This is a genomic window from Tepidibacter mesophilus (assembly GCF_002724055.1).
GTDB classification, from domain to species: Bacteria; Bacillota; Clostridia; order Peptostreptococcales; family Peptostreptococcaceae; genus Tepidibacter_A; species Tepidibacter_A mesophilus.
Window position 1 is genome coordinate 1 of the sequence record NZ_BDQY01000007.1, and the last position, 57,671, is coordinate 57,671.

At 29.2% G+C, this 57,671-nt stretch carries 53 protein-coding genes (1 of these 53 running past the window's edge); 8 read left to right on the forward strand and 45 right to left on the reverse strand.

What is annotated here, in order from left to right; genetic code table 11:
- The first annotated feature begins 121 nt into the window (after positions 1-121).
- Complete coding sequence (locus tag Tmeso_RS06295) at positions 122-1,435, forward strand: methyl-accepting chemotaxis protein (RefSeq protein ID WP_099189352.1); 1,314 nt, start codon at positions 122-124, stop codon at positions 1,433-1,435.
- 177 nt (positions 1,436-1,612) lie between these two features.
- Here the strand turns inward: Tmeso_RS06295 and Tmeso_RS06300 are convergent, their stop codons facing one another.
- The 7 genes from Tmeso_RS06300 to lon all read right to left on the reverse strand — a co-directional run bounded on the left by Tmeso_RS06300 (position 1,613) and on the right by lon (position 8,636).
- The gene (locus tag Tmeso_RS06300; RefSeq protein ID WP_099189354.1) at positions 1,613-1,831 is read right to left on the reverse strand and encodes a DUF1450 domain-containing protein; all 219 of its coding nucleotides are present in this window, start codon (positions 1,829-1,831) and stop codon (positions 1,613-1,615) included.
- Between the two features lie 14 nt (positions 1,832-1,845).
- The gene (locus tag Tmeso_RS06305; protein WP_099189356.1) at positions 1,846-3,063 is read right to left on the reverse strand and encodes an NAD(P)/FAD-dependent oxidoreductase; all 1,218 of its coding nucleotides are present in this window, start codon (positions 3,061-3,063) and stop codon (positions 1,846-1,848) included.
- A gap of 75 nt (positions 3,064-3,138) precedes the next feature.
- Positions 3,139-3,696, reverse strand: coding sequence for a hemerythrin domain-containing protein (locus Tmeso_RS06310; protein ID WP_099189358.1), 558 nt, complete (start codon positions 3,694-3,696; stop codon positions 3,139-3,141).
- Between the two features lie 84 nt (positions 3,697-3,780).
- Positions 3,781-4,089 carry an ATPase gene (locus tag Tmeso_RS06315; protein WP_099189360.1) on the reverse strand — a complete coding sequence of 103 codons (309 nt, stop codon included), beginning with the start codon at positions 4,087-4,089 and terminating at the stop codon, positions 3,781-3,783.
- 129 nt (positions 4,090-4,218) lie between these two features.
- Positions 4,219-5,541, reverse strand: a complete 1,323-nt coding sequence (locus tag Tmeso_RS06320; protein ID WP_099189362.1) for an APC family permease — start codon at positions 5,539-5,541, stop codon at positions 4,219-4,221.
- A gap of 139 nt (positions 5,542-5,680) precedes the next feature.
- Positions 5,681-6,289, reverse strand: coding sequence for a ribosome biogenesis GTP-binding protein YihA/YsxC (gene yihA / locus Tmeso_RS06325; RefSeq protein WP_099189363.1), 609 nt, complete (start codon positions 6,287-6,289; stop codon positions 5,681-5,683).
- A 1-nt stretch (position 6,290) separates the two neighbouring features.
- Positions 6,291-8,636: an endopeptidase La gene (gene lon / locus Tmeso_RS06330; RefSeq protein WP_099189365.1), complete on the reverse strand. Its 2,346-nt coding sequence runs from the start codon at positions 8,634-8,636 to the stop codon at positions 6,291-6,293.
- A 157-nt stretch (positions 8,637-8,793) separates the two neighbouring features.
- Between lon and Tmeso_RS06335 the strand changes: the two genes are divergently transcribed.
- Entirely contained in the window at positions 8,794-9,309 is a 516-nt protein-coding gene (locus Tmeso_RS06335) for a chromate transporter (RefSeq protein ID WP_099189367.1), read from the forward strand.
- On the forward strand, positions 9,294-9,830 hold the full coding sequence (locus Tmeso_RS06340) for a chromate transporter (protein WP_242967885.1): 537 nt from the start codon (positions 9,294-9,296) through the stop codon (positions 9,828-9,830). The genes Tmeso_RS06335 and Tmeso_RS06340 overlap by 16 nt, the downstream gene beginning before the upstream one ends.
- 11 nt (positions 9,831-9,841) lie before the next feature.
- Here the strand turns inward: Tmeso_RS06340 and clpX are convergent, their stop codons facing one another.
- The 3 genes from clpX to tig all read right to left on the reverse strand — a co-directional run bounded on the left by clpX (position 9,842) and on the right by tig (position 13,185).
- Positions 9,842-11,098, reverse strand: a complete 1,257-nt coding sequence (clpX, locus tag Tmeso_RS06345; RefSeq protein WP_099189369.1) for an ATP-dependent Clp protease ATP-binding subunit ClpX — start codon at positions 11,096-11,098, stop codon at positions 9,842-9,844.
- Positions 11,099-11,122: 24 nt separating this feature from the next.
- On the reverse strand, positions 11,123-11,707 hold the full coding sequence (gene clpP, locus Tmeso_RS06350) for an ATP-dependent Clp endopeptidase proteolytic subunit ClpP (protein ID WP_099189371.1): 585 nt from the start codon (positions 11,705-11,707) through the stop codon (positions 11,123-11,125).
- A gap of 191 nt (positions 11,708-11,898) precedes the next feature.
- A complete protein-coding gene (gene tig, locus Tmeso_RS06355; protein WP_099189373.1) occupies positions 11,899-13,185 on the reverse strand; it encodes a trigger factor in 1,287 nt (428 codons plus the stop codon).
- A gap of 207 nt (positions 13,186-13,392) precedes the next feature.
- On the opposite strand from tig, the gene Tmeso_RS06360 reads away from it, so the two are divergent.
- Positions 13,393-14,664, forward strand: coding sequence for an ArsB/NhaD family transporter (locus tag Tmeso_RS06360; RefSeq protein ID WP_099189374.1), 1,272 nt, complete (start codon positions 13,393-13,395; stop codon positions 14,662-14,664).
- 45 nt (positions 14,665-14,709) lie between these two features.
- Here Tmeso_RS06360 and Tmeso_RS06365 read toward each other — a convergent pair whose 3' ends face one another.
- From Tmeso_RS06365 to Tmeso_RS06460, 20 genes are all read right to left on the reverse strand, one after another.
- The gene (locus Tmeso_RS06365) at positions 14,710-15,246 is read right to left on the reverse strand and encodes a DUF2179 domain-containing protein (protein WP_099189376.1); all 537 of its coding nucleotides are present in this window, start codon (positions 15,244-15,246) and stop codon (positions 14,710-14,712) included.
- A 14-nt stretch (positions 15,247-15,260) separates the two neighbouring features.
- A complete protein-coding gene (locus tag Tmeso_RS06370; protein ID WP_099189378.1) occupies positions 15,261-15,728 on the reverse strand; it encodes a metallophosphoesterase family protein in 468 nt (155 codons plus the stop codon).
- Positions 15,729-15,730: 2 nt separating this feature from the next.
- On the reverse strand, positions 15,731-17,071 hold the full coding sequence (gene rph, locus Tmeso_RS06375) for a ribonuclease PH (RefSeq protein ID WP_099189380.1): 1,341 nt from the start codon (positions 17,069-17,071) through the stop codon (positions 15,731-15,733).
- 139 nt (positions 17,072-17,210) lie between these two features.
- Positions 17,211-19,247, reverse strand: coding sequence for an N-acetylmuramoyl-L-alanine amidase (locus Tmeso_RS06380; protein ID WP_187296255.1), 2,037 nt, complete (start codon positions 19,245-19,247; stop codon positions 17,211-17,213).
- A 96-nt stretch (positions 19,248-19,343) separates the two neighbouring features.
- Positions 19,344-20,324, reverse strand: coding sequence for an AIR synthase family protein (locus Tmeso_RS06385; protein ID WP_099189383.1), 981 nt, complete (start codon positions 20,322-20,324; stop codon positions 19,344-19,346).
- 147 nt (positions 20,325-20,471) lie between these two features.
- Positions 20,472-21,773, reverse strand: a complete 1,302-nt coding sequence (locus Tmeso_RS06390) for a DUF4179 domain-containing protein (RefSeq protein WP_099189385.1) — start codon at positions 21,771-21,773, stop codon at positions 20,472-20,474.
- Positions 21,770-22,288 (reverse strand): RNA polymerase sigma factor, encoded by a 519-nt coding sequence (locus Tmeso_RS06395; RefSeq protein ID WP_099189387.1) that lies wholly within the window; start codon positions 22,286-22,288, stop codon positions 21,770-21,772. Before Tmeso_RS06395 ends, Tmeso_RS06390 begins: the two co-directional genes overlap by 4 nt.
- Before the next feature lie 293 nt (positions 22,289-22,581).
- The gene (locus Tmeso_RS06400; protein ID WP_099189389.1) at positions 22,582-23,172 is read right to left on the reverse strand and encodes a hypothetical protein; all 591 of its coding nucleotides are present in this window, start codon (positions 23,170-23,172) and stop codon (positions 22,582-22,584) included.
- 67 nt (positions 23,173-23,239) lie between these two features.
- Complete coding sequence (locus Tmeso_RS06405) at positions 23,240-24,856, reverse strand: peptide ABC transporter substrate-binding protein (RefSeq protein ID WP_330400310.1); 1,617 nt, start codon at positions 24,854-24,856, stop codon at positions 23,240-23,242.
- A 252-nt stretch (positions 24,857-25,108) separates the two neighbouring features.
- Complete coding sequence (locus Tmeso_RS06410) at positions 25,109-26,089, reverse strand: ABC transporter ATP-binding protein (protein ID WP_099189391.1); 981 nt, start codon at positions 26,087-26,089, stop codon at positions 25,109-25,111.
- Positions 26,090-26,091: 2 nt separating this feature from the next.
- Positions 26,092-27,114 carry an ABC transporter ATP-binding protein gene (locus tag Tmeso_RS06415; RefSeq protein WP_099189393.1) on the reverse strand — a complete coding sequence of 341 codons (1,023 nt, stop codon included), beginning with the start codon at positions 27,112-27,114 and terminating at the stop codon, positions 26,092-26,094.
- A 14-nt stretch (positions 27,115-27,128) separates the two neighbouring features.
- Positions 27,129-28,052: an ABC transporter permease gene (locus Tmeso_RS06420; protein WP_099189395.1), complete on the reverse strand. Its 924-nt coding sequence runs from the start codon at positions 28,050-28,052 to the stop codon at positions 27,129-27,131.
- 14 nt (positions 28,053-28,066) lie between these two features.
- The gene (locus Tmeso_RS06425) at positions 28,067-28,987 is read right to left on the reverse strand and encodes an ABC transporter permease (RefSeq protein ID WP_099189397.1); all 921 of its coding nucleotides are present in this window, start codon (positions 28,985-28,987) and stop codon (positions 28,067-28,069) included.
- Between the two features lie 323 nt (positions 28,988-29,310).
- Positions 29,311-30,741 carry an Asp-tRNA(Asn)/Glu-tRNA(Gln) amidotransferase subunit GatB gene (gatB, locus tag Tmeso_RS06430; RefSeq protein ID WP_099189399.1) on the reverse strand — a complete coding sequence of 477 codons (1,431 nt, stop codon included), beginning with the start codon at positions 30,739-30,741 and terminating at the stop codon, positions 29,311-29,313.
- A gap of 14 nt (positions 30,742-30,755) precedes the next feature.
- A complete protein-coding gene (gene gatA / locus Tmeso_RS06435) occupies positions 30,756-32,222 on the reverse strand; it encodes an Asp-tRNA(Asn)/Glu-tRNA(Gln) amidotransferase subunit GatA (protein WP_456300380.1) in 1,467 nt (488 codons plus the stop codon).
- A gap of 6 nt (positions 32,223-32,228) precedes the next feature.
- A complete protein-coding gene (gene gatC / locus Tmeso_RS06440) occupies positions 32,229-32,513 on the reverse strand; it encodes an Asp-tRNA(Asn)/Glu-tRNA(Gln) amidotransferase subunit GatC (protein ID WP_099189403.1) in 285 nt (94 codons plus the stop codon).
- A 92-nt stretch (positions 32,514-32,605) separates the two neighbouring features.
- On the reverse strand, positions 32,606-34,633 hold the full coding sequence (gene ligA / locus Tmeso_RS06445; RefSeq protein ID WP_099189405.1) for an NAD-dependent DNA ligase LigA: 2,028 nt from the start codon (positions 34,631-34,633) through the stop codon (positions 32,606-32,608).
- Between the two features lie 359 nt (positions 34,634-34,992).
- Positions 34,993-35,295, reverse strand: a complete 303-nt coding sequence (locus tag Tmeso_RS06450) for an MTH1187 family thiamine-binding protein (protein ID WP_099189407.1) — start codon at positions 35,293-35,295, stop codon at positions 34,993-34,995.
- An 84-nt stretch (positions 35,296-35,379) separates the two neighbouring features.
- Positions 35,380-37,377 (reverse strand): methyl-accepting chemotaxis protein, encoded by a 1,998-nt coding sequence (locus Tmeso_RS06455; RefSeq protein ID WP_099189409.1) that lies wholly within the window; start codon positions 37,375-37,377, stop codon positions 35,380-35,382.
- Between the two features lie 136 nt (positions 37,378-37,513).
- Complete coding sequence (locus Tmeso_RS06460; RefSeq protein ID WP_334293197.1) at positions 37,514-38,464, reverse strand: phosphoglycerate dehydrogenase; 951 nt, start codon at positions 38,462-38,464, stop codon at positions 37,514-37,516.
- 112 nt (positions 38,465-38,576) lie between these two features.
- On the opposite strand from Tmeso_RS06460, the gene Tmeso_RS06465 reads away from it, so the two are divergent.
- On the forward strand, positions 38,577-39,500 hold the full coding sequence (locus Tmeso_RS06465; RefSeq protein ID WP_099189410.1) for a hypothetical protein: 924 nt from the start codon (positions 38,577-38,579) through the stop codon (positions 39,498-39,500).
- A 93-nt stretch (positions 39,501-39,593) separates the two neighbouring features.
- On the opposite strand, the gene Tmeso_RS06470 is transcribed toward Tmeso_RS06465, so the two are convergent.
- The 10 genes from Tmeso_RS06470 to Tmeso_RS06510 form a co-directional block, all read right to left on the reverse strand.
- Complete coding sequence (locus tag Tmeso_RS06470; protein ID WP_187296256.1) at positions 39,594-40,139, reverse strand: HD-GYP domain-containing protein; 546 nt, start codon at positions 40,137-40,139, stop codon at positions 39,594-39,596.
- Between the two features lie 74 nt (positions 40,140-40,213).
- Positions 40,214-42,214 (reverse strand): methyl-accepting chemotaxis protein, encoded by a 2,001-nt coding sequence (locus Tmeso_RS06475; protein WP_187296257.1) that lies wholly within the window; start codon positions 42,212-42,214, stop codon positions 40,214-40,216.
- A 293-nt stretch (positions 42,215-42,507) separates the two neighbouring features.
- Positions 42,508-43,281, reverse strand: a complete 774-nt coding sequence (locus Tmeso_RS06480) for a response regulator (RefSeq protein ID WP_099189416.1) — start codon at positions 43,279-43,281, stop codon at positions 42,508-42,510.
- A 2-nt stretch (positions 43,282-43,283) separates the two neighbouring features.
- Complete coding sequence (locus tag Tmeso_RS06485) at positions 43,284-44,444, reverse strand: ATP-binding protein (protein WP_099189418.1); 1,161 nt, start codon at positions 44,442-44,444, stop codon at positions 43,284-43,286.
- Positions 44,445-44,636: 192 nt separating this feature from the next.
- Complete coding sequence (locus Tmeso_RS17050) at positions 44,637-46,010, reverse strand: nucleoside recognition domain-containing protein (RefSeq protein WP_330400312.1); 1,374 nt, start codon at positions 46,008-46,010, stop codon at positions 44,637-44,639.
- A 3-nt stretch (positions 46,011-46,013) separates the two neighbouring features.
- Positions 46,014-46,784 (reverse strand): FeoB small GTPase domain-containing protein, encoded by a 771-nt coding sequence (locus Tmeso_RS17055; protein ID WP_330400313.1) that lies wholly within the window; start codon positions 46,782-46,784, stop codon positions 46,014-46,016.
- A 13-nt stretch (positions 46,785-46,797) separates the two neighbouring features.
- A complete protein-coding gene (locus Tmeso_RS06495; RefSeq protein ID WP_099189420.1) occupies positions 46,798-47,034 on the reverse strand; it encodes a FeoA family protein in 237 nt (78 codons plus the stop codon).
- A 97-nt stretch (positions 47,035-47,131) separates the two neighbouring features.
- A complete protein-coding gene (locus Tmeso_RS06500; RefSeq protein ID WP_099189422.1) occupies positions 47,132-47,554 on the reverse strand; it encodes a metal-dependent transcriptional regulator in 423 nt (140 codons plus the stop codon).
- A gap of 66 nt (positions 47,555-47,620) precedes the next feature.
- The gene (locus tag Tmeso_RS06505) at positions 47,621-48,925 is read right to left on the reverse strand and encodes a Na+/H+ antiporter family protein (RefSeq protein WP_187296258.1); all 1,305 of its coding nucleotides are present in this window, start codon (positions 48,923-48,925) and stop codon (positions 47,621-47,623) included.
- A gap of 82 nt (positions 48,926-49,007) precedes the next feature.
- On the reverse strand, positions 49,008-49,535 hold the full coding sequence (locus tag Tmeso_RS06510; protein ID WP_145993135.1) for a hypothetical protein: 528 nt from the start codon (positions 49,533-49,535) through the stop codon (positions 49,008-49,010).
- A gap of 531 nt (positions 49,536-50,066) precedes the next feature.
- Between Tmeso_RS06510 and Tmeso_RS06515 the strand changes: the two genes are divergently transcribed.
- The 3 genes from Tmeso_RS06515 to Tmeso_RS06525 all read left to right on the forward strand — a co-directional run bounded on the left by Tmeso_RS06515 (position 50,067) and on the right by Tmeso_RS06525 (position 53,710).
- The gene (locus tag Tmeso_RS06515; protein ID WP_099189426.1) at positions 50,067-50,954 is read left to right on the forward strand and encodes a sulfite exporter TauE/SafE family protein; all 888 of its coding nucleotides are present in this window, start codon (positions 50,067-50,069) and stop codon (positions 50,952-50,954) included.
- Between the two features lie 281 nt (positions 50,955-51,235).
- Positions 51,236-52,225 (forward strand): stalk domain-containing protein, encoded by a 990-nt coding sequence (locus Tmeso_RS06520; RefSeq protein ID WP_099189428.1) that lies wholly within the window; start codon positions 51,236-51,238, stop codon positions 52,223-52,225.
- Between the two features lie 252 nt (positions 52,226-52,477).
- The gene (locus Tmeso_RS06525; RefSeq protein ID WP_099189430.1) at positions 52,478-53,710 is read left to right on the forward strand and encodes an aminopeptidase; all 1,233 of its coding nucleotides are present in this window, start codon (positions 52,478-52,480) and stop codon (positions 53,708-53,710) included.
- Between the two features lie 168 nt (positions 53,711-53,878).
- Here Tmeso_RS06525 and Tmeso_RS06530 read toward each other — a convergent pair whose 3' ends face one another.
- The 5 genes from Tmeso_RS06530 to Tmeso_RS06550 form a co-directional block, all read right to left on the reverse strand.
- The gene (locus Tmeso_RS06530; RefSeq protein WP_099189432.1) at positions 53,879-54,841 is read right to left on the reverse strand and encodes a DegV family protein; all 963 of its coding nucleotides are present in this window, start codon (positions 54,839-54,841) and stop codon (positions 53,879-53,881) included.
- A gap of 316 nt (positions 54,842-55,157) precedes the next feature.
- On the reverse strand, positions 55,158-56,006 hold the full coding sequence (locus Tmeso_RS06535; RefSeq protein WP_099189434.1) for a CPBP family intramembrane glutamic endopeptidase: 849 nt from the start codon (positions 56,004-56,006) through the stop codon (positions 55,158-55,160).
- Positions 56,007-56,148: 142 nt separating this feature from the next.
- Positions 56,149-56,982: a metal ABC transporter permease gene (locus tag Tmeso_RS06540; protein ID WP_099189435.1), complete on the reverse strand. Its 834-nt coding sequence runs from the start codon at positions 56,980-56,982 to the stop codon at positions 56,149-56,151.
- Positions 56,963-57,625 (reverse strand): metal ABC transporter ATP-binding protein, encoded by a 663-nt coding sequence (locus tag Tmeso_RS06545; protein WP_099189436.1) that lies wholly within the window; start codon positions 57,623-57,625, stop codon positions 56,963-56,965. The genes Tmeso_RS06540 and Tmeso_RS06545 overlap by 20 nt, the downstream gene beginning before the upstream one ends.
- An 11-nt stretch (positions 57,626-57,636) precedes the next feature.
- On the reverse strand, positions 57,637-57,671 hold the end of the coding sequence (locus Tmeso_RS06550) for a metal ABC transporter solute-binding protein, Zn/Mn family (RefSeq protein ID WP_099189438.1). 892 nt of this gene lie beyond the right edge of the window; only the last 35 of its 927 coding nucleotides appear in the window; the start codon falls outside the window, past its right edge — the gene reads right to left on this strand; it ends in the stop codon at positions 57,637-57,639.

The following is a 57,671-nucleotide window of genomic DNA, read 5'->3' on the forward strand; positions in this document are numbered from 1 at the left end:
AATGTGCACTATCTGAAAAGCTAACGCTTACAAAAACTCAAATTAACGACTTTTTAGACTATTTTATATCTACACTACCTAGTTTTATCAAGGATAAACTAGCTTTTTTGTAGTGCGAAAGTTGAGTAATAATGAAAATTCTGTGTATAACTTAACAAAAAAAGTTACATATTCAGATAACAGTATAAATAAATTTTCATACTATGCCTATTATGAAGATTGGGATATGTTTATTATGCTAAGTGGAATTGATAACGAATTCAATACCGCTCAAAAGAAAGCTACATATATATTATTTAGTGTAGGATTATTAATACTTATAATATCTTCGGCTATAGTTTATTATATGTCAAAAAAATATACAAAGCCTATTGTAGAAATGGCAAAAGCAATGGAAGAAGTGGAACAAGGGAATTTTGCATTACAAGAAATCCAAACTAAATCAAAAGATGAAATAGGCATACTTGCTAAAGGGTTTAATTCTATGTTGAACAATCTAAAAATACTAACTTTAAGCATAAAGCAATCTGCTTTAAATTTAGATACTGCTCTTATAAATACAACAAATCATGTACAAAGTACAGCTATTTCTTCTCAACAAGTATCACAGGCTATTAATGAAATTGCAGTAGCTAGTCAATCATTAGCAGAAGAAGTAGAAAAGGGAACTTCGGCTATGCATGAAATATCTAGTTCTATGAAAAGTACAAATGATTCTGCAAAAGAGATGATTGAATTATCAAGAAATACAGAAAGTTTTATAAAAAGAGGAGGCAATATTACAAAAGCATTAACTAAAAAATCTATTGAAACAAAGAAAAACTTTAATAACGTTTCAGATAAAATTAAATCATTAGAACAAAAATCATCTAAAATAAATGAAGTCACAGTAATCATTCGTTCTATATCAGAACAAACAAACTTGCTGTCACTGAATGCTGCAATAGAAAGTGCCCGAGCAGGTGAATTAGGACGAGGATTTTCTGTAGTTGCCGAGGAAATCAGAAAATTATCTCATCAATCGGAAGAACAAACAAATGCAATAAGCAAAGTCATTGATGAAATACAAAAAGAAATACAAGAAATATCTAAAAATGTTGAAAATACAAATGAATTAATTGATACACAAACAAAAATAGTAAACAATACAGAAAAGACATTTAAAGATATTGAAAACGTGATGGATAAAATGATTGATAATATCGCTATTGTAACAAGTAAAGTACAAGAAATTGAAAATAATACACAAACAACTTTAAATACAATAGAAAACATATCAGCAACTAGCCAACAAACTTCATCTAGTTCACAAGAAGTAACAGCAGTAACACACCAGCAGGTGTGCAATATAGAAACTATACAAAGTGTAATGTCAGATTTACAGTCATTGTCTAATGATCTAACAAATTCAATTAAAAATTTCAAAACAGAATAATTTTAATTTACATTTTTAACTATTTGACTAAATAAAAAAACTACTATATTTTAAAATTGAGTAGGAGGAAAATAATTATCTTATTTCACCTCCTCTCAAATAAGTTATCCGATATATTTGTTATCTTTATTAATATAATCTAGAGTAGTTACTTTTCTTATTTTTATATCTCTACTTTTAAACTTGTTCTTTAATTTTATTAAACAACTCATCAGGAGTGTCCGCTTGAATAAGTTCATCATTTACTAAAGCAAATGGTCCTACTGCACAATCACCGCAATATCCTAAACAAGATTCTACCTCAACATCAACTCCATTTAATTCATTCTCTATTTTATTGACTACTTCTTCAGTTCCATGACTAAAATTATTCTCACAAAATTTTATTTGTGCCATTATTGTCACCCTTTCTATTTAGATTTTTTTCTTATTATTTCAATAATCTCATCAATAGATATATTCTTAATATCCACACTACTTAAACTTATTTCTTTTTCTATTGCTATCTTTAAAGCTGGAGACTTTCTTATATCCCCAATTACTATCGCTCCTATTATTTTATTATTGTTTATTAAAACCTTTTGATACGTATTATTTTCTAATTCTTCTACTAATATATCCTTTGCCTTATCTTCATCTATTACTCCCATAGAAAATAAGGATAAATTAAATGCATTTAATGTAGTTACAGGTACTATCTGTTGATAAATACTGTTTTTACCAACTATATTATACCCAGCAATTTTTCCTTGCCCTATAGCTATATTCCATAAACCATATACTTCATCATTAAATTCAACAATATCTCCAGAAGCATAAATATCAGTTACACTAGTTTCCATTTTTTCATTTACTATTACACCCTTATTAGTTTTGATTTGTGTATTTTCTAATATATTTATATTTGGTTTTATACCTGTGGAATAAACAACCATATCACAATCAATAGTTTCTCCTTTTGCTGTTATAAATCCACTAATTTTATTATCACCAAGTAACTCTTTAATTTGTGTATTAAGCATAACCTCAATATTATATACTTCCAAAGCATTTTTTAATATTTCAGAAGACTTTTCATCTAATTGCTTAGGCATAAGTCTTGAGAAAATTTCAGCAAGAAAAACTTTCTTACCAAGTTGAGATAAAATCCAAGCAATTTCTAATCCTTGAATTCCTCCTCCTATTATAAGAATTCTATTATTTTTTTTCGCCTCATCCTTTATATTCCATGAATCTTTAAGTGTTCTTAGATTAAAAACACCCTTTTTATCAATTCCTAATATATGTGGTGCAACATTACTTGCTCCATTGGCTAATAATAATTTATTATAATTCATTTTATTTCCATCCGAAAGCTTAACTTCTTTTTTATCTGTATCTATTGAAATAACGGCTATATTTTTGTACAACCTTATATTATTCAAGTCATACCAATCCTTTTTTTGGAGCAATATTTTATCTTCCTCCAATGTGCTTAATAATCCTTTGGATAACCTAACTCTATTATATGGATAGAATGATTCATCTCCAATTAAATGTATCTCAATATTTTGATCTATTTCTCTTATTGATTTAATAGCTGTTATAGCTGCAATACCGCTACCTATAACAAGTATTTTTTCATTCAAATTTTTCACTCCCTCTAGTAAGTAATTAGCTTGTAATTTACTTTTTATAAAGTATTTTTCCCAAAACATATATAATTAATATTTAGATATTTCTTCTAACTCTTCTATTATTTTTAAATATTTTTTTTGAATATATGCATCAGTTGCTATTTTTTCAACCTCTTTACATTTTTCTTCAACTTCTTTTATAGCTTCTTTACTTAGATTTTTTTCTCCAAATTTATATATAGCATTGTCTTCCTTATCAATATGCCTATTTAATAAATCAGCATAAGAAATGGAATTAGCAATTATATCTACCTTTGCATCTTCATCACCGTTTTTAACTTTCTCTAAGGCTGACTCCAAGTTTAATATATAAAGTCTACCCATATCATGTTCTGCAAGCATACCATATATTGGCCCATTTTTTATTTTTTCTCCTAATTCATCTGATATTTTTTTAAAAAGGATTTCTTCCTCTTTATTATGATGATGCTTATCCGCATAATTTTTTACAAAATCGATTATTTTATAAAATACCTCCAATTCAATTTCTTGTTTATTTAAAATTTTAATACACAGCTTTCTTATAACCTTGAGTACCCTTTTAATATTTTTATGTTCTTCCATCATCAATGAAATAGCATCCATTTTAACTCCTCCTTTGAAAATTCTCTTATTTTATAAAAATTAATTATATCTAAATTTTATTTTAGTATACCCAAAATTGTATTATTAAATAGAAGACATTTGCCTTTTTAAATGAGGTGCAGTTCCATCTACCATGGCAACTTTAAGCGCAGGTATAACAAGTCCATCTATAGAATTGTTATCTGATGAGCAATGATGAAATTCAACATCATAACCAAGTTTTATCATTTCATTCCCTATATTTTTCATCATAGAAGATTTACCAACGCCCGGTCCACCTTTTATGCAAAATATATGATTTGCATCAGTTTGCTCAATAATATAATTATAGTAAGAAAAAAAACCATCTGCTGTATTTCCCCCTGGAAACACTCTCTTAATTTTTGATGTCATACTATCGCCTTCTTTCAATTAGTATTCATTCTCATATTTTTAACCTACTCTTATTTTATTAATTTCGCTCCTAATTTGTGCTTGTACTATAACTAAAAAATCCTGTATCAAAAGATACAGGATTTTTGTTTAATCTAAATTAGTAAATTTATTTTTTCTAGCCATATATACAGGTATACCTAAAGCTGTTATACCTATACCTAATACCGCATTCATAGGCTGAGCTATTATAGTATTCAGTATTATATATAATCCTCCTAGTATAGCAATTATCGGTATTATAGGATACATAGGTACCTTGTACGGTCTTTCAATATCAGGTTCTCTTTTTCTAAGAATAAATACTGCTGCAAATACCATAACATAGAACAACCATATTATAAATACTGTTAAATCTATTAACGGGCCAAAGTTTCCAGTCATTATATATAACGAAGAAAAAAGTAACATTAATATAGTTGAATTCAAAGGCATATTTGATTTATTCAATTTAGCTAATATATTACTGAATGGTAATTTATTTTCAACCGCCATTACATAAGGAACCCTTGCTCCTGTTAAAATAAATGCATTCAATGTCCCAAATATAGACACCATTATGCCTGTAGTTATGAATTTTCCTGCATTAGCTCCGAATATAACATTAGCAACCTCATTTGCAGGTGCTTGAGTTGATGCTAATACGTTGGCTGGTAAAACAAGTAAATACGCTATATTTATCAACACATATACACCCATTATTATGAATAATCCTCCGACTATTGCTATAGGTAAATCTTTCTTTGGATTTTTCATCTCACCAGCTATGTTACCTACACTTATCCATCCATCATAAGCAAACATTATAGCCGCTAGTGCTGAACCAAGTGCTGTTACTAATGGCTTAGATTCTGGAATTACTGGTAAAAGTCTTACTACACCACCATCACCTTTTATAAATCCTACAATTATAATTGCAAACAATGGTATTAATTTCCCTATAGTTGCTAGTGTTTGAATAGTTCCACCTGTCTTTGATCCAAGAGAGTTCATAATAGTCAAAAAAGCTACAACACCTATAGCTACTGGTATTAGCATGTCCTTACTAAGTTCTAATAAAGACATTACTTGTATTGAAAACATCATTGCAAGTGCAGCCATTATAGCTGGTATATATACTAAAGTTTGAGCCCATCCTAAAAGATAACCCCATATATCTCCGTATACCTCCTTTAAATACGTTACCATACCTCCAGTCTTAGGTATTATTGTAGATATTTCTGCTGTTGTAAGTCCTGCTGCAATAGATATAAATCCTCCAAGTATCCATGCTATTATTCCAAGTCCTGGTGTTGTTGTAGCCGTAAAAACTTGCGTTGGCATAAAAAATACTCCAGAACCCATTACCATACCTACTACTATAGATAAAGCCGACACTAGACCTATGCTCTTTCTAAGTTGATTATGCTGCATATGACCCTCCTTTTCACACTTTAAATATTTAATTCCGACAAATAATTTAGAAATTATTGTACCACAGACAACAAACTAATACAAGAATTAATTATATTTAATCTTTTAGTAAAAAAATAAGACCTTGGAATCCAAGGTCTTAATCTAAAGTTATTTCATATCCATGTTCATTGTAAGTATTAGTAATATCATCCCACAAAATATCAAATCCTGTCTTTTTAAGTGAAGATACAGGTATTATTTTTTCATCTTGAAGTCCCAATTTTTTTCTTATAACACTCATATGTTTTTGATACTTACCTCTAGCTATCTTATCAGCCTTAGTAGCCACTACAGTACACTCATAGCCAAAATATTTTACCCAATCATACATAGCCTTATCATCATTAGTAGGTTCATGTCTTATATCTACAAGAAGATATATACGGCAAAGTTCATCTCTGCCTGTTAAATATCTTTCCATTATTTTTCCCCAAGTAGCCTTTTCAGTTTTTGAAACCTTTGCATATCCGTATCCAGGCAAATCCACAAAGAAAAACTCTTCATTTATTAAATAAAAATTTATAGTTCTTGTTTTTCCTGGAGTTTGACTTACTCTTGCAAAATTTCTTCTGTTTAAAAGTGAATTTATGCTAGAAGACTTCCCTACATTAGACCTTCCTACAAATGCTACTTCTGGAATTCCTTCTGCTGGATACTGATCTCTATTTACTGCACTCATCACTATCTCTGATGATCTTATTTTCAAACTATTCACCGTCCTTAATTAAAGCATGTTCTAATACTTCATCCATGCTCTTTACAAATACAAACTCTATCTTCTTCTTTACATTGTCTGGTATATCATCCATATCTTTTTTATTATCTATTGGTAATAATATTTTTTTAATCCCCGCTCTATTAGCTGCAAGTACTTTTTCTTTTATTCCACCAACAGGAAGTACTCTACCTCTTAAAGTTATTTCTCCGGTCATGGCTACAAGATTATTTACAGGAATATTAGATAGAGCGGATATAGCCGCAGTTGCCATAGTTATTCCAGCAGATGGTCCATCTTTAGGGATAGCCCCTTCTGGTATATGAATATGAATATCCTGCTCTTTATAGAAATTTTCATCTATATTAAACTCATCATATTTTGATCTTATATAAGATATTCCCGTTCTTGCAGATTCCTTCATAACATCTCCAAGTTGACCTGTTAAAACAAGTTGTCCTTTTCCTTTCATAGGAGTTACCTCAATAGATAAAGTGTCTCCTCCAACACTTGTCCAAGCAAGACCCCTAACTATTCCAACTTCAGGATTCTCCTTTATCGGTTCATAGCTATATATCTTCTTTCCTAAATACTTTTCTAAGTTATTTTTATTTATTCTAAGACTCTTTAATTCTCTATTCTCTACATATCTCTTAGCTGCTTTTCTACAAACCTTACCTATAGTTCTTTCAAGATTTCTAACTCCAGATTCTCTAGTGTAATAAGTTATTATATCTTTTATAGTTTCATCTGATACTTTTAAGAATCCTTCTTCTAAGCCGTGCTCCTTTATCTGCTTTGGAAGTAGGTACTTTTTAGATATTTTAAGTTTTTCTTCTTCTGTATATCCAGATACCTGTATAACTTCCATTCTATCAAGTAGAGGTCTAGGTATTGTATTTAAACTGTTAGCAGTAGTTATAAATAAAACTCTTGATAAATCAAACGGTATCTCTAAATAGTGATCTACAAATTCTTTGTTTTGCTCAGGATCTAATGTCTCAAGCATAGCTGAAGCTGGGTCCCCTCTAAAATCTGACGCCATTTTATCTATTTCATCGAATAAAAATACAGGATTTTTGGTTTTTGCTTCCTTCATAGCATTTATTATTCTTCCAGGTATAGCTCCAACATAAGTTCTTCTGTGTCCCCTTATCTCCGACTCGTCTCTTACTCCACCTAAAGAGACCCTTACAAATTTTCTATTTAAAGATTTTGCTATTGACTTTGCTATTGATGTTTTACCAACTCCAGGAGGCCCAACAAGGCATACTATAGGTCCTTTCATAGAATTAGATAGTGTTCTTATAGCTAAATATTCAAGAATTCTCTCTTTAACCTTATCTAGTCCATAGTGATCTTCATCAAGTATTTTTGCAGACTCTTTTAAATCCATTTTATCCTTACTTTCTTTGTTCCAAGGAAGAGCAAAGATTGTGTCAAGATAGTTTCTAATAACACCAGACTCTGCTGATGATGAACTCATCTTAGACAATCGATTTATTTCTTTTGATATCTTTTCTTTTATCTCTTTTTTTACTTTGATATTTTTTAATTGTTTATTATATTCTTCTATATCATCCGTTGTTTCTTCATCTTCTCCAAGTTCCTTATGAATAGCTTTTAATTGCTCTTTTAAGTAGTATTCTTTCTGAACTCTATTGACCTGTTTTTTGACTCTTAAACTTATTTTTTTCTCTATTTTAAGTATATCAAGTTCCTCTAGAAGAATTTTATATACCTTCTCCAATCTTTCTTTAGGATCAAATATTTCAAGTAGTTCCTGCTTTTGCATAGGCTTTAAGAACATATTAGATGCTATAGTATCTACATATCTGCTAGGCTCATCTATATCTGATAAGGTAAGCAATATTTCTGGAGATATTCTATTACTTATATTTATATATTCTTCAAAAGAGTCGAATACATTTCTAATCAAAGCTTCTACTTCTTTATCTTCTTTTAACAATTCTTCATTGTATACAATTTCTTCCAAAGTCGCACTAAAGCCTTTTTCATCATCCGCTATTTCTTTTATCTTTGCTCTTGATATACCTTCTACAAGGACTCTTACAGTCTCTCCTGGTAGCTTTAGCATCTGTTTTATCTTACATATAGTTCCTATATGATAAAAATCATCAGGTGTAGGAACATCAATTTCAGCTTCTTTTTGAGAAGTCAAAAATATAAGCTGCTCATCCACCATAGCTTCTTCTAATGCATTTATAGATTTTTCTCTACCAACATCAAAATGTAAAACCATATATGGGAATACCGCCAACCCCCTAAGAGGGATTACAGGTAATTTATGCTCTTTCATACTATAATTTTGCTCCATATCATCACTCCTTTATATAAATATATACCCAATTTGTAATAAATACTATACTATTATATATTTACCATAATCTTTTTTCAATATAATCTATTTTATATAAATTTATTTATGGTTTAGTGTTATAATATTTTACATAATACTATCTTTGGAGGTATATATGCTTAAATTATTTTTAATATTTTTTAAAATAGGTTTAGTTACATTCGGTGGCGGATATGCAATGATTCCCTTGATAGAAAAGGAGCTTGTCCTTAAACAAAAGCTAGTATCTGAAGATGAATTTTTAGATTATGTATCTGTTGCTCAAAGTTTTCCAGGTGCAATAGCTGTCAACATTTCTCTATTACTAGGATTTAGATTTAATAAATTTTTAGGAAGTATAGTGTGTGTTTTAGGTACAATACTACCTTCTTTTATCTCAATATTAATACTTTCTTATTTATACAATAAAAATAATACTTCACCTTATCTAAATGGATTTTTCTTGGGTGTAAGACCAGTAGTTGCTTCGTTATTATTGTATTCTTTCTTTAGATTATCTAAAAAGGTAGAAAAAAATACATTAAATATATTATTTTTAATAATATCTTTTGTATTAGTAACTTTTTTTAACGTTAACCCTATTTATATAATTATAATTGGAGGTATTTTAGGATTATGGGTAAATTGTTAGAGTTATTTGAAATTTTCATAGCATTCTTTAAAATAGGAGCATTCAGCTTCGGTGGTGGTTATGCTATGCTTCCATTTATAGAAAAAGAAATAGTCAACAGTAATCGCTGGCTATCTTCCAAGGAATTTTTAGATGTACTAGCTATATCTCAGGTATCGCCGGGACCAATTGCTATAAATTCAGCAACATTTATAGGATATAAATATCAGTTTATATTAGGATCTATTTTTGCAACACTAGGAGTTATAGGATTTTCTATAATAATCATTAATTTAGTCTCACCATCACTTGAAAAATATAAGAATAACAAAAGTATAGCTAGTTTATTTAAAAGTTTAAGGCCTATAACAATAGGCTTTATATTATCTGCATTTTATTCTACATATGAAAAAAGTGTATCTGATTTATTTTCTGTATGTATCTTCTTTTTTTCATTCATACTTCTTCATTCAAAGAAAATACATCCTCTATTTATAATTTTATTTTCAGGACTTATTGGAGTAATTTTAAAAGGGGCATAAGCCCCTTTTATTTACGCACTCTCTTCAGGTTTTTCACCAGATTTATATATAACTACAGGTTCTTTATTATCAGCAATAGTCTCTTTAGTCACAATAACCTTTTCTATATCATCTCTTGATGGTATTTCAAACATAATATCCATCATAGCTTTCTCTAGTATGCTTCTAAGTCCTCTTGCTCCTGTTTTTCTTTCAATAGCTTTTTTAGCTATTTCAATTAATGCATCTTTATCAAATTCAAGTTCAACCTTATCCATTTGGAATAATTTTGAATACTGCTTTGTTAAAGCATTTTTAGGCTCTTTAAGTATTTGAATAAGAGCATCTTCGTCTAATAAATCTAGAGTTACAACTACAGGAACTCTACCTATAAACTCAGGTATTAAGCCAAATTTAAGTAAATCTTCTGGCTCAGATTTTTTGTATATCTTGCCTAGATCCATCTCTTTTTTACTTTCAATTTTTGCTCCAAAACCTAGAGTTTTCTGTCCTATTCTCTTGTTTATAATCTTATCTATTCCATCAAAAGCTCCCCCTACTATAAATAATATATTAGTAGTGTCTATTTGTAAGAATTCTTGATGAGGATGCTTTCTTCCACCTTGTGGAGGAACGTTAGCCGTAGTTCCTTCCAATATTTTAAGAAGTGCTTGTTGTACTCCTTCTCCGCTAACATCTCTTGTTATAGATGGATTTTCTGATTTTCTTGCTATCTTATCTATCTCATCTATATATATAATTCCTTTTTCCGCTTTTTCTATATCGTAATCAGCTGCTTGAATTAATTTAAGAAGTATATTTTCTACATCTTCTCCTACATAACCCGCCTCTGTTAAAGATGTAGCATCTACCATCGCAAACGGAACATTAAGTATTTTGGCTAGAGTTTGAGCAAGAAGCGTTTTACCAGAACCAGTTGGTCCCAGCATCATTATATTACTTTTTTGAATCTCAACATCTTTACCATTTTTATTTCCTGAATATATCCTTTTATAGTGATTGTATACCGCAACAGCTAAAGATTTTTTAGCTTCATCTTGGCCTATAACATACTCAGCTAAAATATCCTTTATTTCTTTAGGTTTTGGTAACTCAGATATATCATTTTCAATACTTTCTTGGAATTCCTCTTTTATTATTTCTTCACAAAGCTCTACACACTCATCACAAATGTATACGTTAGGACCGGCTATAAGTCTTTTAACTTGCTCCTGATTTTTTCCACAAAAAGAACATTTTAGATGTTTCTTATCTTCGTATTTTGACATTTTAACACCTCTCTTCAATTTAAGCTAAGGTCTTTTGCTTATAACCTCATCAATTATTCCATAATCTTTAGCTTGCTCTGCTTCCATGAAATAATCTCTTTCTGTATCTTGCTTTATTCTATCAAGTGGCTGTCCAGTTCTTTCAGCCATTATTTGATTTAATTTTTCTTTCATTTTAACTATTCTTTGTGCATGTATTTCAATATCAGTTGCTTGACCTCTTGTTCCTCCAAGTGGCTGATGTATCATAATTTCTGCATTAGGAAGTGCAAATCTCTTTCCCTTTGCTCCTGCATTAAGTAAGAAAGCTCCCATCGAAGCTGCCATACCTATACAAATAGTACTTACATCTGGTTTTATGTACTGCATAGTATCATAAATTGCCATACCTGATGTTATGCTTCCTCCTGGTGAATTTATATATAAATATATATCTTTATCAGGGTCTTCTGATTCTAAAAACAGAAGTTGCGCAACTATCAAGCTAGCTGTAGTGTCATTCACTTCATCGCCTAAGAATATTATTCTATCTTTTAATAATCTAGAATATATATCGTAAGATCTTTCTCCTCTTCCTGTTTGTTCTACTACCATAGGTACTAAAGCCATATATTACCCCTCCTTTTTATCTGAACGCTAAAAGTTCTAAAACTCCATCCTCGATAAGGTTGGAGTTAAGAACTTACCAGCTTCTGGATTGTTTCAACTAAAAAATTCAGCTAAAATAAAACCTTTATCTGAATTAAGTTTCACTGTATCTATATATAGATACAGTAGCCCTTTTAAGGGCTACTGTCAAATTAGTTTATTTTAGCGCTATCTACTAATAAGTCTATAGTTTTCTTAACTATTACATTTTCTTTGAAGTAATCCATATCTTGCTCTCTAAGTGTTTCTTTAAACTTATCTACTTCCATTTTGTACATAGATGCCATTTGAGCTATCTCATTATTTAATTCTTCATCAGAAACTTCAATTCCTTCTTTTTCTGATATAGCTTCAAGAACTAAAGAAGTCTTAACTCTATTTTGAGCATCTTCTCTCATTTGAGCTTTTAAATCTTCTATCTTCATTCCAGTAAATTTAATGTAATTTTCAAGGTTTAATCCTTGCATTTGTAGTTGCTGATCAAAATCTCTTAACATATTATTTACTTGATTATCAACCATAGCTTCTGGGATATCTATTTCAGCCATCTCAGCAGCCTTTTCTACAGCTTTATTTCTTAATTCAGCTTCTTCACTTTTCTTAGCGTTTTCTTCTAATTTAGCCTTTACGTCATTTTTAAGTTCTTCTAATGTATCAAATTCACTTACATCTTTAGCAAATTCATCATCAAGTACTGGCATTTCTTTAACTTTTATTTCTTTTACATTAACTACAAATACGGCTTCTTTTCCAGCTAAGTTTTCTGCATGATACTCTTGTGGGAAAGTTACATTTACTTTTACTTCTTCTCCTACGTTAGCTCCAACTAATTGCTCTTCAAATCCTGGTATGAAAGATCCTGAACCTATAACTAGGTTATGATTTTCTCCTTTTCCACCAGCAAAAGCCTCTCCATCTACAAATCCTTCAAAGTCTATTACAGCTGTATCATCATTTTGAACAGCTCTATCTTCTACATTTACTAATCTTGAATTTTGGTTTCTCATTTCTTCAAGTTTAGCATCTATATCTTCTTCCTTTACAGTATATTCAATTTTATTAACTTCTATACCTTTATATTCTCCTAATTTAACCTCTGGCTTAACTGTAACTTTAGCTATTAAAACAAGGTCCTTATCTTCACCTATTTCTTCTACATCAAGCTCTGGTCTGTCTACAGGATCTAACTTAAGATCTTCTATAGCTTTTGAGTAAGCTTCTGGGAATACTATGTTTATAGCTTCATCAAAAAATACTCCTTTTCCATATTGAGCTTCTATTAACTTTTTAGGAGCCTTTCCTTTTCTGAATCCAGCAACATTAAATCTTCCTTTTAATTTATCGTAAGCTTTATCATTTGCTTTTTTAAATTCGTCTTTTCCTATAGTTATTTTTAATGTAACTTCGTTTTGTTCTTTCTTTATTAATTCTGCGTTCATTTTATAATCCTCCTATGTAACTTTCTTTATTTTCTTTAATAACCCCTTTATTATAACATATAATAATTTTTATTTACAAGAGACTTGATTTGATGAATTACCAAAAATAAGTTTTTTTCAGACATTTACTTTTTTTAAAAATTTTCATATAATTGTATTAAAGTAAATATATTAACTATTTTAAAATCAGAAGGGGATGGATACTAAATGGATACACAAACGCTAATAGCTTTGGTAATATTTATAAGCACTTATGCATTTATAGTTTCTGAAAAAATCGATAGAACAGCTATATCTTTTCTTGGAGCTTCATGCCTTATCCTATTTGGTGTATTAAATGAAGAAGAAGCAATTCATTTCATAGACTTTAATACTATAGGACTTTTAGTGGGTATGATGATTATTGTAAATATACTCAAAACAACAGGTCTATTTCAGTATATAGCTATTAAGTCAGCTAAAATTTCAAAAGGCGAGCCTCTCATTATAATGATTGTATTTTGTTTTGTAACAGCAGTTTTATCAGCCTTTTTAGACAATGTTACCACAGTACTATTAATAGCACCAGTCACATTAGTTATAACTGATACACTTAATCTTAATCCTATTCCTTTTTTAGTTCCTCAAATAATCGCTTCTAATATAGGCGGTACAGCTACATTAGTAGGTGATCCTCCTAATATAATGATTGGTAGTGCAGCAAACATTGGTTTTTTAGATTTTATATTAAATACAGGTCCAATTGCTTTTATTATATTAATTATTACCCTATTTTTATTTAATATAATCTATAAAAAACAATTAATAGTTTCTGATGATGTTAAGAAAAAAATATTTAAATTCGATGAGAAATTGGCTATAACAAATAAGAACCTTTTAATAAAATGTCTATCTATATTATCTTTAGTTATGATAGGTCTTATGACACACCAATATTTCGGACTTGAATCTTCATCAATCGCTTTAATAGGAGCATCCATTATGCTTATAGTAAGTAAAGCCAATGTTGAAGAAACTCTTCATTCAATCGAATGGACAACAATATTTTTCTTTATGTTTTTATTCATATTAGTTGGGGGACTTGAGAAAGTTGGAATAATAGATGAAATCGCTAAGGTTATAGTTTCTTTTTCAAAAGATAATTTACCTCTTGCTACAATACTTCTTCTTTGGGCTGCTGCTATATTATCTTCATTCCTTGATAATATACCATTTGTAGCAACTATGATACCACTTATAACAAAGATTTCTTTGTTGTCTAATATGAATGTAATGCCTCTTTGGTGGGCACTATCTCTTGGAGCTTGTCTTGGAGGAAACGGTTCTTTAATAGGGGCTTCTGCAAACGTAATAGTTGCTGGAATTCTTAAGAAAAATAATCATGAAGTATCTTTTATTGAATATATGAAAATAGGATTTCCAATGATGATAGTATCTATTATACTTAGTACAATATATCTGTTACTATTTTATGTTTAGATTCTATAGATTCCTCTTAAATAAAAAAGAAATAAGCCATAAAGCTTATTTCTTTTTAAGTCCTATTCCCTGTCTTTTTCTAAAATATCCACCCTTTATATTTCTAGCATCCATTATTGTTATGAATGCATCTTTGTCGTAATTATCTACACAAACTTCAAAATTTCGAATATCTTTTCTATTTAAAACTACATTCAAAATACTTATTCTACCTTCTTTACCATGGCCTTCTGTAACCGTTACTCCAAAGTTCTTTTCCCTAAGATAAGAAGAGAATTTTTCTATATCTTTTTTAGTTATAATTTGAGCTATAAGTGTTCCTATAGCCATTTTTTCTTCTATTAATATACCTACATAATTACCAGTAGCAAATCCCGATGCATAAAAGAAAACATTTAGCATGTTATCCATACCACTTAAAACCTTATTTATAGCAAGTATATATATTATTATTTCTACAAAGCCTATCATAGCAGCTTGTAATTTTCTACCTCTTACTACCATTATAGTTCTTATTGTAGACATAGATACGTCCGTACATCTAGCTATAAATATAAAAAGATAACCTAACGCTAATTCCAATTCGAACCCCTCCCTTATAAAATGATATCTTGAACATTCACTTCATCGCCTATGTTAATAATAACAAATTGTCTATCACTATTTCCTCTTGGAAGAGCTGTACTTCCAGGATTTAAAAACAGTATATTATCTTCTTTATAATTTAAAGGTATATGAGAATGTCCAAATATAACTATATCTACATTTAATTCTAAAGCTCTTCGTTTTATACTTCTCAATGAGTATTTTATATCGTATTTGTGCCCATGGCATAAAAAGATTCTATATCCTTTAACATCAAATACAATCTCATCTTCAACATTTTCAAAATCACAGTTTCCTCTTATCCCAATAGTGTCTACACCAGTGATTTTATTAATATACTTAGAGTCTTGAAAATTATCTCCAGTATGAAGTATTAACTCACATTCTTTCAAATAATCTATAGCTTTATCTATATATTTATAGTTTCTATGTGTATCTCCTATTACACCTAATTTCATTTTTATTTTAACCTCTTTCCAAATTCTTCTTTCATCTTTTCTAATGCATTGGCTCTGTGACTTATAGTATTCTTTATATCTGCTGGTAATTCTCCAAAAGCTTTATCATATCTATTAACTATAAACAAAGGATCATAACCAAATCCATTATTTCCTTTTCCTTCAAATCCTATTTTACCCTCACATGTCCCTCTTACAGTAAACTCATCTCCACTTGGAAATACAACAGCTATAGATGATACGAATCTAGCTGTTCTCTCACTCATATTTACATTCATCATCATTTTCAATAGTTTCTCGTTGTTATCATTATCAGTAGCATTTTCTCCTGCAAATCTAGAAGAGTATATTCCAGGTTTTCCTCCAATAGCATCTACCATAAGACCAGAGTCATCGGCAATAGCTATTTTTCCTGTTCTTTTAGCTACTTCTCTCGCTTTAATAAGGGCATTTTCTTCAAATGTAGTTCCATTTTCCTCTATTTCAAGTCCAGCAAGACCTACACTCTTCATAGAAAGTATCTTAACTTTAAATCCCTTTAATATCTTACCTATTTCCTCTAGCTTATGAGCATTAGATGTAGCTATAACAACATCAGTTTTATCTCCAAGTATTAACTTAGTTATATCTCCTAAAGCATTCTTTTGTTCTTGTATCAAAATTCTATTCCCTATTTCTCCAAGCTCTAAAAGTTCATTAAATTGGTGTTTCTTAAAAGGAAATCCTTCTGCCGTTCCTTGAACCTCAACAAATTCATCTTTATCCGTCATTACTATATTCATATCAACCTGAGCTTGTGAATCTTCTTCATAACATAAATCTAATATATTTTCTCCATTGTATATTCCAACACTTATAGCAGAAACAAATGATTTTACAGGAATCTTTTTTATCTTCTTATCTACATAAAGCTTGTATATTGCATCTATCATTGCTACAAAAGAACCAGTTATAGACGCTGTTCTAGTTCCCCCATCAGCTTGAATAACATCACAATCAATCCATATAGTTCTTTCACCTATTCCTTTTAAGTCTATTACAGATCTTAAAGTTCTTCCTATAAGTCTTTGAATTTCCTGAGTTCTTCCATCAACCTTGCCTCTTGATGATTCTCTTATTTTTCTTTGATGTGTAGATCTTGGAAGCATAGAATACTCAGCAGTTATCCATCCACTTCCAGTATTTTTTAAAAACGGAGGAACCTTATCCTCAATAGACGCATTACATAAAACCTTAGTTTCTCCCATTTCTATAAGAACAGAACCTTCTGCATACTTTGTATAATTTTTAGTTATCTTTATATCTCTAAGTTGATTATTTTTTCTTCCATCGATTCTATTCAATTAAACCACCCTTTCGTTTTCAATTAACACTTTAATATTATACAACAATAACCATATTATTAATACACGTTTATTGGGAATTATTGAAATTCACCCAAATTGAAATTTACATAATTATTAGTATATAAAAAGGAACAGCTTATTGCTGCCCCTCAATATATTTTTGTAATCCTTTGTATATTCCATCTACTAATTTCTCTTGATACTCTTGTGATTTCATAAGTTTTAACTCATTAGAATTTGTTAAAAATCCACATTCTACTAAAACAGAAGGCATTTCCGTATATTTAATTACAACCAAATTAGGTCTTTTAACTATTTTTCTATCAACTGCACCAGTTTGATTTATAAGTTCTTCATGCATTATCTTAGCTAAAGCTTCATTATCCCTTCCATTTGCATATTCTCCGTCATTAGGATAATAAAGAGTTTGTATGCCATGAATATCACTTTTACTAACAGCATTTATATGTATACTTATAAATAAATCTGCATCACTCTTATTTGCCATACTTGTTCTTTCTTTTAGCTCAGGATATGTATCACCAGTTCTAGTCATAATAGTATCATACCCATTTTTAATAAGTTTTTCATTTAATAATTTAGATATTTCAAGAGTCAAATCCTTCTCTCTCGTCTTATCTATAGGCGATACAGCCCCAGGATCTTTTCCTCCGTGACCAGCATCTATTGCTATTAAATATTTTCCTTTTCGCTGACTTTCTTCTTCATTATAAAGCTTAATTTGCACACTTTTATTATCTTCATTTAAAACTTTATACATAACATTATCTTTTAAATATATATTTATTCTCGTATAGTCACTCTTTTCTTCTACATCTATGTTTTTGACAAAATAATCATCCACTTTTATTTCTTCGTCTTTTAAGTTTACATATTTATTGTCTATATTTATTTTTATTTTATTTTCCCACTCATCATACTCAATACTATTATTTTGTGAATCTGAGCTAGTTTCACTATCTACTATTTTTTTTGTAACTTCAAATATAGAATTTTTACTATTAAAATCATATTTAATTGCTTCATTATCTATCTTTATATCTAAAAAGTCAAAGAGTACTTTTATATCATTTTGATTTTCTGTGATTTTTATATTATTTCTATCTATTCCTTCTTTTAAAGTAAGTACCACCCTTGTCCTATGCTCATCTTCATAATAGTATGCTTTATAACTTTTTACATATTTTTGATTAATTTCTTTATCTTCACTCTGATTGTCTCCATATATCTTAGTATTATATAAATCAAGCACTAATCTATTAGGTCCTTCCAGATAAAAACTCTTATATGTACTTTTTAAATCTCTATTTACTATAAATTCTTCTTTACTATTTTTTTCAAACTTAAATTTAGCGTAATTATCTTTTATTTTAAACTTAATAGTTATTACATTCTTATCTTGAGTTATATTGTATTCGTTCATATAATTAAGATCCACTACAACTCTTGATGCCATTGGATTCTCAGTAAACTGGGATACTCTTATATTCTTTATCATAGGCCCATTAACTGTATAATCATCCTTTGGAGTATTCATTTTAGAGTTTTGTAAGTCTATTATAAGTCTATCTGGATTAACAAGAGTCATATGTTTATATGTAGTAATATCACTAAGCTTTATTTTAACTTCATCTAAACTGTATTCTATATTCTCAACCTTTACATAATCATTTTTATTTTTAAGAACAACAACTCTATTAGCAGAGTCCCAATCTACATCAACACCTAACTGCTCTGATACAAACCTTACAGGCACCATAGTTCTATCACTTATAAGCTTTGCAGGAACTTTATCGGGAAGAATATACTCCTTTTCATTTACATATGCCTTATAACTGTCTATTTTTAAAACTATTTCCTTATCATCTTTTTGTATATGTACTTTATATTCTTTAGAATCCCAACTTACCTTTGCACCTAAATTTTCAGATATCAACCTTACAGGAACTAAAGTTCTATCGTTTAATATAACTGGAGGAACATCGCCTTCAAGATAATTCCCATCAAGCTTGACTTTGGTAATAGGTATTTTCACATTCTTCCCATCTAAAATAAAGCTTCCTTCCAAAACACTTTCATTTGCATATCCCAAATTAGCCAATAAACAAAATATAATTAAAAATAAACTAAACACACTACCAAGTCTTTTCACTAAACTTCCCCCCAACATCTTATCTTACTATTTAAGAATATCATTTAAAATTTTACAATGTCAACTTTGATAAGACTTTGTAATTTAAATGTAATATTATATAACCTTATAAAGTTCATCACTTTCAGGAGGGTCTATAATTTGACTACTATTATCTATTAAAACCTTGCCTTCTTCTATGAATTCACCAATCAAGCTAAACTCTATATTTTCTTTATCAAATCTATCTTTTAGTAAATCAAACTTATCCTTATCTATACCAATTATCATAGATCCACTAGATATAAGTCTAAGAGGATTTATATTGTAGTATTCACATATAAGCTTGGTACTTTCATTAATGTATATTTTATCACTATGTATTCTACATCCTAAATTATATAAATCACACATCTCCCAAACAGCACCTAAAACTCCACCTTCTGTTACATCATGCATACAACTAACCCCTACTTTACCAGCTATGATTCCTTCTTTAACAACACTTATCTTATCAAGTAAAGTTTTGCCTTGTGCAATAATAGAATCTTTAAATACATGCTTTAATTCATCCTCTTTTTCAAAACATATGATTCCAGTTCCTTCAATCCCAGCCCCCTTTGTTAAAACTATAAAATCTCCAACTTTAGGCTTATTTTTGTTTATAAGTTCGCTTTTCATTTGTTTTCCAATACCAGTTGATGATATAACTATCCTATTAACAGCATCAGTTATTTCCGTATGACCCCCTATTATATCTACATTTAATTTATCTGCTTCACTAGATGCATCAATCATTATATTCTTTATATCTTCCTCTGTAGTTCCAACTGGAGCCATAATAGTAATCATTATTCCTAACGGGCTCACACCACTAGATGCTATATCATTACAAGTTATATGAACTGCTAATTTTCCTATTTCCTCACTAGTTCCCGTTATAGGGTCAGTACTCATAACACAAACATAATCTCCAAAATCTACATAAGCACAATCCTCGCCAACATTTGCAGTTACAAGTATTTCTTCTCTTTTATTATTTAAAGTAGAGAAAATCAACTCTTTTAACTGATCCGTACTCAGCTTCCCAACCTTCATAACTTAACCCCCTAAAATACAAATTATATAATCATTATATCAAAAAATTTGTATGAAGAAGTCTTTATTTGAAGATTTTAGAATTAGAATTTTTTAGGTAATTTATAAGTTTAACTATTTAAATTAAAGATTAGATTCATTTAAATGTCATCTAATTGGTATATCAACAACCTCATCCACTGTTTTTTTATATTTTATTCTTTCGATTTTTAATTCTAATTTTTCTCCTGTACCTATAAATCTTAGAGTTCTAGTATAAGTTCCATTTCCTTTTTCTTTATCCTTATTAGAAATAGTATTTTGAAGTTCTACTTTCCTACCATCTATAATAAGAAAAATTTTTGAAAGAACTACATGATTCTCTGTTGTAATAGTTACAAAAGTCTCTGTATCACTTTCATAAACCTTGTTTATTACAATATCTTGATTCTGAATATTAACAGTTTTAATATTTTGCCCCATAACAATATCAACTATTTTATCTTCATCATAATCTGCTGTTAAAGCTATGACCTTCATTTTAAGATTGTCTAAATTTTCTGGTAATGGTTCAAATTTATAATCAAATTTTATACCATCAAAGTTCGTATTCATACCCTTGCCTTGCCATTGTAACTCTTTACCATTAGCAAGCAGCTCCAATTCTAAACTTTCTGGTCTAATTCGTTTTCCACTTACCTGATCCAATGCTAATTGGAAAACATTTCGGATAGTTCCTTTAATAACCGTAGAAGTTTCTGATGCTTGAATTGAATCAAATGTTATTTTCCTATCATTTAACTTCACACTTTCATTTATCTTGCTTTTCAAAGTATAGCCCATAGCTTTACTTCTATCTAAAGTAAAAGGAATTTCTCCTCTTTGTGTTTTTCCATCTTCATTAATAGCAAATTTCCATTTGAACTCTTTCTGAAAAGATTTAGGTGCATCAAAACTTGCTATCCATTTCATTTCTGTTTTTTCATCATTTATAACACCTTGGCCTTCATTCTTATGAAGAGTCATCATAGCACTCTCTATTGACATAATTGATTCTATGCAACTTTCATCCACATTGGGTTCAACGGATTTTTCAGTATAAAATAACAATAATTGATTATCATCTACCATAACTGCATCTAACGTAACAACTCTTCCGTTTTCAAATGTAAATTTTTCGCCAATAGTTTGCCCTTTTCCTCTTTCATTTAATTCTTTTAATGTACCATTCATAATTGGATCAAATCCAGTAATTTTCTTGCTAAAGTAAGCCAGTGTATCAAAATTATAGCCTATTAGTGCTATTAATATTAATATAGATGCAACCTTAACTATCCATTTATTATCATAATTACTTTTCTGGTGCTGATTTTCTAAAGCTCCTCTTAATCGATTTTCTAACTCATCTGGTACTACTAAGTTTTCTATTTTCTCTTTATTATTTTTCAACAATTCTTCTATTTCTCTCATAAGTTTTCACCTCCTAAACTTACTTTTAATTTCTTAAGTCCATTAGATATGCGGGATTTTACTGTTCCCATTGGTACTTTTAAAACCTGTGCTATAGTTTTATAGTCCATATCCAAGTAATAACGAAGTTCAATTGCTTCTCTATGTTTTTCATTGAGTTTTGACAAATGTTCTTCAAGTATAATTCCTGTATCTTTATTATTAAAATTTTCTTCATAAGCTTCTTCCTTTGTATTTTCCGATAAAACTACTTTTCTATTTTTTCTTAAAAGATTCTTACAACAATTAACTAAAATTTTCTTACTCCAACTATAAAAAGCTCTTTCTTTTTTCAATTTATTTATATTTTGATACAAAACTACAATCATATCTTCCATAGCATCCATAGTATCTTCACTATTTTTCATATATACGTAAGCAAGTTTATAGTAATCTTGCTTTTTAGCCATTATAAGCTCGAGTAAAGCATCTTTATCTCCTTTTTTTGCTTTTTTTACTAACGATTCTGCATCCAAATTATCACCACCATTCCTCAGTTCACAGTCTATAATAAATTACATATATAAGAGTATTATAATCCTTAAAAGGTTCATTTTTTTATTAAACAATCCATATAACTTCAATATCGTCAATTTCATGATAAAGTTATTGCTTTTAAAACTATCTATACAATATTAGTGAATGCTTTTAGATAGTTTTTGATAATTCACAGACACAAAAATAACCTAGATTTTGCTTGTAGAAAATCTAGGTAGTTACTTTTCAGTTAACTTTAATACTACTATCTCAGATTTTAGCCTTATACACCTTATAATGTAAAATAATTTCTGAACTCATCAAGAGAAAATGCATTATGATCCGAATAAATCTTTAGAATTTCTATATCCTCTTTAGGTATATGATTAGATATCAATATCTCTGCATCATAACCTTCACTCAAATCTTTTCTAACCTTTAAATTATCTTTAAAACTCAAAGATGTTTCCCAGTATTTTATAATAATTTCTTTACCCTTAGTATCTAAATACTTTTTACAAAATTCAAACCCTTCTATCTCTTTTAATGTACATGGTTCGTATATTTCATTTGCTAAATTCTCATTTGCAATCCAACACTTATCTTCATTTATTGTTAATGCTAAAAGAGCGCTGTGAGAATGAAAGTAGTGATCTTTTTTAAAGTTAAGACTTGCAAATATAGACTTTTTCCTATTTACCCAACCAGGAATTCTATTTATTTTTAAACCTTCTATATAATCATGAAACCCCTTGTATTTACTTATATAAGTTATCTTATCATCAAATGATATCCCATTTTCCATAACATATCCTAAATCTTTCAAAGATATAACATGATAAACTCTTTTTGTCTTAGTATAATCATCAAATAAAAACTCCATATCATCCTCCTTTGATTTTCTTGCAAAAAAATAAGAGAACATTCCTGTTCTCTTATTTTTTACTAAATTATTGTTCTATATACGCATTATCAAAGAATACTTGACCTAAAGGAGATACTTTAACACCTTTTATATTTTCTCTTAATAATTCTGGATTAGTGTAGTAGTAAATTGGAATTACTATATTGTTATCCATAATCATATCTTCTGCTTGGTGAAGCATTTCATTTCTCTTCTCTAAGTCCCCAGTCTTTTTAATATCAGTTATAAGCTTATCAAACTCAGGGTTCTTCCATTGTGGATGGTTGTTTCCACTTGTAGATATAAACATATCTAGGAATGTCATAGGATCTGTATAGTCTCCTGTCCATCCATCTCTAGCTATTTGGAAGTTTCCTTGAGTTCTAGTTTCTTGGAATACCTTCCACTCTTGATTTTGAATATTAACGTCTATATTTAAGTTCTTTTTCCACATTTCTTGAACAGCTTCAGCTATTGACTTATGAGCTTCTAAAGTATTATAGTATACAGTAGTTTCTGGGAATCCTTCTCCATTTGGATATCCAGCTTCAGCCAATAGTTTTTGAGCTTCTTCAACATTAGCTTTTGCTTTTATACCGTAATCTTTAGTTCCTTCTGTAAAGTCTTTTCCATCAGGAGCTATTATTCCTTCTGGTACAAATGTATCAGCAGGCTTTTGTCCAGCCTTAACAACAACTGTAGTTATAAGATCTCTATCTATAGCTAATGATAATGCCTTTCTAACCTTAGGGTTATCAGTAGGCTCTTTTGTTACATTAAGTGAATAATAGTATACAGCAAGGTTTGGATGTATAATAAAATTTGGATCCTTACTTTCTCTAAGCTGTGGTATTTGAGCTTCTGATACTGCATCAGTGCCATCTATTTCTCCTGATTGGAATGCTTGGAAAGCTGTTGTTTCTTCAGTTATCATAGTATATTCAACACCATCAAGCTTTACTCTATCTTTATCATAGTAAGTATCATTTTTAACTATTTCTATTACGTCTCCTCTTTGCCATTTAGTCATCTTAAATGGTCCATTAAAAGGTACGTTTTCTGGAGTTATAGGCCATGCTTCTGGATTTTTCTCAACTATATCTTTTCTAACTGGGAAGTAAGTTGGAAAAGCTGTTAATTCTAAGAAATATGGAGTTGGAGCTATAAGTGTAACCTCTAAAGTTTTGTCATCTAGAGCTTTAACAGCTACATCATCCATACTAGCTTCATTTGCATTAAATTCATTACCATTTTTAAGGTAGTATAATTGGTATGCATACTCAGCTGCAGTCTTTGGATCTAAAGCTCTTTTCCAAGCATACTCGAAATCTTGAGCTTTTACTGGTTCTCCATCAGACCACTTAGCATCTCTTAATTTAAAAGTATAAGTTAATTTATCCTCAGATAATTTATATGATTCTGCCATACCTGGTATAGCCTTATCATTTTCATCAAGTCTCATAAGTCCTTCATAACAGTTTGCTAGAACACCTGATGATTGAACCCCTGAATTTAAAGCGGGATCTAACGTTTTAGGATCTGCTCCTATATTGTATTTTACTATGTTCTTTACTTCACCAGCCTGCTCATTTCCTCCGCCACATCCGGCTAAGGTCCCTAATGCCAATACAAGCATCATCATAAATGATAAAACTTTTTTCAAATGAATCCCTCCCTTTAATATTTTTTATTTATTAAAAATATAGAATACATAATTAATATATATTCCATATATTTCAATTAAGTCCTTTTTTATTTTCTTAATTTTCCAAATATTCCTACACTTAAGGAACTATATTTTTTCAACATGCGACTAACACCGATAAAAGAACTACACTTGCAACTATCTTTAAGCAACGGAGCCCGATAGGGATCGTTGGCGACATGAGTCAGCGCGTTAGCGACTAGACGAATTTTATTCATGTAAAAGACACGCTGAGCTATGTCCACTTGATACTTCCTTAAGTATAGGTTCAATCTCTGCACATTTTTGCATAGCATATTTGCATCTTGTTCTAAATCTACATCCCGATGGAGGATTCATAGGACTCGGAACATCTCCTTCAAGAACTATTCTTTTACTATTTTTTGCTGCATCAGGATCTGGATGTGGTATTGAGGAAAGCAGAGCCTTTGTATATGGGTGAGCCGGATTATTGTATAACTCATCACTATCTGCAATCTCAACTAATTTTCCTAAATACATAACCCCTATTCTATTAGATATATATTTGACCATCGACAAGTCATGAGCTATAAACAGATATGTAAGTCCAAGTTCATTTTGTAAATCTTCTAGCATATTTACAACTTGCGCTTGTATGGATACATCTAGCGCAGATATAGGTTCATCTGCTATTATAAATTCTGGTTCTACAGCTAAAGCTCTAGCTATTCCTATACGTTGTCTTTGTCCACCTGAAAATTCGTGAGGATATCTTGCAGCATGATCTGGATTAAGACCAACTTTATGTAATAAATGATGTATTCTTTCAAGCTTTTCTTTTCCACTACACATATTGTGTATATCAAAAGGCTCTCCTATAATATCTCCAACAGTCATACGAGTATTAAGAGAAGCATATGGATCTTGGAATATCATTTGTATTTTTTTCCTATATGGCTTTAATTCTTTTTGAGAAAGATTTGCTATATCCCTTCCTCCAAACATTATTTTCCCATCTGTTGGATTATAAAGTCTTATTATAGTTCTTCCAGTTGTAGACTTTCCACAACCCGATTCTCCAACAAGACCTAATGTTTCTCCTTTTCTTATATGAAAACTTACATCATCAACAGCCTTTACATATTGAGTTTCTCTGTTTATAAATCCCTTTTTTATAGGAAAGTATTTTTTAAGATTCTGTACATCGATTAGTATTTCATTTTTATTCATATTTATTTACCCTCCTTTAGGTTTTTATTTATACTATCTACCTTAGGAGCATCTTTATGAAGTAGCCAGCACATAGATCTGTGGCCTTCTTTTAAATAAGTGTATTCAGGCATTTTATCTATACATATTTTCATAGCATATTCACATCTAGCTGCGAACGGACATCCTTTAGGAGGCTTTAATAAGTCTGGAGGCGACCCAGGTATTGGAATTAATCTTTCTTTATCTTCTTTATCAGCAAGCTTTGGTATGGATTTTAAAAGTCCAAGTGTATATGGATGCTTAGGATTGTAAAATATATCTTCAGATCTACCCTCTTCTAGTATTACTCCTCCATACATAACTATTATTCTTGAACATACATCTGCAACTACACCAAGATCGTGTGTTATAAGTATTATAGATGTGTCAAGTTTATTTTTTAAATCTTTCATAAGTTCAAGTATTTGTGCTTGAATAGTAACATCAAGAGCAGTTGTCGGTTCATCCGCTATAAGAAGTTGAGGTTCACAAGAAAGTGCCATGGCGATCATTGCTCTTTGTCTCATACCTCCTGAAAATTCATGTGGATACTGATCTATTCTTTTTTCAGGACTAGGTATACCTACAAGATTTAACATCTCTATAGCTTTATTTCTAGCATCAGATTTAGATATTTTTTGATGCTTAACTATCGCTTCAATTATTTGATTTCCAACAGTATAAACAGGATTTAAAGAAGTCATAGGATCTTGAAATATCATAGCTATGTCATTTCCCCTTATAGCTTGCATTTCTTTGTCAGTTTTTTTTATTAAATTTTCACCATTAAAAATTATATCTCCACCTATTATTTTCCCTGGATTTTGAAGAAGTCTCATAATTGACATAGATGTTACTGACTTACCACTACCAGACTCCCCAACTATTCCCAATGCTTCTCCTTTATCCAAATGAAAACTTACCCCTCTTATAGCCTTTACTTCTCCTACATGAGTAAAAAAGGAAGTTCTCAGTTCTTTTAGTTCAAGTAAATGCTCTTTCATTTTTTTCCCTCCTTTTATTTACGCATACGCGGATCTAGTGCATCTCTTAATCCATCCCCTAAGAAATTAAATCCTAACATAGTAACTGATATAGCAATTGATGGGAAGAATAACTGATATGGATATATACTTAAAGTTGCTAATGCATCATTCGCAAGTACTCCCCAAGATGCCATAGGTGCTGAAACACCAAGACCAATAAACGATAAGAATGCTTCAGTAAATATTGCACTCGGTATTGACATTGTCATAGTTATTATTATAGGTCCCATAGCGTTAGGTATTAAGTGCATAATAAGTATCCTAAAATCATTAGCTCCAAGTGTTTTTGCTGCTAGTACATATTCTTGTTCTTTTAATGAAAGTATTTGCCCTCTAACTATTCTTGCCATATTAATCCAATAAACGGATCCTATAGCAACTAGTATAGCTTTAAGTCCCGTTCCCATAACCACCATAAGAAGTATAACGTATAATGTAAGAGGAATAGTGTATAATATATCTACTATTCTCATCATTATATTATCTATCCTACCTCCAAAATATCCAGCAATACCACCGTAAAGCACCCCTATTACAAGATTTATTATAGATGCTACAATTCCTACCGTTAAAGAAATTCTAGCTCCATATAATACCCTAACATATAAATCTCTACCATGAGAGTCTGTACCGAACCAATGGTCTGCATTTGGAACTTGGTTTGCGTTTAATAAATTTTGATCTGAATAAGAATATTTAGCAAACATAGGACCAAATATAGATATTAATACTAAAAATATCAAGAATACTAAAGATCCCATAGCTACTTTATTATTCTTCAAACGTCTCCATACATCCTGCCAATATGTCATAGAAGGTCTTAATATTTTTTCAGAATCTCTATCTTCTTGGCTCAAAGGTTTCCATAAATTTTTATCTATATTAACATGTTCCATTAATCACGCCCCCCTTAGTCATCGTATTTTATTCTAGGATCTATTAATCCATAAAGTAAATCTACTATTAGTATCATCCCAACTAAGAATACAGCATAAAAGATTGTAACTCCCATTATAAGAGTGTAGTCTCTATTAGTTATACTCTCAACAAATGATCTACCGAGTCCAGGTACCGCAAATATTTTTTCTATAACAAAAGACCCTGTTAAAAGTCCTGCTGCAAGAGGTCCTATGTAAGTAACTATAGGTATTAAAGCATTTTTAAGCGCATGTTTAAATATTACAATACCCTCACCAAGCCCCTTAGCTCTAGCTGTTCTTATGTAGTCTTGAGATACAACCTCTAGCATACTAGATCTTGTAAGTCTTGCGATAAATGCAAATGAATATGAAGCCAGTGCAATACTTGGCATTATCATATGTTTCCATGTTCCCCACCTAGCTGCAGGTAAAATATTAACTTTAACCGCAAATACATATATCATCAATGTAGCTATAACAAAACTCGGTATGGTAACTCCAAGTATAGCAATAAACATAACCCCACTATCTACCCAAGTTCCTTGCTTTAATGCTGCTATAACCCCTAGAGGAACTCCTATCAATAATATTATTGCTATAGCAATCACTCCCAATTGGGCTGAAGCTGGAAATGTTTGAGCTATTATGTGATTTACAGTCTCACCTTTAATTTGATAAGACGGACCTAAGTCTCCCTTTAAAATATTTTTAAGATAACTTGTATACTGTACAAATACAGGTTCATTCAAATGATATTTTTCATTAAGTGCTGCTTCTATTTCTGGAGGTAACTTTTTCTCACCTGTAAAAGGTCCCCCTGGAATAGTATGCATAAGTACAAAAGTAATAGTTATGATAAAAAACAAAGTTATTAGCATCGATATTAACCTTTTAACAATATAACGCCCCACAATATCACTCCTTCATTATCAGATTATTTTTACATATGATTTTTTTTTTGCCATAATTTCATTTTTATATATATTATATTATTTTACCGTTTAATGCAAGAACTGTTTTCTTCCAACTTCATTCATTTTTCAACATTCTTTAAAAAATTTCAGTTTTATATACCACGTAGACATATGTCTTTTTGAATAATTTAATTTACACATTCTTTTTTTCTGAAAAATATCGTTTTCTCGACAATTTTTAATTTTAATTCATCTTTCACTATATTATTAATTTTTTTAAAGATATTATTCAAAAAAAATAAGAGTGGGAATTCCCACTCTTACATATTGTTCATAATATCTATTATTAATTTATTTACCACTTGAGGATTCGCCTTCCCCTTACTAGCCTTCATAACTTGGCCTACTAAGAACCCTAAAGCTCTGTCTTTTCCGTTCTTATAATCTTCAACAGATTGAAGGTTGTCATTTAATATTCCAACCACTATTTCTTTTATAGCCCCTTCATCTTGTATTTGAACAAGACCTTGTTCTTTTATTATATCTTCTGCTTTCTTTCCTGTTTCAAACATCTCTCTAAATACCTTTTTACCGGCATTATTGTTTATCTTTCCATCAGATATAACTTTTAGCAAGTATACAAAATCATCTTTATCAAACTTAACATCATTCAGTGTTATACCTTCGTCATTAACTCTTCTCAATAATTCAGTCATAATCCAATTGCTTACCATCTTAGCATCACTAAACTTAGATACCATATCTTCAAAGTAATTCGAAATTTCTTTAGAAGCAGTAAGTACTTTAGCATCATACTCAGGAAGAGAATATTCTTTCATAAATCTCTTTCTTTTGTCATCAGGAAGTTCTGGTAATATATTTTTTATACCATTTATATAATCATCAGTAAGATTTATATCTACAACATCTGGCTCTGGGAAGTATCTATAATCTTGAACACTTTCCTTACTTCTCATAGATATAGTCTTATTTTGCGAGTCATCCCAACGTCTTGTCTCACGTACTGTATTTTCTCCTTTAGCAAGAAGTTCATTATGTCTTACAACTTCATACTCCATAGCCTTTAAAGCTGCTTTAAATGAATTTAAGTTTTTAAGTTCTACGATATTAGACTTTCTTCCATCCTCTTTTATCACATTTACATTCACATCGCATCTTAAAGAGCCTTGCTCCATCTTAACATCAGAAACATGTGTAAATAGTAATACTTCTTTTAATTTCTCCAAAAATTGATATGCTTCTTGTGCAGAATTCATATCTGGACGAGAAACAATTTCAATCAAAGGAACTCCACTTCTATTATAGTCAAGAAGAGTATCCCCACTTGCGTCATGAAGAGACTTACCAGTATCCTCTTCTATATGTATTCTCTCTATTCCTATTTTTTTAATAGATCCATCTTCAGCTTCTACTTCTATATATCCATCTGAACAAAGAGGTATGTCATATTGAGATATTTGATAAGCCTTTGTAAGATCTGGATAAAAATAATTCTTTCTATCCATCTTAGTATTTTTAGCTATTTTACAGTTAAAGCTAAGACCTGCTGTAATCGCAAAATCTAAGACCCTTTCATTTAAAACAGGTAAAGATCCAGGAAGTCCTAAACAAACTGGACAACAGTTAGTATTTACATCTGATCCAAATTCATTTTTACATCCACAAAATATTTTAGTATTAGTTAAAAGTTCTGCATGTATTTCAAGCCCTATTAAAATTTTATCACCCATTATTTCACCTCCAATTACAGTTTTGCTCTTTGATCTTTAAATTCTGTTACACTTTCAAACGCATGAGCTACCTTAAGCATAGTAGCTTCATCAAAGTAATTTCCTATTATTTGCATTCCTATTGGAAGCCCATTTTTAAATCCACATGGAATAGACATACCAGGAACTCCTGCAAGGCAAGATGGAATAGTACATGCATCTTCCATATACATAGCCATAGGGTCAGATGTCTTTTCACCTATATTAAAAGCTACATTTGGAGCTGTAGGAGCTATTATAACATCTACATCTTCAAATGCGTCTACAAAGTCTTTCTTTATTAAAGTTCTAACTTTTAAAGCTTTTTTATAATAAGCATCATAATAACCAGCACTTAAAGCATATGTACCTATCATTATTCTTCTCTTAACTTCATCTCCAAAACCTTCAGTTCTAGTTTTAGTGTATAATTCTTCTAAAGAACTATATTCTTCAGCTCTATAACCATATCTTATACCATCAAATCTAGCAAGATTAGAACTAGCTTCACTAGGTGCTAATACATAATAAGTAGCTATAGCTGAATCAGTATGAGGAAGTGATACTTCCTTAACAGTCGCTCCCATTTCTTTTAATTTTTCTACACCATCTAAAACTGCCTTTTTAACAGCTTCATCTATTCCTTCTACAAAATACTCTTTAGGAATACCAATCTTTATCTTACTCATATCTTTATCTAAACATTTCTCATAATCTACAACCTCAACATCTGCACTAGTTCCATCCATTATATCTTTTCCAGCTAGTTCTTTTAATACAATAGCACAATCTGTTACATCCTTTGTAAATATACCAACTTGGTCAAGAGATGAACCAAATGCTATAAGCCCATATCTAGATATTCTTCCGTATGTAGGTCTAAGTCCAACAAGTCCTGTAAGGGCTGCTGGTTGTTTTACAGATCCTCCTGTATCCGATCCAAGTGCATAAAAAGCCTGTCCAGATGCTACTGCTGCTGCTGAACCTCCAGATGATCCTCCTGGAACTTTATTTAAATCCCAAGGATTTTTAGTATTTTTAAAATATGAATTTTCTGTAGATGATCCCATGGCAAACTCATCCATATTAGTTTTACCAACCATTATAGCCCCAGCATCATTAAGTTTTTTTACAACGGTTGCATCATATGGGGGTATAAAGTTTTCAAGCATTTTAGATGCACAAGTAGTTTTAACTCCATCTGTACATATATTATCCTTTACAGCCATTGGGATACCCGCTAGAACAGAAACCTCTTCTCCAGCTTTTATCTTTTCATCTATCTGCTTGGCTCTACTCAAAGCTTCTTCTTCTGTTATAGTTATATAAGAATCAACCTTTGGCTCAACCTCTTTTATTCTATTTAGAATACTTTTAGTAAGCTCAAGAGCTGTTATTTCTTGCTTTTTAATTTTTTCACTTACTTCTTTTAGCGTCATTTCATAAAGTTTCAATAAGCTCACTCCTTTCTAATCTAATACTTTTGGTACCTTAAAACATCCCATTTCTTTTTCCGGAGCATTTTGAAGTACCTTTTTAACTTCTAAGGATTCTTTTACTTCATCATTTCTAAATTGATTAGAAATATTTATAGGGTTGTAAGTTATATCTGTATTTTCAGTATCAACACTTTGAAGCTTCTCTACATAATTTAACACATCTCCTATTTTCTTAGAAATAGCTTCAATTTCATCATCCTTGACTTCAAGTCTAGAAAGCTTAGCTACATGTTTTACAGTATCCTTATCTAACATATTCTCACTCCTTTTTTAAATCTAAAAACAAAATTATATGAATTTTGCATACATAACTAAAATTATACCTTTTTTCACTCAAATAATCTAGGTTAGTTAATCATATCTAAATGTTTCTGAACTTCTTCTTTTGAAGATAGTTTTATTATATCATCAAATATATTTTCATCTATAACTTTAATCCCAAGAGAGTTTGCTTTATCCAGCTTCGAACCAGCATCACTACCAGCAAATACTATATCCGTTGATTTACTTACGCTTCCAGTAACCTTACCCCCGAATTTTTCTATTATTTCTTTAACATCATTTCTCTTATATTTTTCAAGTGTACCTGTTAAAACAATCTTCATTCCTTCGAATATTTTAACTTCATTACTATCAATTTTTAATGATTTAAGATTTACATTTGCTGTTTTAAATTTTTCTATAAGCTCTAAATTTTTATCATTATTGAAGAAATCAACTACACTATCAGCCATAATTTCTCCAAATTCTTCAAGTTGAATTAAATCTTCTTTCTCAGCTTCTATTATCTTGTATATATCGTCAAAATTACTTGAAAGTATTTTAGCACCTTTACTTCCTATATATTTTATTCCTAAACCAAATACTAATCTTGATAAATCATTTTCTTTAGATTTTTGTATAGCTTCTATTAGATTCTGGGAGGACTTTTCACCCATTCTCTCAAGAGAGACTAAATCTTCTTTCTTTAAGTAATAAATATCTGCTATATCTTTTATTAAATTTTCTTTTAATAAAAGAGTTACTATACGTTCCCCTAATCCATCTATATTCATAGCATCTCTTGATACAAAATGTATTATCCCTCTTCTTATTTGAGCAGGACAAGATATGTTCATACACTTGACAGCCGCTTCTCCTTCTAATCTACTAGTTTCAAATCCACACTCTGGACATTCATTTGGCATTTTAAATTCTACTTGTGTACCATCTCGCTCTCCTTTAACAACTTCTACAACCTCAGGTATTACATCTCCCGCTTTTTGTATTATAACCGTATCTTTGATTTTAATATCCTTTTGTTTTATATAATCTTCATTATGCAGTGTTGCTCTTGATACTATAGATCCTGCAACTTGAACTGGCTCAAGTAAAGCTGTAGGCGTAAGATTTCCTGTTCTTCCAACCTGAATTATTATATCTAGTAATTTAGTCTTTTTCTTTTCAGCAGGGAATTTATAAGCTATTGCCCAACGAGGACTTTTAGTTGTATTACCCAGTTCATCTCTTTGCTTTAAATCATTAACTTTTATAACCATACCATCTATATCAAATTTCAACTGATTTCTGTTATCTGTCCAATAATTTATAAATTCTATGACTTCTTGTATATTCTTACAGATTTTATAATTAGGGCTAACCTTAAACCCTAGTTTTTTCAAATATTCTAAGCTTTCATTGTGAGTTTTAAATCTATCTTCATCTATCCCTTCCAGATTGAATATAAACATATCTAGATGTCTCTTTGCAGCAATCTTAGAATCAAGTTGTCTCAATGAACCAGCGGCTGCATTTCTTGGATTTGCAAATAAATTCAACTCATTTTCTTCTTGATATTTATTAAGCTTTTCAAATTTGTCTTTTGGTATAAATACTTCTCCTCTTACCTGAAGATTTAAATTTTCACTGATTTTTATAGGTATGCTCTTTATAGTTTTTAAATTATTAGTTACATCTTCTCCTACAGTTCCATCTCCACGAGTTGCTCCTATTTTTAAAAGTCCATTTTCATATGTTATAACAGCTGATAATCCATCTATCTTAAATTCTACTACATATTCAACATCACTATTTACTACACCTTTTATTCTATTATCAAAATCCATCAAATCTTTATCCGAAAAAGCATTAGAAAGACTCAACATAGGAGTTTTATGTACTACTTGTTTAAACTTATCAAGCGCTACCCCACCAACTCTTTGAGTTGGAGAATCTTCTTTTTTATATTCAGGATATTTATTTTCTATATCCATAAGCTCCTTCATCAACATATCATAATCATAATCATCAATCTCAGGCTCATCCTGAACATAATACTTATGGTTATGATAATTTATAATTTCAGTAAGCTCTTCAACTCTTTTCTTAATATCCATATTTCATCACCTTTCACAAAATTCGTCTAGTCGCTACGCACTGACTCATGTCGTCAACTCATCAATCTTAATTTATTCTACTGTTAATGATACCCATGAATAGAAATTATATAATTTTATTTGAAATAAAGACTTTATTCTAAAGACTATACAACTTAGATTGAGACGTTTAAATACCCGTTAATAAACTTTTTTGTCTGACCTCAGGGAGTTTAAGAAGTTTTAGGGTATTTAATAAGGCTCAATCTTTAGTTGTATTAAAAGGTTGACTAAGTAGCGTTATTTCAATGAGTGTCATTTTTTATTAAGTACAAAATTTAGCTTTCAGATAAAAAAATATATCCCAAATTAAGGATATATTATTTTAATTTACTCTCAACAGATTCTATTTTTTGCTTCATAGTTCCAACCTTATCTCTTCTATCATCAATCTTAATACTAGTCGAAACCCTCATCGCTCCATTATCAAATACACTTTCATGCATTTTCTTTATTGTACTAAATATTAAGTCTAATTCTCCCTCTATTATAGTTCCCATAGGAGTCAGCATATGCTTTAAATCTTTTTCTTTTTCTAATACCTTATGTACATCAGCTACATACGAACTAAGACTTGTGTTCTCACTTCCAAGCGGAACTATAGTAACTTCAACAAGCGCCATAAAAAATACCCCCTTTAAAATTTCACTATATATTATATCATAAATTTAACCCTTAGCATCTAAATAATGCTAAGGGTTAATATACTATCCAATATTGAATTTTGATATTTGATTATTTAACTTTAAAGAAAGCTCATTAAGATGTTGTGCACTTTTTGCAACTTCTTCAACCGCCATAGCCTGCTGTTGAACAGAAGCTGTTACTTCTTCAGATCCAGCAGCAGTTTCCTGTGATACTGCTGATATATTCTCTATTGAGTCTACAATAGAATCTTTATCATTCATTATATCATTTATATGTTCACTCACAGCTTCAATACTAATAGTAATAGCCGATATAGAATCTGATATCTCACCGAATGCATTATTTACATCCTCAACGGATTTAGTTTGATTGAAAGATACCTCTTTAACTTCTTTCATAATGTCAACTGTATTAGCACTTTCTTGTTGAATAGCATATACAATTTGTTTTATCTCATTAGTAGCTTTGCCTGATCCTTCTGCAAGCTTTCTTATTTCATCAGCTACAACTGCAAATCCTCTTCCAGCTTCTCCAGCACGAGCAGCTTCAATAGAAGCATTAAGAGCTAATAAATTAGTTTGCTCAGCTATAGAGTTTATAGTTGATAATATTTCCTCTATATCGTTGGATTTATAACTAAGTTGATTTATAGCATATTCTATTTTAGATATAGAATCATTATTTAAGTTATTGCTTTCCTTCAATTCACTTACTGATTTTATACCAAGTTCATTTACACTAGATATTTGGTCCGTAGTTTCCAACATATTCTTACTATTGTCGTTTAACTCTATAAATTTTTCATTAAGTTTTGATATAAGTCGAACTCCATCTTCAGCATCCTGAGCTTGACTTGTAGCTCCAGAAGCTATTTCCTCAACAGTTCTTCCTATCTCTTCAGCAGATGCACTAGTTTCTTCCGATACAGCTGCTAAGTTCGTAGAAGAATCAGAAACTTCTCTAGAAACTTCACTAGCATCAATTAAAAGACTCTTAACATTTTCTATCATATCATTAAAGTTTTCTCCTAATATTCCTATTTCATCACTAGAGTTAACATTAGTTTTAACAGTAAAATCTCCATTTTTGACCTTTTGCATATCTTCAACTATACCTTTTATAGGATTCGTTATTCTATTTGTAAATATATATCCTATTGTAGATGCTATTAATATAGTAATAATTCCAATAATAACAGCAAATTTACTTATATTATTAACTTCTTTATTCACTTCATCTAAATAAATAGATGAAAGTACAGTCCATCCTGTATTAGGCATTTTCTTTAATACAGAAAACTTCGAATACATTTTCCCATTTTCTTCCCAATCATAGTAAACTACACCAGATTCCTTTTTTAATGCATCTTGAACTTCTTTAACTTGTATTTTAGTTCCTATAAGGTCCTGATTTTTGTGTATTATAAAGTTAGCCTCTGAATCTAGTATATACGGGTATCCTTTTTCACCTATTTTTATAGAAGATATCTCTTCATTCAATTCTTTTATAGGTAAATCCATCCCTATAACCCCTACAAATTCATTATCAAGATTATATACAGGAATAGAATATGTAACCACAAATCCTCCAATAATAACATCTTCATATACATTCGTCATATTATCTGACTGTTTTTCTTTTGCATCTTTATACCAGCCTCTTACTCTAGGGTCATAACCTTCTGGCAGATCTGAATTAGGATACATGATCATCTTGCCTTCTTCAGTTCCCATATAAATACTTAATGCTTCAGGATTACTTTCTTTATATGCTTTTAACAAATCAACCAAATAAGGTTCGTGACTTGGATCATTGACTATATCCCTAAAATTAATATTTTGCCCTAATAGTTTAGCACCTCTTTCAAATTTAGAAAAATAATTTTCAATTGAATATTGTATTTGATTATTTAATTCTTTGGTACTGTTCTCAAAGCTTTGATCAATTATTTTTTTAGTTTTCATGTTTGTAGTAATTCCCAAAACTAAAATAGGTAATATTATAAGTGCTAAAACAAGAGATATTAGCTTTGTCTTTATTCCAATTTTCTTTTTCATAAGTCCCTCCAATTTTAAATTTTTTTTAAAATTAAATACGATTTAATAATTCAAATTTTTGTTTATTTGTAAAAATTTTATCACTTTATGTCTTTAATTGTCAAACTGTTTTCTTTTCCAAAAAAATTGGAATATTTTAATATCCTTTACTTAAATTTACTACATTTATTAATTCTTTATCATTTTTTAATCTTTTCAAATTTTCATATATTACTTCAAACCTTCTATCATTTCTATTTTCTGATATCCAGCAGTTATGAGGAGTAATTATAACATTATCTAAATCCCAAAGAGGATTTTCTTTAGATAAAGGTTCTTGTTCAAATACATCTAGCGCTACTCCCAAAAACTTTCCTTGTTTTATCTTATCTATTAAATCAAGTTCATTTATTATACTTCCTCTTGCTATATTTATAAGAACACAATTATCCTTCATCTTATCTATTACTTTTGCATTTATTAAATGATGAGTTTTTTTCGTATACGGTATAGATACTACTAATACATCACACTTTGATAAAAAACCATCAATATCATCGATAGGAAAGCATCTATCAAAACAATCTACATCTCTTCCATTTGTGTTAAGACCATATATATTAACACCAAACCCCTGAAGTCTTTTAGCTGCTTCAATAGCTATCGTTCCAGTTCCTATAAATCCTATAGTTTTGTTGTATAATTCCAACAAATTAGTATTTATCTTCCATTCTTTATTTTCTTGCTTCTTATAAAAATACAAACTATTTTTATATATTTCAAGTATTTTTAGTATTATCCACTCTCCAATAGGTATGCTATATCCTCCTTTATTATTAGATAGAACTATATTATTTCTTTTTATATAATCAAGGGGAGCTTGATCTATCCCTATACTTGATAGCTGAATTAATTTTAGTTTTGTAAATTGTTTTATATCAATTTTTTCAAAAGGATTATAACAAACAAGAACATCTATATCATTTATATTTTCATTGTTAAAAACTTCTTTTTCATTCATATATACAATTTCATACCCTAATTCCTTAACCTTATTCATTTTCTCTTCTCCATAATTATAAGTAAACAATGCTTTCACTTTAATCATCTCCTCGAAATATTTTTTAAAATTAGGTACCCAATTTTTTATTTCCAATCGTATACTACTATATGTATACAAAAATCGTCGAATTTTATCTTTGACACCTGGGGAGGTATTTATGCTTAAGTCAAAAAACAAAAAACATACTATTTTATTAATAACTTTTATACTAATTATATCGTCAATATCTATTATGTTTTTTACAAAGTCTGATATCGATATAACATTTAAAAAAATTTTATTAATATATGCAACATTTCTTATAGGCCTTAATGTGTTATTATTCTCTATACTAAAAAGTTCTTTTAAAGAAAAAGACGTTATCCAAGAATCTATTGATGATGTAGATAATACTGATTTAAAAGATATTTCTAATTCAAATATAAAGTCTATTAATGTAAAAGACATGAAGTTAAGTTCCCGAGCAAATATATTAACTCAATCAAATAAAAACATAAATTCTCTTTATACTAAAATAAAAGAACTATCTAAATTTAATAATAATATAAAAACCTATTCTAAAGAGAATTCTATAAAAGTTAATAAACTCCTAGAATCAGATTATGCAATAAAACAATCAGTTAATGCAATTGATTCTAAAACAAAAGAAATAACTTCTATGATAATTCAACTTGGAGATATCATAAATGAATTAGATTCCTCAATTGATCATTTAAATAATCTTATTTATGATATATCAGTTGAAAATGATTCTAATAAAAAAGGCGATGATTTAAATAAAAAATTAAAAGAAATCCGAGATGTATCTAGTAATATAAAAACTTCTTCAAAAGAGCTTATAGACCTTATATACAAAGTTAAATATGAAGTTTATAATTTATCTACAATAAACCAAACTGCTGTGAATGTGCTGGATAAAAAGGATAATATAAACGAAGATTATCTAGGGTGTTTTGATAGTATCCTAGGAGAGGTATCCAATATCATGGCTAATTTATTAGACCTTTATAAAATCGCAGATAATAACCTTGATATAAGAAATACTTTATTGAAAAAATCAAACCTAATACCTAATTCATAGAATTTGAAATGAACTAATATAATCACAAAAGAATAGGCTTTAAATTAAGTTTTAAAATTAATTTAAGGCTTATTCTTTCAATTTATTTTTTTATTAATTTGCAGTTTTTAATTCACTTAAATATCCATCATGATTTTCAATCATTTTTCTAAATTTCAAGTATATATCTTTGTCAAATTTACTAATATCTTTATCCATAATTTCTATGACTTTTTCTCTTCTTAAACCTTCACCAAAACATGTACCCATCATTAAGTTATCATATGTATCTACTATTCGTATTATTCTAGATTGTAGAGGTATTTCATATCCTTTAAGATTATAAGGGTATCCTGTACCATCAAAATTTTCATGATGATGAGATATACCTTTTACTATATATACATCCATTTGTTTTTCAATGGCTTTGCTTGTAGACAATAGAACATGCATTTTTATATATATTTTTTCTCTTTCTGTAATTTCCCCTTTTTTATTTAATATTTTAATATCCAAATATTGTTTTCCTATATCATGATTTAATGCAGCCATATAAATATAATCAATTTCTTCCTCGGATAATTCCATAGTTTGTCCCAGTTTTTTAGATAATAAAGCCACTCTATATCCATGATCTAAAATTTTATTTTCTCTATTCACCATATTTATAATCAGTCATCTTATGTTTATAAGATAACCTTTTTCACCTCCATTTACGCAATTACTGTACTTATTTATATTTTAAATTTATCTATTTGATCATTAAGTTTTAAAGAAAGTTCATTAAGCTTTTCCGCATTTCTAGCTACTTCTTCAACTGCCATTGATTGTTGTTGGACAGATGCTGTAACTTGTTGTGATGATGCAGCTGTCTCTTGTGATACTGCTGATATATTTTCTATTGAATAAACTATTAAATCTTTATCATGTGTTATATTGTTTATATGTTCATTAACTTCTTCTATATTAGCAGCTATATCATCTATTGAGTTTGATATCTTTTCGAATGCATTATTTACATCTTCAACCGATTTTGTTTGATTTAAAGATACTTCTTTTACTTCTTGCATAATGTCAACTGTATTTTTACTTTCTTCTTGAATAGCATCCACTATTTCCCTTATTTCGTTAGTTGCATTACCTGAACCCTCTGCAAGCTTTCTTATTTCATCCGCTACTACCGCGAATCCTCTTCCTGATTCTCCAGCACGAGCTGCTTCAATAGATGCATTAAGAGCTAGTAGGTTTGTCTGTTCTGATATAGATCTTATTGTATTTAATATACCTTCTATATGACTAGATTTTTCACTTAGTTTATTTATTGCAATTTCAATTTTATCAATAGAGTCATTATTTAAATTCGTTTTTTCTTTTAATTCCTCTACAACAGATACTCCTGATGTATTTATATCAATTATCTCATTTGCATTTTTTATCATATTCTTACTATTATTTGATAACTCATTAAACTTAACATCTAAATTACAAGCCGTTTTAGCTCCTTTTTCAGCATGTTCAGCTTGATTATTAGCACCATTTGCTATTTCTTCAACGGTTCTTGATATTTCTTCTGCGGACGCACTAGTTTCTTCTGATGTTGCTGCTAAATTTGTTGCAGCATAAGTTACTTCCTCACTTACCTCTTTAGCATCTAATAATAAAGCTTTTACATTTTCGACCATAACATTAAAATTGTTTGCTAATACTCCAATCTCATCATTAGATTCGACATTTGTTTTCACTGTAAAGTCTCCATCTTTTACTCTATCTATATCTTTTACTATTGCTTGTATTGGTCTTGTTATTCTGTTAGTAAAACCTATACCTATTAAGCATGCAATTATAAGTGCAATTATCGTTACCAAAACAGTATTAAATAGTATTGGATTAGTCTCTTCTCTTATTTCATTAATTTTAATTGCAGAAAGTACAGTCCAATTCATTTCAGGTATTCTTGTGTATACACAAAATTTTTCACTCATACTCCCATCTTTTTCTTTCCATTGATAATCTACAATTCCGTCCTTAGTACCGTCTAATATTTCATTTATTTTTGAAACCTTTACTTCCTGCCCTATATACTGTATATCCTTATGGGTAACGTATTTCTTATTTGAATCTATAATACAAGAATATCCTTCTTTACCCACTTTTATAGAACTTATTTTTTTAGAGAATTCATCTAAAGGTATTGTTACTCCTACTACTCCAATAAATTTACTTTTATCTACATCTTCATAAATAGGAGCTGAACAAGTAATTTGTAGCTTACCATCACCTTTACCTACATAAGGTTCTGTCCAAACTACAGTTTGGTTTTGTTCTGCTTTTTGATACCATTCTCTTGTTCTAGGATCAAAATCACTTCCTAAATCAGAATTAGGATACATAATAGTTTTTCCATCTATCATTCCTATATATATTTGAGATGCATCACTATTATTTTCAATGTAATTTTTAAATACATCAAATACAAAAACTTCATTTTCTGGATGATTAATAATCTGCTTAAGATTTATATTCTCACTAATCATGCCTATACTTTGTTCATATCCTTTAAAATACGTTTGAATAGAACTTTTTACTTCGTTATTTAATTCTTTCATAGAGTTTCTAAATTGTTTATCCATTCCATTATAAGATTTTTGATACGATATAGTGCCTACAAGTGCAAGTGGTATTATTACTAATGATAAAATGAGTGCTATTAATTTAGTTCTAATGCTTGTTTTCATAAAATATTCCCTTCTTTCTAGTTTATATTTTTTTAAAAATAAAAATGGTCCATAATGAAGACTCTTAAGAGTCTTCATTATGGACCATCCAAATTGCAAATTTATTATTTGATTTAAATAGTTATTCCATAAAATGTATTCTATTTTCCAGCATAATTCTTCATAAAAATAGCTTATATGTCATATATCTACTTTTACTTGAAAAAAAAATAACAAATATTTATTTATATACATAATATTATCATATAATGTGTTTTTTTGTCAAATATATTCAATTAAATTATTACCTATTATTACTTAATATTAAATAATATTCTCTCATATTTCTCTTTTGAGTATATTTCTATCTTTTTCAATAATATTTTCCTATTCATAAGATTACCTATGTTATTTTCAATTTCAGATTTTGTATTCATATATACTTTTTTTCTTACAGTCTCTATGGTTGTAAATTCACAACCAGATAATAATAAACTTTCTTCAATAACAGTTAAATTTTCTTTTAGTAGTATCTCTATTTCTTTTCCTTTTATAAAAACTTGAATAAGCTTAGCACCTTTACCTGTAACCTTTTTAAGATATTTTGAATATATATTTCTAATTTCAAGTTCTAATTCATTTTTTTTCTCATCTGTTAAAATAAACTCATCGTCCATTACTAATATATTTTTATTACATTCTAATTCTTCAATAACTATATCATTTAAACATTTTAATAAAGCATTTATATCTATAGGTTTTATTAGATATTTTTCTATTTTTAAATCTACAGTGTCTAAAATAGTTTTTGAATCTGATAAAGCTGAAGTTATAATAACGGGACATTTTGAACCGTTATTTCTGATTATTTTCATCATTTCAATCCCACTCATATCAGGCATTACTAAGTCAGTTATTATTATATCTGGTTTTTGCTCAATAAATTGCTTTATTCCATCATTTCCATTTTCAGCCAGTATAACTTTTCCTACTCTTCTTTTTAAAAATCTTTCAACTTGTTTTCTTGTAATAGGTTCATCCTCTACATATAAAACTTTTACATTTTTCAACATTTTTAAGTCTTCCATATTTAAACCTCCTCAGCAGCCATCGGAAAATTTAATAATACACCTTTTCCCAATCCATCATCTATTAAACTAATTGTTCCATTCATTCTTTGCTCAACTATATTTTTTATAGTAAATAAATTTTCCAAATTAAAATCTATTGTTTTATATTTTTCTTTATCATATATTGATATTATTTTAACATCCATTATATTTGCATTTAAATCTATTTTTATATCAAGAATTCTATCATTAATGTCCAAGGATTGTCTACAACATTCAATCATATCACAAAAGATATGATATATGAGTTGTGAAAATTGATTAGGTGAGCTGTATATATTAATTTCTTCATGCATTTCTATATTTATTTTTATATTATCTTTTTTTATTTTTTCTTCCATTATTTCAAATGTCAGGTCTAAACATTTCTTCACTCCAAAACATTCATTTTGCTCTGATAATTCAAAAAAAGACTGAAATTTATCTATTTTTTTTGATAAATTTTTCATTATATCCCACATTTCATTATAGTAATCTTCTAAATCAACACAATATTCACATTCATCTTTTAGTTCATCTATTAAATTCAATATGCAAAAATTTAAACTGTTAAGAGGTTGTCTCCATACATGTGATAAATTGGATATCATATCTGATATACTTGTTATCTTATCGTTATAATTCTTAACAACATATTGTTTTTTTAAGAGGTGAATTTCTTTTAAATGCCTTGTTATATTTTTTATTATAATAAACATTTTTTTAATTTCATTATCTTCAACTAAAGGGTATACTGAAATTTCTAAATAACTAGCCTCTTCTTCTAACTCAATTTCACTGTATGATATAATACGATTTTCATTATTTATGTTTTTTATATAAATTTTTAAATTGTCTTCAATTTTATTGTTGTATATTTTTAAAGCTATTTCATAATATAACCTTGCAGAGCTTGGTTCGTATAAATCAATAATATTTTTGCCTATTATTTCTTTAGGACTTATTTTTAGATAATTATTATATATAGTATTTATATTTTTTATATAAAATTCAGGCTTATTATTTTCTTTTACTATTTCAACCTCAGCAGTTAACTCAAAAGGCTCCTCTGTGTGATATATAAGACTGTCTATTTTATCAGCTTTACAACTAATGATAAGTGACCTTAAATCTATTTTCAAAGCATCTCCCCCTAATCATATACTATAATATCCAACATATTTTATAATTATATTTTATTTTTGAATTATCTAAATGTAATGTTATAACAATTTATTACTATATCATAAAAATACTTATTATGTCAGATAAAAAAATAGCTTATTGTAATTTAAATTTCAATAAGCTATTTCGTACTAATATTATATTTTTATTTATAATAAAACACTTATTTGCTTTGTTATAAAGCATACTATAACTGCTATAGAAGTAGGAATAAGCGCTGATATCACAGTCCACTTATAACTTCCACTTTCTTTTTTTATAGTAATTAATGTTGTTGCACAAGGAAAATGAAGTAGTGAAAATAACATAACATTAAGTGCCGTAATAAATGTCCATCCGTTTTTTATGAATAGATTTTTCATGCTACTTAAAGTATCCAGTTCAAGCATAGCTCCTTTTGACATGTAAGCCATTATTAGTATAGGTATAACTATTTCATTTGCTGGAAGGCCTAATATAAATGCTGTTAATATAAATCCATCCAAGCCTATAATTTTTGCAAATGGATCTAAAAATTGTGCTATATGTGCTAGTATGCTTACATCCCCTATCATTATATTTGCAAGTATCCATATTACAATACCAGCAGGTGCTGCTACTGCCATTGCCCTTAATAATACAAATACCGTTCTATCTATTATAGATGTATATATTACTCTAAAAAATTGAGGTCTTCTATAAGGTGGTAATTCCAATGTAAATGAAGATGGGACTCCCTTAAGTATAGTTTTGCTAAGTCCCCACGATACTATTAATGTCATAATTATTCCAACAAGCACTAACCCCGCAATAAAGAAAGATGCTGCTAAGGTTTGGTAGCTACTTGCAAAATATCCACCTACAAATATAGATGCTACAGCTATCAAAGTTGGAAATCTTCCATTACATGGTACAAAGTTATTTGTAATCATAGCTATTAACCTTTCTCTTGGAGATTCTATTATTCTACAAGCTATAATTCCAGCTGCATTACATCCAAATCCCATACTCATCGTAAGAGATTGTTTCCCATGAGCCCCTGCTTTTTTGAATAATCTATCTAAATTAAATGCTACTCTAGGTAAATATCCTAAGTCTTCAAGAAGTGTAAAACAAGGAAAAAATATTGCCATAGGGGGAAGCATAACAGCTATAACCCAAGCTAGGGTCCTATACATTCCAAGAACCAACATTCCATGTAACCATTTAGGTGCATTAAGTGATATAAATAAATCTGTCAATCTTTCTTCTATTGCAAATAAAAAGTTAGCTATAACAGCAGATGGATAATTAGCTCCTGTTATAGTAATCCAAAATACAAATCCCAATAATAAAAACATTATAGGATATCCAGTAATTTTAGATGTAAGTATATCATCTATTTTTTTATCTATATCTAATCTAGATTCGTCTTTCTTTACTACTTTATCAGATAATTCTTTTGCATTTTCATATATATTAAAAACCATCTCATCTCTTACCTTTTGCCTTTCTTCTTCGCTGTATTCATTTATCAACATAGATAGTTTTTCTATATTTTGCATAATCTAATCCACCTCTTTTTCTATATATACATATTTGCTCAAAGAACTAATTATGGACGTATCTCCTTCTAATATTCTAAGAGCAGCCCATCTTAAATCAATTTTATTCCCCAATATATTCTCTAGTCTTGGTATCAAGCTTTCTATTTTTTTTTCTATATTATCTGAGTAGTTTATCTTCTTAGGATTATACGATTCTTTATTGAGACTTATGTTGTATACCTTATGAATAAGTTCATTTAATCCTTCTTTTTTCCTTGCACACGTTCCAATCACAGGTATTCTCAATTCTTTTTCTAGTTTCTCTATGTCTATATATATACCCTTTCTCTTTGCCTCATCTAATAAATTTAAGCACAGAACTACCTTGTCAGTAATTTCCATGACTTGATATACAAGATTTAAGTTTCTTTCAAAGCATGTAGCATCTGCAACTACTATAGTGGCATGCGGCTTTCCAAAACATATAAAATCTCTAGCTACTTCCTCTTCAACAGAGTTTGCTAAAAGTGAATAGGTTCCTGGTAAATCAACCAATGTAAATTTCTTATCTTTATACATGTAACTTCCACTAGCATTAGCTACAGTTTTTCCTGGCCAGTTACCTGTGTGTTGGTTAAGCCCAGTTAATGCATTGAACACCGTGCTTTTTCCTACGTTAGGGTTCCCTGCGAGAGCTATAACAATAGATTCTTTTGAGTCTACTTTTATATCAAATTCTTCTATCTTGTTTTTATATTCACACTTATTGCAATTATCACAGTTGCATCCCATAGGATTTTCCTCCTTACTTTTCAACAATTTTAACTAATATATTAACTGTTTCTTCTTTTCTAAGAGCTATCAATGCTCCTTTTATTTTATAAAGTTTAGGCTCGCCTAAAGGACTTTTTCTTATACCTTCTATTAGTGCCCCAGGTACTATACCTAAGTCTAGCATTCTTCTTCTAGATATCCCGTCATTTAATAATCCTATAACTATGCACTTTTTCTCTATATCTAGGTCTTTTAGAGTTGTTTGCATATTACACCTCCTTAGCCATGGCTAACTTTTTCGCATATAATATGATATGAATGAATATAAATTAAGTTACAAAAATAACCGCCCTTAAAATGGACGGTTATAAATCTAATACACTATTAATTTGTAATTTCTTTATTTTTTTAACTATATCTTCATTCTGCTGTAAAACCAATATCAATTTTTCTATAGATTTTATAGTTTCTATACTAAAATAATGCTCCATAGCCTCAGCCTCTTGATCTATATCACACTTGGCACCTATAATAGTTATAAATTCTTTCAATATAGAATTTCTGTCAACTAGAAACTTACCTTTTCGATTACCTCTATCTAACAATCTTATCTTTTTATATGGCTTATATGCTATATATCCAAGCTCATCTAATTTTTTGAGCCCTTTAACCACAGATGGCATCGAAAAATTTAGGCACTCTGCTATATCTTTTACTCTAATATCATCATTATTTAAAGAAAGCCTATAAACTTCTTCTAAATAATCCTCAAGACTTGGAGATAACATACGGAAACTCCTTTCATTATAAATAAATCCTTAATTAAATAATATTATTTAATTAAGGATTTATGATTAAAATATTAAAGCCGCTACAATTCCAAATATAATAAGAGGAATATTATAGTGTAAAAAAGTTGGAACACAAGTGTCCCAAATATGATTGTGTTGGTTATCTGCGTTAAGACCAGAAGTTGGCCCAAGCGTACTATCAGAAGCCGGAGACCCAGCATCTCCAAGAGCTGCAGCAGTTCCTATAAGTGCTATAGTAGCCATAGAGCTAAATCCTATAGAAGATGCCAACGGAACATATATAGCTGCAATTATAGGTATCGTTCCAAACGAGGTTCCTATCCCCATAGTTATTATAAGTCCTAATAAAATCATGGTCGTTGCTGCTATTAACTTGCTAGAGCCCATTAACATATATCCTGATTGAACTAATGTTTCAACCCCTCCTGTTACTCTAATAACAGCTCCATATCCTGATGCTACTAGCATTACAAAAGCTATAATACCCATAGTACTTATACCTCCACTTACAATATCATCTACATCACTCCATTTTATAGCTCTAAATAATACCATTATAATTATACCAAGTAAAGCTCCCAAAGGAAGTGATCCTAATGTCAACTGTACTGTTAAAGCTGATAATGCAGCAGCCATGGAAATATAGTGTTTTTTATTCATGCTTTCATCTAAAGTACATGCAACTTCATCTATATATATATCTTCAGATATATATTCTCTACCTTTTCTATAAGTTATAAATACTGCTACTAATAGTCCTATCACCATTCCTAATCCCGGTAAAAGCATAGCCTTCCATACCATATCAGTATGTACATTCATACCATTAGCATTCATCTGATCCCTTATAATATTATGAAATATAAGTCCAAAACCAGCCGGTATACACATATATGGCATTTGAAGACCAAACGTTAGTGAACAAGCAACGGCTCTTCTATCTATTTTAAGCTTATTCATAACTCCTAATAATGGTGGAATTAATATAGGTATAAATGCAATATGAACTGGTATAAGATTTTGAGAAAAAATACTTATAAATGCAATTAAAATAACTAATAAAATAGATTTTCCCTTTATTAATTTAGCTATTTTTCTAGCTAATATATCTGCAAGGCCTGTTTTATGAATCGCAACCGCTAAAGCCCCCAATAAAATATAACTAAGAGCCGTTTCTGTATTATCTCCCATTCCCTTTATAAATGTATTCATAATTTCATCAATAGAAATTCCAGATAATAACCCTGCACTAATAGCAGATATTATTAAAGCTAAAATAACATTAAGCCTCATAAGACATAACATCGTCATCAATATAACAGATACTACAACCGGATTCATTAGCATAATTAAATCTCCTCCTCTAATTTTTATCACTTTATTACTTTATCACTTCATCATATTAAAGTAAAGAGTAAAAATTTCTAATTTAAAAATTTAAATTAGAAATTTTTACTCTTATAAACTGCTCCCGAACCTCATCACTATATAAAAGAGGCTCTACAACCTTATATATATTTAATGATATCTTGCTTTTTCCTGTATTTTTTCTCACTCTTTTACTTTCATATTTTATATTGTATTTTATCTTTTCACCTTTATCACTTAAATCAAGATTTATATATTCTTCATTTATACTAGATATAGTATTACTATCAGTTGGTAAGAATTCTTGTGAAATACTTAATATATTATCTATATTGAGATTATTATTTTTTTTAAATACTATTGTTATGCACTCAACCATTCTATTATCCATATTTAAATTATATTTAATACTAAATATATTGTAATTCCAATTATTTAATTCTTTATCTTTAATTGTATATAATAAGTAATCTCTTCCCTGTTCAACCAATAGATTATTTTTATATTTCAATTCATAATAAAGTTTAATTCGAATGTCCTTCTCACCTATCCCATTTCCATTTAAACTAACTTGTGTGAATTTAATCAACCTTTTGATTATATACTCAGATAATATATTCTTATAATTTATGAACTCACTTTTATATTTTTTTAAATATATAGATATACGTTTTTTATATTCTTTATCAAAAATTATAAACCCCTCCTTTATAAATAGTATATATTAAATTATATATTAAATTTCAAAATAATATTAGTTATTTTTTTAACAATAAAAGCAGGATTTTAGAGTTTTTTTTACATTTTATACTTTTCACAATATTCTATATTAACTTTATTTTTATAATATTTTAATATTTGAAAACACGAAAACACCTGTATCTCGTATCATATACATCGTTTTCCTCGTTGATATTTAGCCATTTCTATGTAATATTATATTTTTTTGCAAAATACTTAATTTTTTTGTAGACTTAAATATCAAAATAATATATAATTTAATTTGTTCACGGTACATTTGATAATTATATAACTATTCATGTATAAAATAGTATATAAAACTTATGCACTAATTTTTATTTATTTTAAAATTATTATATTGTGAAAGGAAGATTTTAAAATGGCAAAAATACTTTTAGGAATTATGATTGCTTCTGGAATACCATTTACTTTTATGCTTATCAAATCTTACATGAAGAGAAAAGCAGAAGGTAGACTTGAAAAAGAAAGTTTTATTAAAATGGGTTTAGTGGGAGCTTTAGCAAACTTTTTTGATACTTTAGGTCTTAGTAGTTTCGCTATAGAAACATCTTTATTTAAAAACTTTAATTTAGTTAGCGATGAAAAATTACCTGGAACATTGAATGTTGGTGCTACAATACCGACTTTATTTCAGGCTTGTATATTTATAGCAGCTGTTGAAGTTGAACCTTTAACTTTGTTCTCTATGATAGTTGCAGCTCTTGCAGGTGCAATTGTAGGAGCTGGACTTATATCTAAGCTTCCTAAAAAAACTATACAACTTGCAATGGGAATAGCTTTGTTTTCTATGGCAATAATATTGCTTGCTGGTCAGTTAAAACTTTTCCCAGTTGGAGGAGAAGCTATGGGGCTTCATGGGACTAAGCTTATAATAGCTATATGTGGTAACTTCTTATTCGGAGCTTTAAATACTCTAGGTATAGGACTTTTTGCTCCATGTATGACTTTAGTTTATATGTTAGGTATGTCTCCAATAGCTGCATTCCCTATAATGATGGGATCTTGTGCACTTTTATTACCTTTTGCTGGTATGAAGTTCATAAAAGAAGATTCTCATTCTGCTCAAGGTTCTATGGCAGTTAATGTTATGGGTCCAATCGGAGTTTTAATAGCTGCATATTTAGTTAAGTCTATGGATGTTTATCTATTAAAATGGTTATTAATATTCGTTGTTATATACACAACATTTATAATGTTTAAATCATATAAAGAATCAGTAGCTAAAGAAAATAAAAGTGTAGCTTAATATAAAGTAAAAAAACAGATAGATTTTAAAATCTATCTGTTTTTTAGTTTCACAGAAAACATCCCTTCCCAAATTCAGAAAATTATAACTGTTAATTTTTTTAATATAAACCTCTTTTTTCATAATATTTATCTTTTGATATATATTCAACTCATCTAATTTATAAACGAATTCTAATTTTTTAATTTTACAATTTTATCTTTATAATCCATTTTTATTCCATTGTATGCGTTTTCTTACAATGATAAAATTGTAAATGACTTACAAAGGAGGAATTCATAATGAAAAAACTAATATCGAGCTTAATTTTTGTAGTTCTGCTACTAAGTAATTCTGCTTCCTATGCACAGTCATATCTTATGCATACGGTTCAAACTGGAGATACTTATACTTCTATTTCAAAGAAGTATAATATGAACGTGGATACTATTCGTTCTTTAAATAACGATTCAGGATACTATCTTTACTCTGGAAGTTTACTAAAAATCAAGCCTATACAAAATCAAAAAACCATATCTATAAAAATAGATGGTAAAATAATATCTACAGACCAATATCCTTATATAGAAAATGCACGTACATTTGTTCCCATAAGATTTATAGCAGAAAATTTAGGTGCAAATGTATCATGGAATAGTGTCTCTCAAGAAGCTATATTGGAATATGAAGACAAAAATATTAAATTGCCATTATATTCTAGTACAGCTAATATAAACGGATCTTTTGTAAACCTTGATGCTCCTATAAATATATATAATTCAAGAACATTTGTACCCGTTAGATTTATAGCTGAGACGTTTGACTGTTCTGTCAACTGGGATTCATCTAACTATGTAGTGGATATTAAAACTAAAGGATACATACCTACTCATGAAAATTTGGTAAACTACAATACTCCTACTTACTCTAGTGAGGACTTATATTGGCTATCTAGATTAGTGGAAGCAGAATCTCAAGGAGAGCCCTATGAAGGGCAATTAGCAGTTGCTAATGTTATAGTAAACAGAAAAAATAGCGAATTATTTCCAAACGATATAAAAGGCGTTATATTCGATGATAACTACGGAATCCAATATACCCCAGTTGCTAATGGTAGAATATACAATACACCTTCAAATATTAGTATTCAAGTTGCAAAACAAGCACTAGCAGGACATAATAACATATCAACATGTCTTTATTTCTTAAATCCAAAAAAATCGACTAATAATTGGATAGTTTGGAATAGATCTTATTTCAAAACAATCCAAAATCACGATTTTTATTTATAGTTTTTAAGGGATGTATTAAAATGATTTTTTTAATCATTTTAATACATCCTTTTTTGTTGGTAATTAAATCATATAATTTACATCTTACAAAATCAAAACGAAAATATCATTTATTTTAAGCAACAAGGCCCTGAGACTTGTTAGCGAAATGATTAAATGCTTAACATTAGTCGAATTTTTATTTCCCTTTTTTTGGTCATTTCTGTATAATTAACTTATATTACTTAATACTACTAAAGAAGGAGTGATTAAATGAATAATTTTAATGAAAATATAAAAAAATATGCTTCTCTAGCGCTTAACGTTGGAGTTAATATCCAAAATGGACAGACTCTTATAATCAACTCTCCTATAGAGTGTGCTGAATTTACTAGAATAGTAGCTAAATGTGCCTATGAAAAAGGAGCTAAGAACGTTCATGTAAGATGGAGCGATGAAGATTTAGCTCTTATCAAATACTTGAATGCGCCTGATGAAGCCTTTGATGAATTTCCTAAATGGGAAGCTGATGGTCTTGAGGAGTTAGCTAAAAATGGTGCTGCGTTTATATCTATATCAGCTTCCAACCCTGAACTTTTAAAAGATGTAGATTCTAAAAGAATTGCAGCTGCTAATAAAGCAAGATCTCTTGCTCTTAAAAATTATAGAGAGTACATAATGAATAGCACAGTATCCTGGTGTGTTATTTCTATCCCAACCAAAGCTTGGGCTAAAAAAGTATTTACTGACGTATCAGAGGATAAAGCGATTCAACAACTTTGGGATAGTATCTTCAAAATAGTTAGAGTTGATAATGATGACCCTATAAAAGCTTGGAATGACCATCTTAATAAACTTAACCATAGAGTTGAATTTTTAAATAACAAAAACTTTAAATCTATTCATCTTAAGTCAAAAGTTACAGACCTTACTATAGAACTTCCAAAGGATCATTTATGGGCTGGCGGAGGAGAATATAATGCTAAGAATACTTACTTTGTTGCAAATATACCTACAGAAGAAGTATTTACAATGCCTTTTAAAACAGGTATAAACGGAATAGTTAAAAATACAAAACCTTTTAACTATGGAGGCAACTTGATAGATGGATTTACTTTAACATTCGAAGATGGTAAGGTTGTAGATTTTAAAGCAGAAGTTGGCTATGAAACTTTGAAAAAGCTATTAGAAACTGATGAAGGTGCTTCTTATATAGGTGAACTAGCTTTAGTTGCTTACGACTCCCCTATATCAAATTCAAATATAGTATTTTATAATACTTTATTCGACGAAAATGCATCTTGTCATCTTGCATTTGGAATGGCTTATCCTACTTGTATAAAAAATGGAACTGAAATGAATTCTGAAGAACTTCAAAAAGCTGGTGCTAATAATTCATTAATCCACGAAGACTTTATGATAGGGTCTGCGGATATGAATATAATCGGTGAAACTCACGAAGGAGAAAAAATTCAAATATTTAAAAATGGTAATTGGTCACTATAAAAAACTCGCTTTATGCTAACGCATAGCTCATGTCGCCAACGAGTCCTCCGGGCTCCGTTGCTCAAAATAGTTGATTCTGTAGTACTTTAACCAATGTTATCCAAAGATTTGAAATCAATATAGTTTGCTTAAGAGTAAAAAAGTAGCTTGTCTTTACAAGCTGCTTTTTTATGAATTCAATCTTGTATTTTTTATTCTTTTCATTATTTGAGCTTTCTTCTCCATCAAACCATGCATTTCATTTATAAGAAGATTATCTTTTTTGTGTCCTTTCTCTATATAATACATAGATATAGCTCCAAGTCCCACATGAGTTCCGACTACTACTCCCATTTGCATAATATATATTTTACCATTATAATTTGTTTCTTGTTCTATCTTATTTTTTAAGTTTTGAGCTACGATAATATCAGATGTATATCCTATTATTATAAAGTCTGTAGCCTCTTCATCATTTCTACTTATAAATTCATCTATATAATGCTTCAAAACTCTTTTACGACCTCTTTCTTTTGCCACTATTGCTCCCTTTCCTTTTTTCATAGTCATTATAGGTTTAATCTTTAATATCTTTCCTATAAAAGCACTTGAATTTGAAAGTCTTCCACTTTTTATCAAATGATCTAAATCATCAACAGATAAAAAATGTTTAACATTTATTTTGTAAGTTTCATTGAATTCTACTATTTCTTCAAAACTCATACCTTGCTCTTTTAACATAGCACTCTTTAAAACCAACCATCCACTTCCATGGCTCATACATTTTGAATCCACTATATGAATCTCAACATCAGATTCTTCATTCTCATCATAAAAATAATCCTTAGCTATAACAGCTGATTGATAAGACCCGCTAGTTCCACTCGACATACATATACAGATTATATGTGTATGTCCACTTAATACAGCTTCATTCATTATCTTCAGGTATTCTGTAGGACTTGGCATAGCAGTTGTAGGTTCTTTTTCTAAATTTTCGATTATACTATAAAATTTATCCGGTTTTATATCTATTCTGTCTCTATAAACTTGTCCATCTATATTAATTGTCAACGGAGCTATACCAATATCATATTTATCTATTAAATCTTGAGATAAATCACAAGTTGAATCTGCCATAATTTTTATCATAAATACCCTCCAATAGTTATATTATTTTATGTCTATATATTATCTTATTTTGATAATTCAAATATCAATTGTAACATAATCTAAAGCACTCTCTATGTTATTATACATTCCATCCATTGGTTTTGTAATATTTTTTAGAAAAATTAATAAATTTGTCATTATTTAAAAAATAATATATATTCAAATGCACCTTATTCTATTTAAGTTTTATAATAATAGATTTACCTCTCTAACTACACTTATATTCCCCCTAAAACACAAAAAGATGATTAAATAATCACCTTTTTGTGTTCTAGAATATAAGCTTATATTAAAATCATTCAGTGGTTTCGCATAAAAATTCTTTATCCCATATTATTTCATTTTTTCTAAACCAGATAATAATCTTACAAGTAAATATTATTCCAACAATAGTAACAATAGATTGTACAACCAATATATTGTTAGATAGTTTAATAAACTCTGTCAATATACTGGAAACAATTATACCAACTCCATTGTTTATAAAATGAGCAAATATGCTTATATATATAGACTTTGTTTTTAAATACAAATATCCTAATATAATTCCAAGAAAAAAAGCATTAATTGCTTGCTGTATATTCATATGCATTATTGCAAATAAAAGAGCAGATACTACTATAGATATTTTATCATTATACTTTATACTAAGCCCTTTAAGTATTACTCCTCTATAAATTATTTCTTCATATATAGGGGCTACTATACAAACAGACATTATAGCTATAAAAGGGTGTTTAAATAACTCATTAAAAGCTTCTTCAATAGATTCGTTTAATGGTAATTGCTGAACAATTATCCCTATACTATTATCAAAAACTATCCTAAATAATGAAACTATTAACATTGTATATATAAAATAATTTTTAGAAATATTTACCCTTTTTGTATATCCAACTTCATCTTTTTTACAATATCTTTTTAAAAGCCATTTAACCATTATTATTTTAATTATTAAACTACTAACACCATCAATATAAAACAACATGTCAGGAGAATTTATAGAAAATATAGCCTCTATTATATGTATTGGTATCATCAAAAAATACGAAAGTATATGAAGTATAAATATCCATATGGCTCCTAAAATAGCTATCTCTCCAACTTTAATATTTCCAGTCTCTAAGCTTTTGATTAAGTTCATCACTACTCTCCCCTTTACCTACTTAACTCTTAATAATTAATTGTATACTAAAAATCTTAAATACATCTTAATTTCCTAATTATATTATATTATTATATTGAAACAAGTATCTTACAATAGTACAACAACATAAAAATTCGCTTCATGCATTAACATGAAGCGAATTTTTATGTTGTATATATTTACTTAAAGCAATAGATACAAAATATCCAATAACAGATAAAAGTATTATTGTTGCTCCCGATGGGATATTATACTGATACGATATTAATAGTCCTAAAACATTAAAAACAATTCCCAATATTGTAGAAAATATCATGATATTTTTTATGTCATAAGTATAGAGTTTAGCTATAGCTGGTGGTATAGTCAACATTGCTATAGATAGTATTATTCCAACTACCTTTATCAGTACCACTATACTAAGAGCTATTAGTACAAATAGAAAGTACTCTAAAAACACTGTATTTATGCCTACTACCTTAATAAATTCTTCATCAAATAAATAAGCCTTCCAATAATTGAAAATACTAAATATAGATATAAATATTGTTCCGCTCAATATCAGCATTATATTTATGTAAATAGATGATACAGTTAGTATATCTCCGAATAAATAAGATGTCATATCAGGTGGATATCCAGGAGTCAAAGCTATGAATAATATTCCAAGAGCCATTCCAACCGACCAAAACATACCTATTAAAGCATCTGAGTTTGTATTCGTCTTCCTATTTATATTAGATATTCCAATAGATGCACATACAGAAAATATAAGTCCTCCTATTATAGGTTCAATACCTAATAAATACCCTAATCCTATGCCTCCAAATGAAACATGGGCTATACCACCACTCATGCTTACAAGTTTTTTTTCAACTATTATTGTGCCTATTATTCCGCATACTGCACTACTTAGTATAGCAGCCATAAAAGCATTTTTTATGAAATTATAACTAAATAATGTTTCTATCATGCTCCTCCTCCTTGCAGGTACATAGTCCTTTATTCAAGTAAACTACTCTATCAGTATACGAAACAACTTCTTCCATATCATGAGTAACTATTATTATAGTCTTTTCTTCTTTTATTTTAGACAGCATTTCATAAATCTCTGTTTTTGCTTTAAAATCTAAACTAGCAGTCGGTTCATCCAGTACTAGTATTTCAGGATTTGTCATAAGTGCTCTCGCTATCAATACTTTTTGAAGTTGCCCCCCTGATAATTGTCCTATTTGCCTTTTCTCAAACTTTAATATATCTAATTTGTCCATAATATTTCTTGCTCTATCTATTTCCGCTTTAGAATATCTTTTAAATAACTTGATTCTATTAGATAACTTACCCATAAGTATTACATCTAACACAGTTATAGGAAAGTTTCTATCAAAAGATGTAAATTGTGGAACATATCCAATAGACATATTATCTTTTAATGAAATACTTCCACTTGTAGGCTCTATTATACCAAGCAAAACTTTCAAAAGAGTACTTTTTCCAGCTCCATTAGGTCCCGTTATTCCTAAAAATTCTCTACTTCCTATTTTCAAATTTATATCTTTTAACGCACATACTGATCCATAACTTACACTCAAATTTTTTATCTCGATATTATTCATATAGCCCCCTCCTACTTTAAAACTTCTTTAAATATATCTGCTATAC

Excerpts from the sequence above, each read along its gene's own strand:
- Tmeso_RS06505 (WP_187296258.1), bottom strand. The coding sequence starts at position 48,925 with ATGCTAATGAATCCGGTTGTAGTATCTGTTATATTGATGACGATGTTA.
- Tmeso_RS06465 (WP_099189410.1), top strand. The coding sequence starts at position 38,577 with ATGCTTAAGTCAAAAAACAAAAAACATACTATTTTATTAATAACTTTT.
- Tmeso_RS06335 (WP_099189367.1), top strand. The coding sequence starts at position 8,794 with ATGCTTAAATTATTTTTAATATTTTTTAAAATAGGTTTAGTTACATTC.
- Tmeso_RS06385 (WP_099189383.1), bottom strand. The coding sequence starts at position 20,324 with ATGAAGGTTGGGAAGCTGAGTACGGATCAGTTAAAAGAGTTGATTTTC.
- Tmeso_RS06340 (WP_242967885.1), top strand. The coding sequence starts at position 9,294 with ATGGGTAAATTGTTAGAGTTATTTGAAATTTTCATAGCATTCTTTAAA.
- Tmeso_RS06475 (WP_187296257.1), bottom strand. The coding sequence starts at position 42,214 with ATGAAAACAAGCATTAGAACTAAATTAATAGCACTCATTTTATCATTA.
- Tmeso_RS06495 (WP_099189420.1), bottom strand. The coding sequence starts at position 47,034 with ATGCAAACAACTCTAAAAGACCTAGATATAGAGAAAAAGTGCATAGTT.
- Tmeso_RS06535 (WP_099189434.1), bottom strand. The coding sequence starts at position 56,006 with ATGAACTTAATCAAAAGCTTAGAGACTGGAAATATTAAAGTTGGAGAG.
- Tmeso_RS17055 (WP_330400313.1), bottom strand. The coding sequence starts at position 46,784 with ATGGGATGCAACTGTGATAATTGCAATAAGTGTGAATATAAAAACAAG.
- Tmeso_RS06390 (WP_099189385.1), bottom strand. The coding sequence starts at position 21,773 with ATGAGAGAAATAGAAGAATTGTTGAAAAATAATAAAGAGAAAATAGAA.
- Tmeso_RS06320 (WP_099189362.1), bottom strand. The coding sequence starts at position 5,541 with ATGCAGCATAATCAACTTAGAAAGAGCATAGGTCTAGTGTCGGCTTTA.
- Tmeso_RS06540 (WP_099189435.1), bottom strand. The coding sequence starts at position 56,982 with ATGATAGAAACATTATTTAGTTATAATTTCATAAAAAATGCTTTTATG.
- Tmeso_RS06370 (WP_099189378.1), bottom strand. The coding sequence starts at position 15,728 with ATGAAATTAGGTGTAATAGGAGATACACATAGAAACTATAAATATATA.
- Tmeso_RS06420 (WP_099189395.1), bottom strand. The coding sequence starts at position 28,052 with ATGGAACATGTTAATATAGATAAAAATTTATGGAAACCTTTGAGCCAA.
- Tmeso_RS06520 (WP_099189428.1), top strand. The coding sequence starts at position 51,236 with ATGAAAAAACTAATATCGAGCTTAATTTTTGTAGTTCTGCTACTAAGT.
- Tmeso_RS06500 (WP_099189422.1), bottom strand. The coding sequence starts at position 47,554 with ATGTTATCTCCAAGTCTTGAGGATTATTTAGAAGAAGTTTATAGGCTT.
- gatB (WP_099189399.1), bottom strand. The coding sequence starts at position 30,741 with ATGGGTGATAAAATTTTAATAGGGCTTGAAATACATGCAGAACTTTTA.
- Tmeso_RS06315 (WP_099189360.1), bottom strand. The coding sequence starts at position 4,089 with ATGACATCAAAAATTAAGAGAGTGTTTCCAGGGGGAAATACAGCAGAT.
- Tmeso_RS06525 (WP_099189430.1), top strand. The coding sequence starts at position 52,478 with ATGAATAATTTTAATGAAAATATAAAAAAATATGCTTCTCTAGCGCTT.
- Tmeso_RS06450 (WP_099189407.1), bottom strand. The coding sequence starts at position 35,295 with ATGGCGCTTGTTGAAGTTACTATAGTTCCGCTTGGAAGTGAGAACACA.
- Tmeso_RS06360 (WP_099189374.1), top strand. The coding sequence starts at position 13,393 with ATGGATACACAAACGCTAATAGCTTTGGTAATATTTATAAGCACTTAT.
- Tmeso_RS06455 (WP_099189409.1), bottom strand. The coding sequence starts at position 37,377 with ATGAAAAAGAAAATTGGAATAAAGACAAAGCTAATATCTCTTGTTTTA.
- clpX (WP_099189369.1), bottom strand. The coding sequence starts at position 11,098 with ATGTCAAAATACGAAGATAAGAAACATCTAAAATGTTCTTTTTGTGGA.
- Tmeso_RS06480 (WP_099189416.1), bottom strand. The coding sequence starts at position 43,281 with ATGGAAGACTTAAAAATGTTGAAAAATGTAAAAGTTTTATATGTAGAG.
- Tmeso_RS06415 (WP_099189393.1), bottom strand. The coding sequence starts at position 27,114 with ATGAAAGAGCATTTACTTGAACTAAAAGAACTGAGAACTTCCTTTTTT.
- Tmeso_RS06530 (WP_099189432.1), bottom strand. The coding sequence starts at position 54,841 with ATGATAAAAATTATGGCAGATTCAACTTGTGATTTATCTCAAGATTTA.
- ligA (WP_099189405.1), bottom strand. The coding sequence starts at position 34,633 with ATGGATATTAAGAAAAGAGTTGAAGAGCTTACTGAAATTATAAATTAT.
- Tmeso_RS06515 (WP_099189426.1), top strand. The coding sequence starts at position 50,067 with ATGGCAAAAATACTTTTAGGAATTATGATTGCTTCTGGAATACCATTT.
- Tmeso_RS06310 (WP_099189358.1), bottom strand. The coding sequence starts at position 3,696 with ATGGATGCTATTTCATTGATGATGGAAGAACATAAAAATATTAAAAGG.
- tig (WP_099189373.1), bottom strand. The coding sequence starts at position 13,185 with ATGAACGCAGAATTAATAAAGAAAGAACAAAACGAAGTTACATTAAAA.
- Tmeso_RS06300 (WP_099189354.1), bottom strand. The coding sequence starts at position 1,831 with ATGGCACAAATAAAATTTTGTGAGAATAATTTTAGTCATGGAACTGAA.
- Tmeso_RS06410 (WP_099189391.1), bottom strand. The coding sequence starts at position 26,089 with ATGAATAAAAATGAAATACTAATCGATGTACAGAATCTTAAAAAATAC.
- Tmeso_RS06400 (WP_099189389.1), bottom strand. The coding sequence starts at position 23,172 with ATGGAGTTTTTATTTGATGATTATACTAAGACAAAAAGAGTTTATCAT.
- Tmeso_RS06545 (WP_099189436.1), bottom strand. The coding sequence starts at position 57,625 with ATGAATAATATCGAGATAAAAAATTTGAGTGTAAGTTATGGATCAGTA.
- clpP (WP_099189371.1), bottom strand. The coding sequence starts at position 11,707 with ATGGCTTTAGTACCTATGGTAGTAGAACAAACAGGAAGAGGAGAAAGA.
- Tmeso_RS17050 (WP_330400312.1), bottom strand. The coding sequence starts at position 46,010 with ATGCAAAATATAGAAAAACTATCTATGTTGATAAATGAATACAGCGAA.
- gatC (WP_099189403.1), bottom strand. The coding sequence starts at position 32,513 with ATGTTAGATAAGGATACTGTAAAACATGTAGCTAAGCTTTCTAGACTT.
- lon (WP_099189365.1), bottom strand. The coding sequence starts at position 8,636 with ATGGAGCAAAATTATAGTATGAAAGAGCATAAATTACCTGTAATCCCT.
- Tmeso_RS06460 (WP_334293197.1), bottom strand. The coding sequence starts at position 38,464 with ATGATTAAAGTGAAAGCATTGTTTACTTATAATTATGGAGAAGAGAAA.